Consider the following 56,626-nt stretch of genomic DNA (forward strand, 5'->3'; position numbering starts at 1 on the left):
ACCTCGACGACTCCGGCTGGGAGGACACTCCGGTCCCCTCGGCCTGGCAGCTGCACGGACACGACTACCCGGTCTACGTCAACATCACCTACCCGTGGTGGGGCCCCAACGGCCTCGGCGAGGACGCCCAGCCGCCCGCCGCACCCACCCGGTACAACCCCGTCGGCCAGTACCGGCGCACCTTCACCGTGCCGAAGGGGTGGGCGCACCGGCGCACGTTCCTGCACTTCGAGGGCGTCAAGTCCGCCCACTACGTTTGGATCAACGGCCGCCTGGCCGGGTACCACGAGGACTCGTACACCCCCGCCGAGTACGACATCACCCCGTACCTGAGGGACGGCACCAACCACATCGCCGTCGAGGTCTACCGCTACTCCGACGGCGACTGGCTCCAGGACCAGGACATGATCCGGCTGAGCGGCATCTTCCGGTCGGTGTACCTGTACTCGGCACCCGGCGTCCATGTACGCGACTTCAAGCTCGACACCTCGCTGGGGGACGGATACACGACAGCCGAGCTTTCCGTGACCGCGCACGTACGGGACCTCACGGACAACGGCGGCACAGCTGCCTACACGGTCGAGACACAGTTGTACGACGCCGACGGTCACGCGGTGTGGGGGCGCCCGCTCGCCCAGCGCGCGACTCCCACCGGCGGTGAGGTGACCGTCACCGGTGCCCGAGCCGTCCCCTCGCCGCGTCTGTGGTCCGCCGAGGACCCGTATCTGTACACCGCCGTCCTCCAGCTCCGCGACCCGTCCGGCACAGTCGTGGAGACGCTCTCGCACCGGGTCGGCCTGCGTGAGTTCGCGCTCAAGGACGGGCTGATGCGCATCAACGGGCAGCCGGTGACCTTCCACGGCACCAACCGCCACGAGATGCACCCGGAGCGCGGGTCGGCGCTCAGCCGCGCCGACCTGGTCGACGACGTCACGCTCATCAAACGGCTGAACATCAACTCGGTCCGCACCTCCCACTATCCCAACAACCCGCTCTGGCTCGAACTCGCCGACGAGTACGGTCTCTACCTCGTCGACGAGGCCAATCTGGAGACGCACGGCATCCGCGACCGCTACCCGACCGACCGGGCCGACTGGACGCAGGCGTGCGTGGACCGTGCGAAGAACATGGTCCACCGCGACAAGAACCATGCCTGTGTCGTCATCTGGTCGCTGGGCAACGAGGCCGGTTCCGGCTCGTCCTTCCGCGCCATGCACGACTGGATCCGCTCCTACGATCCGACGCGTGTCATCCAGTACGAGGGCGACGACGGCCCCGCCACGAGCGACATCCGTTCCAGGATGTACGAGTCGCCGGGCCGGGTGGAGGCCCGGGCGAAGGACACCTCCGACACCCGGCCCTACGTGATGATCGAGTACGCCCACTCGATGGGGAATTCCACCGGCAACTTCAAGGAGTACTGGGACATCGTCCGCCGCTACGACGTCCTCCAGGGCGGCTGGATCTGGGACTTCGTCGACCAGGCGCTCACCTGGCCAACGCCGACGCGCAAGCTGCTCACCGAGACCGGACCCGCCGGGCTGAGGGGCGAGGTCATCAATCCGTCGGGCTCCTTCGGCCGCGGACCCGGGGTGAGCGGCGCGACCGTCTTCGCGCGGGACGACCGGCTCGATCTGACCGGCTCGCTCACCCTGGAAGCCTGGATGACGCCACACGTCCGGGGCTTCCACCAGCCGATCCTGGCGAAGGGAGACACCCAGTACGCGCTCAAGCAGGCCGACGGAGGCCTGGAGTTCTACATCTACGCGAACGGGCAGTGGATCGCGGCCTCCTGGACGACCCCGGACGACGGCTGGACGGGCGAGGAGCATCACGTCGCGGGTGTCTTCGACGCGGACGCGGGCACGCTGACCCTGTACGTGGACGGCGACGCCAAGGCCACGAGGAGCACCGCCGTCCAGGGGCCCAGCAGCAACACCGCGCCGCTCTCTCTCGCCGGTGAGGTGGAGAACCCGACACGGGAGTTCAGCGGGACGGTCCGCCGGGCCCGGGTGTACGCGCGCGCCCTGAGTGCCGCCGAACTCGCCGACGAGGGCCGCGGTCCCGGCGACGACGGCGTGCGCTTCTGGTTCGACGCGCGGACGGCCCGGTACGAGCAGGTGAAGGCAGGGGCGAAGACCTTCCACGCCTACGGCGGCGACTGGGGCGACAATCCCAACGACGGTGCGTTCTCCGGCGACGGAATCGTCCTGCCCGACCGGCGCCGGACCGGCAAGTCGGCCCAGGTCAAGCGGATCCACCAGACGATCGGCGCGACCCGCGCGGACGGGGCGGCGCCCGGCCGGATCACTCTCACGAATGACAATCTCTTCACCAACCTGCGTTCATACAACGGTAGATGGGAACTCTCGGTCGACGGCGAGACGGTGCGGCGCGGCACGTTCAGCCGCGAACAGCTCGATGTGGCACCGATGACCGCCAAATCCGTCACGCTGCCCGTGGAACTGACAGGCAGTCCCGCTCCCGGGGCGGAGTACTTCCTCCAGCTGTCCTTCACGACGAGGGAACGCACACCGTGGGCCGACGCGGGCTTCGAGGTGGCGCGGGTGCAGTTGCCGCTCGACGTGGAAAGCCCCGCGATCGTGCCCGTTCCGTCCGCCCGGGTACCGAAGCTGTCGTACCGGACCGCCGGTACCGGCATCATCGTCACCGGCCGCGACTTCGAGGTCGTCATCGACCGGTCGACCGGGATCATCACCTCCTACGAGGCCGCCGGAACGAGACTCCTGGATTCCGGCCCGGTCCCCAATTTCTGGCGTGCCCCGACCGACAACGACCACGGAAACGGCCAGCACACCCGCAACCAGACCTGGCGGGACGTGGGCGCACGGCGCACCGTGACCGGAGTGACGGTGCGCGGGCTCGACGAACGAGCGGTCGAGATCGCGGTCAGGGGCACCCTCCCCACCACCACCGTCTCGGCATACGCCACGACCTTCACCGTGTTCGGCAACGGTGAGATCAAGGTCGACAACACGCTCACCCCGGGCGCACCGTCTCTCCCGTACATCCCCGAGGTCGGCACGATCCTGCGCCTGCCCGCGGCCCTGGAACAGCTCCACTACTACGGTCGCGGCCCCGAGGAGAATCACTGGGACCGCAATGACGGTACGGACGTCGGGCGTTGGTCCGGAACCGTTTCCGGTCAGTGGACCCCGTACCTGCGCCCGCAGGAGAACGGCAACAAGACCGATGTGCGGTGGGCGGCGCTCACCGACCGGCACGGTCGCGGCCTGCTCGTCAGCGGCGACGGACTCCTGGAGTTCAACGCCTCGCACTTCACTCCTGAGGACCTGTCCGTGGGCGCCCGTCACGACTACCAGCTCACGCCCCACGACGAGGTGATCCTGCGCGTCAACCACCGGCAGATGGGCGTCGGAGGCGACAACAGCTGGGGCGCTCAGACACACGACGCGTACAAGCTGTTCGCCGACCGGGAATACGCGTACACCTACCGCCTCCGCCCGCTCGACGACACCCGGCACGCGACGGCTCTCTCACGGCGTCCCACGGTACTGGGCTGAGGACTGGTGCTGCCGTCTCCCGGACCGCTCACGGGCCTGGCCCGCTCATGAACGGGTCCGGTGACGGCAGCACCGTCGGCGTGCCCGCCGCGGTGGTGGCGGAGACGCCGCGGACGGGCTCCGGCGGAGAAGCGGACCTCCGGCTCCCAGCAGATGACGGTTGGTCACATCACCGTCCGGTCAGCACGATCACCTCGTCTTCCGCGCTCCAGTTGCGCACCTCGGCCTTGGCGGGGTTGATACGCACCTCATGGCCGTCCCCCACCTCGGACAGGACACGGCAGCGGTACCCGATGGCGCACTCGCCGCGGCGCGAGGCGGCCTCGACGACCGTGGCGAAGGATGCCGGCTGTCCTGCCCGGATGTAGTCGCCGGCGGGTTTGAGGTGGATCGCGGCGCCCCGCGGATCCAGCAGTTCCCCGAAGAGACCGGCGAGGTGCCGGTTCTGGGAGATCTGCGCCATCAGAAGGCCGACCAGTTTTCCGCTCACGATGAAGTCGGCGCCGACACCGGCGGGGGCGAGAGCTCTGTTGCGGTCGTCGGTCATTTCGGTGACCACCCGGACCGGGACCCCTGACGTGCGCTCACGGTCTCGCAGGAGCAGCAGCGTGACCAGCGTCCGGTCGTCGGGGGCGGCAAGGCCCGGCCCGTGATCGGGGCCGAGCACGATGACACCGTCGTGGTCGAAGAGGTCCAGGCCGTTCACCGTCCCCGGAAGGGTTGGGTCGCCGGGAGCGAAGGTGACGGTCAGCGTGGCTGCGGCCGAAGCGGCGGCCTCCCGTACCTCTGCTGCCAGGCCCTCGCCGCCACGGGCCACGACGTGGACGACGGAACCGGCCGTGGCATGACCGGAGAGATGACGGAGGATGTGCCGGGCGCGGCGGTTCCAGCCCAGCAGAAGCACGCGTTCGGGGCGCACTGCCGCCGGTTCCCGGTCCACCATCACCGACTCGTCGAATGCGGCGGGATGCTCCGTGACGGACGTCGTGTCGTCGTCCTGGGCGATCACGACAAGCCGGTCGCCCGGACGCAGGACCGAAGCGGGCGGCGGGTTCAGTCGGAGAGTCCCGTCCGTGCGTACGATCCCGACCACGCTGGACGTGGGGCATGCCCTCAGTACCTCGGCGAAGACACGGCCGGTCAGGGCCGGCGCGTCGACGACGTAGAACTCGTCACCGGCGAAGTCGAGCAGTTCCTGGTAGACGAGTGACAGCCCTGGCTGCCTTGCGCACTGGGCCACAAGCCGGGCGGTGATGTCGTCGATCTCCAGCACGACCGCGTCCGGACCGGCCGCGAGTTCGGCGGCGAGGCGGTACTGCGTGTCGCGTACCACCGCCACGGTCCGTACCCGGCTGTGGTCGTCGACCGCGGCCCGCAGGGCCAGCAGGTTCTTGACGATCTCCGCGTCCTCGTCAGGGTGGTCGCGCGGCAGGACGAGGACGACGTCTGCCGTGGCCGGGCTGACGCGCGCGAGCGCGGCCGGATCGGTGGGACGTCCGTTGCGGCAGACGATCCTTGTCCGGCCGGTTCCCCCCACCTTGCCGCGCAGTTCCTCCTCCATCTCGGTCACGTCCCGGTCGGCCAGGACCGCGATGGCGCTTCTGCGCTGGTTGGCGTCGGCTGCGACGAGTTCGGCCACCACGGTGAAGATCTGGTCCGACCAGCCGAGCACGACGGTGTGACCGCTCTCCAGCACCGTCGAGTGGCCGCGCCGCAGGGCGACGAGTTCTTCGGTGATCGCCGTGGTGACGAGACCCACGATGGTGGAGACGTAGAAGAGCGCCATCAGCGCCAGCAGGAGCGAGAGCACGACCCGCAGCGGTGAACCGACCTCTCCTCCCAGCCTGAGTGTCTGCCCGACGCTCTGCCAGACCGCCGCCGTCTTGGCCCATGCGGTGTCCGGGGCCCGGTCGTCCGTCCACACCAGCAGTGCGCTCACCGGAACCACCACGGCCAGGCAGGCGACGGCGAGCCATCCGATGAGAACGGTCACGCCCCTCGCCAGCGTGTTGTCGAACCAGTACCGGGCGCGGGCGTACGACGGAACGCGTGACGGTGTCCCCCGCGCCGGGCGAGGCACATGGGCCGGTGCGCTCCGTGGCTGTCGCTGCTTCCCCACGCGGGCGCCGCCGTCCGCGCTCCGGCGCTGAGTCCTGATCATCCTGTGCACAGCAGCAGCGTGGGCAATCGTCTCGGGCGCCACACGGGTATCCGGAGACGTTTCATCCGATAGGGATCGGAACCGGCGGACGGACAGGGGCCGGCGGACGGCAGCGCTCGCGCCACGCCCGGAAAAGTACGGGCGAACCGGCTCCGGCGTCGGGCCCTGGGCAGGCGACGGGGGCGCGGCCGGGCGACGGCCGCCGCGTTCCGTACCCTGGAGGCATGCGCATGCGCCCCACTCTGAGCTGGTCCCCCACCGAAGAGATGCCCCCTGCCACCACGGACCTGGCGCCGGTGGCCGATGCTCTGAGCACCGGCGGTGTGCTGGTGCTCAGCGGGGCCGGTATCTCCACGGAGTCGGGCATCCCCGACTACCGGGGCGAGGGCGGGAGCCTGAGCCGGCACACTCCGATGACCTACCAGGACTTCACCGGCAGTGCCCAGGCCCGTCGCAGGTACTGGGCGCGCAGCCATCTCGGCTGGCGTACCTTCGGCCGCGCCCGCCCCAATGCCGGGCACCGGGCCGTGGCCGCGTTCGAGCGGCACGGTCTGCTCTCCGGTGTGATCACCCAGAACGTCGACGGTCTGCACCAGGTCGCGGGCAGCAAGGATGTCGTGGAACTCCACGGCAGCCTGGACCGGGTCGTCTGTCTTTCCTGCAACACGCCGAGTTCGCGCCGCGACCTCGCCCGGCGGCTGGAGGAGGCGAACGCGGGCTTCGATCCGGTGGCCGCCGCGATCAATCCGGACGGCGACGCCGACCTCACCGACGAGCAGGTCGGGGACTTCCGTGTGGTGCCCTGCGATGTCTGCGGCGGCGTCCTCAAGCCGGACGTGGTGTTCTTCGGCGAGGCCGTGCCCCCGGCCAGGGTCGAGCACTGCCGCGAACTGGTCCATGAGGCGGCCTCGCTGCTGGTGCTGGGTTCCTCACTGACGGTGATGTCCGGACTCCGGTTCGTCCGCCAGGCGGCTCAGGCCGGAAAGACGGTGCTGATCGTCAACCGGGACCTGACCCGGGGCGACCGGCACGCGGTCACCCGCATCGCGCTCCCGCTGGGCACGGCTCTCACCACTGTGGCCGGCCGGCTGGGCGTCCTCCCGGACGACGAGGCGGCCGGTCCCGCGTAGACGGACGGAGCGGCGCGGTGCCCGGGCCTCGCCATGGCCGTCGGACCGCCGCATCGCCCGTTGCCTGCTGCCTGTTATCCGTTGCCCGGTCTACTTCGTCCCGAGGTAGTAGCTGACCTGCGGCGGCTGGTTGTACCCGGTGTTCTGCCAGGCCACTCCCGTGCGATAGACCGGGTCGTGCATCAGGGTCGGCAGCCGGAACTCCGTCGGGTGCGGAGTGCTGTAGAGCCGCAGGGCCGTGGAGTCGGCGTTCCGCCAGATCATTTCCTCGCGCCAGTCGCCGAGCAGATCGGCGGAGAGCGCGAGGTTACCCTTGGTCCAGTTGTTCGACTTCGCGTCCTGGTCGTACCAGATGCGGGTCAGCTCGCTGTCGCCGTCGTACTTCAGGACCTGTCCGTAGCCGACTCCCGCCGACCCCGACCAGCGGTGATCGAGCAGTTCGCGATTGGCGTCGCCGTCCCACCAGATCGCCGAGTTGTACGAGGCGCCGCCGCCGAACGCCGGAACGCTGTCGCTGATCTTCACGCCTGCCGCCGTGTACAGGCCGCCGCCGCTCGACCAGCACTCGGCGCCCGCGTACTGCCGGGTGAGGTCCGCGCAGATGCCGCGGCCGACGTCCGTGCCGGTCTTCCGGCCCCACAGGACCTCGCCCGTCCTCGCGTCGTGCATCTCGAAGCCGTACGCGGCGTCCGTGTGCTCGTGCACGTTGAAGGACTCCAGGCCGGGGCGGGCCGGGTCCAGGTCCCCGACGTGCATGGCGTCGCCGTGGCCCAGCTTCGTGGTCCACAGACCCGAGCCGTTGTCGTCGACGGCCATCGCCCCGTACATGATCTCGTCCCTGCCGTCACCGTCGACGTCGGCGACCGCGAGGTTGTGGTTGCCCTGCTGGTCGTACCCCTTCCCGTAGTTCGTCGAGCTGTTGCTGTCGAACTTCCAGCGCCGGGTCAGATCCGTGCCGTTCCAGTCGTACGCGGCCAGTGCGGTGCGCTCGTAGATGCCGCGGGTGAAGACCATGCTGGGCCGGGTGCCGTCGAGGTAGGCGGTGGCGGAGAGCAGACGTCCTTCGCGGTTGCCCCAGGTGTCCCCCCAGTCGGCCACGGAACCGCGGGCCGGCTCGAACGGCACGGAGTCCATCACCCTGCCGTTCTCGCCGTTGAAGACGGACAGATACTCGGCGCCGCTGATGACCGCGCAGTTGTCCTCGAGGTGCGAGGCGGCCCCGTCACCGATGACGGTGCCCGCCGCGTCCTTCGATCCGTCGGAGGTCCTGACCGCCATCTCCGCCTTGCCGTCCCGGTCGTAGTCGAACACCTGGAACGAGTCGTAGTGGCTGCCGCTGCGGACGTTGGTGCCGAGATCGACCCGCCAGAGCCTCCGGCCGTTCAGTTCGTACGCGTCGAAGAGCGTCGGACCGGTACAGGTACCGGAGTTGGCGACATCGGTTGCGTTCGACGGCACCCACTTGACCACCAGCTCGTACTGGCCGTCGCCGTTCAGATCGCCCACCGAGGTGTCATTGGCCGAGTAGGTGTAGGCGACGCCGTCGCGGGTGGAGCCGCCCGCGGGCTTCTGCAAAGGGATGTCGAGGCGGCCCGAACCCCACACGCCCGCCGTCCCACCGGGCTGTTCCGTGCCGTTCACGACCGCACGGATCTCGTACACCGACGATGAACCGCCCTCGCTGTCCAGGTAGTTCGTCTTCGGTGTCTCCTGGATCAGTACGCCGCTCCGGTACAGCCTGAAGGAGACGTTCTCGGGATCGTCGCCGAACATCCGCCAGGTGACGAGCGTTCCGCCTTCGGTGTCCACCGCCACCAGGCCGCGGTCCAGTCGCTCGGCGATCCGGGCTGCGGACAACGCCTCGGTGGCCCTGTTGGCCGGTGCGGACAGTGCGGGCGCTGACAGGCCGGGAGCGGGCGGTGCGGGCGCGGCGTGCGTTGCCGGGGTTGCGCCTGTGCCCGTGAGAACCGTGACGAGGGCCATCGTCAGGAGTACACCGGTGCGGCGGCGCCGGTTCGATGAACGAAGGGCTGGAGACATCGGTACCTCACAGTCGGGGGACGGGGACATCAGCTGGTCGCCGCAGCGGTCCGGAAGGTTGCCGCGTAGCGGGGGCGCGGTGACGGCCGCCCGCCGTGCATCCGGGGGAAGGCCAGGGAGCGGCGCGCCGCTCCCCGGGGGCGCGCTTGGCGTGCGGCAGGGCGGACGGCCCGTGGTCGCGCGGCGGGCCCGGCTTGACCTTGACACAGTGACAGGGCCTTCACTGCATGCCGAGGAGGTGGTCCATTTGACGATCACAAGAGGGGACACGGATGCGGTCCGAGCGCTCCAGGGGCTGGAGGACGGCCGTGCGTCCGTGCGGCTGCGGACGGCTCTGCGGCTCGGCACGAATCCTGACCCGTGCTGGGTCGACGCACTCGTCGAGCGATGCGCGATCGAGCCGGACTTCTTCGTCCGCGACATGCTGACCTGGGCACTCACCCGCCATCCGGTGTCGCTCACACTCCCCCGGCTGCTCGACGAGGTCCGCTCGGAGGGTGCGCAGGCACGGAGCCAGGCGCTGCACACGCTGTCCAAGGCCGGGGACCGGCGGGCGTGGCCGGCGATCACGCCGTCGCTGTTGTCCGACGCCGACCAGGAGGTGGCACGCAGCGCCTGGCGGGCCGCGGTCGTGCTCGTACCGGAAGGCGAGGAGTCCGTCCTGGCGGAGAATCTGGCGACGCAGCTCGGTCGCGGCGGGCGGGAGACGCGGCTCAGTCTCAGTCGTGCGCTGATCGCTTTGGGCGAGGTGACCGTGCCCGCGCTGCGGAAGGCGGCGGCGGTCTCTGACGCACACGTGCGGGTGCACGCGCTGGCCACACAGCGAATGCTGCGGGACCCGGACGCCGGATTCGAGTTCGCGGTCGAGGAGGCGAAGCGCGTCGTGGCTCTCGGCGGGCCTGGCCGGGAGGGACAATAGGGCGTGTTGATCGGTGAGGTGGCGCGACGGTCCGGAGTGAGTGCCCGCATGCTCCGCCACTACGAGTCGCTGGGCCTGGTCCGGCCTTCCGGCCGTACGGGCTCGGGGTACCGGGAGTACTCCGGGGACGACATCCGGCGAATCTTCCACATCGAGAGCCTGAGGTCGCTGGGGCTGTCCTTGCGCGAGATCGGGCGCGCGCTCGACGATCCCGCTTTCGTACCCTCGGAGCTCGTCGGCGGCCTCATCCGTCAGACACGCGAACGTATCGAGGCCGAGACCGAGCTGCTCACACGGCTGAGCCGGATCGATACCGCGAACCCCGCCCGCTGGGACGATGTACTCCAGATCGTCGCGCTCCTCCAGGCTTTGGGCTCGAAGAGCGCGGGTGTACGCCAACGTGCGGCCCTTTCCTCGGTCCACGGGATTCCGGCGCCCGTGGAGGCCCTGGTGGAGGCGGCCTTGAGCGAGACGGAGCCGAACGTTGCCGGAGCTCTCAGCTGGGCACTGGCACGATCGGGCGACGACGGCTCGACGCTGCTTGCGGAGGGTCTGTCCGCACCGGCGGCCGCGGTACGGGAACGTGCTGTCCGGTCGCTGGCCGAGATGCCCGGCGAGGCGGCAGCCGCGCTGCTGCGGCAGGCTCTCACGAACCCCGATGTGGTGGTCCGCAGACATGCGGCTCTGGCGCTCGGGTCGCGGGGAGCGGCCGGTGCGGTCCCGACGCTCATCGACATGATCGTGGAAGGGGAGAACGACACCGACGCGGCCGACGCGCTGAGTCTGCTGGCGAGCGACGCCGCGACGGCTGACCGGATCGCGGCCGGAATCGTCGACCGCCTCGCCCGGGACCCCGCGAACGCACCCGCGCGTGGCCGGCTGACCCAGGCGCTGGCCTCCGTCCCGGGGGTCACGGCATCACGGGCACTCGCAGAGCTGTCGAACGACGAGGACCGTGCCGTCGCGCTGACCGCGGCGTACCTGCTGCAGCTGCGCGATGCCCCGGGGCACTGCCCTCAGGCGTAGTTGTCCGGCGGCCGAGGACACGAGGACGGAGGCAAGTGTCCACGCGGGCCTCTTACCGCCAGGTCCGCCCGATGCTCCGACGCCGACGGACGGGGAGAGCCACCGGTCCCTCGACCGCTTTCGGGGCGGGCCGTGGGCGTCCGCACCTGTCCCCGCACCCCCGGTCATTTCCGGGAGGAGATCTGTTCGCGTACCCATGCGACATCAGGGTTGATGTGTGGCCGGCCCGCAACGAAGACCGTCGGGACGGTCTCATTTCCGTCGCACACTTCTCTCACCGCCGCGGCTCCGGCCGGGTCCCGCCAGATGTCGACCCAGTGCAATCGGCGGGCGTCGCGCCCCAGCAGGATGCGCAGTCGCAGGCAGAACGTGCATCCCGACCGCCAGAAGACGACCGGCCTCCCGTCGGCCTCGCTGCGGCGTCGCGCCTCCAGCGCGCCGACCGGCCTCGGGAACATCAGAGGCGAATTCACGCCTGCGATCAGCACGAACACCACCAGGACCGCCGCGCCTTCCCCCGAGCCTCCCCCAAGGAACAGCCCGGTCGCGGCCAATGAGCCGCAGAGGACGAACAGCGTCGGCAGAATCCATGAGCGCACCATGAGGACGCAGGCTACCGATGAGCCGAAACGGTTCCCGCGCCGGGAGACCGGTGTGATGACGGGAGGTGGCGCACCGCTCCGGGCGCACGCCGGCGGGGTGCGAGGGCCTCCCGTCGGCCGGCGGGGACGCCCCCTGTCCGCACCGGCCCCGGAAGCCCTCGCTCCTACCGCCGGATCACCTGCTGGTGAACACCTCAGCCGTCTTGCGGGCAGCGACAGGCACCCGGCGAGGCGGGTGACGGCCACGCAGCGGTTCCGCGCATCCGCCGTCAGGCTTTGGACTGCATGTTCCGTCGCGCGGGGTTGCCCTGTTCCGCCGCTTTGGGGTCCTTCTCGCCCGCCTTGGCGCGTACCCCTCGCTCGATCCGCTCGCCGGTCGACTTGTCGACGTTGGACCAGTACTCGAAGGCGCGTCGCAGAACGGGCTCTGTCACCCCGTTGAGGAGATGGCCCACGACGTTGTCCACCAGACGGCCCCGGGCAGCGTCGTCGAGGACCTCACGCACCAGGGTGCCGGCCTGACCCCAGTCGTCGTCCTCGGAGTGGGACACGTAGGCGGCCCGGGTGATGTCTCCGTCGGCGTACCAGCTCGGCGGGGTGCCGTAGCGGGCGGTGTCGGCCGCGGGCCCTCCCTTGGAGTTCGGCGCGTAAACGGGATCGGTCGTCTTGCGGTACGCCATCGCCCCGTCCTTCGAGTACGTGTTCACCGGGACGACGGGCGCATTGACGGGCAGTTGCTGGTAGTTGGCTCCGATCCGGTAGCGGTGGGCGTCCGCGTACGCGAACAGCCTGGCCAGCAGCATGCGGTCCGGGCTGGGGCCGATGCCCGGGACCAGGTTGTTCGGCTGGAAGGCCGCCTGCTCGATCTCGGCGTGGTTGTCGGTGGGGTTGCGGTCCAGGGTCATCCGGCCGACCTCGATCAGCGGATAGTCGCTGTGCGGCCACACCTTGGTCAGATCGAACGGGTTGAACCGGTACTCCGCGGCGTCCTCGTACGGCATGACCTGTACGTGCAGGGTCCAGCTCGGGAATTCACCGTCGCGGATGTGCTCGAAGAGGTCCCTGGTGTGGTAGTCCGTGTCCGCCGAGGCCATCTGGTCGCCCTCGTCCTGGGTGAAGAACTCGACGCCCTGGTCCGTCTTGAAGTGGTACTTGACCCAGTGGCGCTCACCCTGCGCGTTGATCCACAGGTAGGTGTGGGAGGTGTAGCCGTTCATGTGGCGCCAGCTGCGGGGGATTCCTCGGTCACCCATCAGCCACGTCACCTGGTGGGCCGACTCCGGGGAGAGCGTCCAGAAGTCCCACTGCATGTCGTGGTCGCGCAGGTTGTTGTCAGCGCGGCGCTTCTGGGACCGGATGAAGTGCTGGAACTTCATCGGATCCTTGACGAAGAACACGGGGGTGTTGTTGCCCACCATGTCGTAGTTGCCCTCGCTGGTGTAGAACTTCACCGCGAAGCCCCGGGGGTCGCGCCAGGTGTCCGGGCTGCCGCGCTCGCCTGCGACCGTGGAGAACCGCGTCACCAGCTCGGTCCGGGTCCCGGGCTGGAACAGGGCCGCCTTGGTGTAGGCGCTGACGTCACCGGTGACCTCGAAGTGCCCGAAGGCTCCGCTGCCCTTGGCGTGGGGCTGGCGTTCAGGGATCCGTTCCCGGTTGAACTGCGCCATCTGTTCGATCAGATAGGCGTCCTGCAGAAGGATCGGACCGCTCGGTCCGACGGTGAGCGAGTGTTCGTCGCTCTCCACCGGGATTCCGGAATCGGAGGTGGTCGGCTCACGTGAAGCGTCGGTCATCAGGCTGCCCTCCATCATGTCGCTGTGAGTGCGTACCCGGTCGCGCCGGAGGGGCGGAGCGGTGTCGCGTCAGCTCGATTCGCTTGAATCGAACGATTCCAAACATGGGCGAAAGGAATATTTCGTCATTCTGCCCGACTCCTCCACGCACGGCGCGCCGCCCGTGCGGTGTCCGCTCGTCCCCAGTCCAGCCGGCCCGCTCCTCGCGGACCTGCCCCCGTCCGACGCGGAGGCGCGGAAAGGCCTGATCCCAGGTCCCGCACCGCGGGCACGCTGCCGCCGAGGGCGGGCGGCGACCGCTCGGGGCGGTCCCCCTGCCCCATTCGCTCCTCGCCGTACTCGTCCGCCGTTCGGGCGAGACACCGCGAAGAACCTGTCCGGAGTTCCCCGTACCGCCCCGGATATCTCCTGTCCCATCCCTGTGCGGGCCGGGCCGGACACGATCGCCGCCGGGCAGCGAAAAGCGGGGTGGCCCCGACTGTCTGTCGGGGCCACCCCGCACTGCTCATCGGTCTCCGGTGCCTACCAGCGGTACCAACGGCCACGACGGCCGCCCACTCCGGCTGAGCGCATGACGAAGCCCAGCAGCCAGACGGCCAGCACAATCACCGCCACGATCCACAAGGCCTTCAGCGCGAATCCGGCACCGAAGAGAACGAGAGCGAGCAGGAGAACGAGAAGCAGGGGAACCATGAATATCAACCTCCAGAACATCGCATGCCCCTGCCGCTCTCGGTCATGCACTCGAAGTCAAGCGTTTCTCCCGAGGGAATCCGGGAAAAAGCGCGCGTCTCCGCCGCAGGCCGGACCAGCAGACCGAGGAGCTTCGCGCCATCGCCCCGCATCGCCTCCGGGGCAGGAACTACTGTCGCGGGCATGGTCGAACACGATGCCTTCACCGCCACCCGCAAGGCTTACGACGCCGCCGCCCTCACCTACGCGCAGCTGTTCAGCGACACGCTGCGCGACAGCCCCCTGGACCGCGCGATCCTGGAAGCCTTCGCCGATCTCGTACGGGCGAACGGGGACGGTCAGGTCGCGGACCTCGGGTGCGGGCCCGGCCATATCACCGCCCACCTGAGCAAGTTGAATCTGACAGCTTTTGGCGTTGACGCCTCTTCCTCGATGATCGAGCTGGCTCAGGCGGCCCATCCCGAGCTGCGGTTCGAAGTGGGCTCGATGTCCGCGCTGGACATCACCGACGGCGCACTGGGCGGCGTACTGTCGCGCTGGTCCGTCATCCACACTCCGCCGCAGGAACTCCCGCCCATTCTGGCCGAGTTCCACCGTGTGCTGGCACCGGGTGGCCATCTCCTGATCGGCTTCTCGGCGACTGACGGACCGTCCCACCCGACGCAGGTCTTCGATCACGCTGTCGCGCCCGCCTATCGATGGTGGCCCGATCACCTCTCCATGATGCTGCGCACACGCGGATTGACCGAGGTGGGCCGGATGGTTCGCGAGCCTCAGCCCACCGACCGTCGGCAGTTCCAGGAGATTCAGCTGCTCGCCCGCAAAGCCCACCCGGACGCCCTCTGCCCGAGCACGTGACCACCCCCTCACACAAGCGCGCCGCCCACACCGCCGGAGTGACGTGCGGGGAATAGTGAGCGCGCGGCACTGTTGATCACCGTATGACTTCTGAGACACGTAAGACGTTCGGGCAGATCGGCATCTGGAGCGGCGCCCTGCACCGGTCCCGGGCGGACATCGCGGGGAGGGCGGCGATCGCGGAGGCCGTCGCCGAAATCGAGGACCTGGGATACGGGACGCTCTGGATCGGAGGCAGCCCCTCGCCCGACGACGCGGCCGCCGTCGTCACCGCCACCCGCTCGATCACGGTGGCCACGGGCATTCTGAGCATCTGGAACCACACCGCGGCTGAGGTCGCAGCCCAAATCGCAGCGCTCGACGCGGAGGCCCGCAGCCGGTTCGTCCTCGGCCTGGGGGTCAGCCACGGACCGATGGTGCCGCAGTACGCGAAGCCGTACAGCGCGATGGTCGCCTACCTCGACGCACTGGATTCCGTCACCCCGCCCGTGGACTCCGGGCATCGTGTCCTGGCGGCACTCGGTCCGAAGATGCTGAACCTCGCAAGCGGCCGGGCGCTCGGCGCCCACCCCTATCTGGTCACCACCGAGCACACGGCGGAAGCCCGCGAGGCGCTCGGCCCCGAGGCGCTGCTCGCCCCGGAACTGTCCGTCGTGCTCGACACCGACCTCGACCGGGCCCGCACCACCGCGCGGAACATGCTGGCGAGGTATCTCGGCCTGCCCAACTACACCCACAACCTGCTGCGCCTGGGATTCACGGAGAGCGACTTCGAAGGCGGCGGCAGCATTCGTCTCCTCGGCTCCCTCTTCGCCCTGGGCGACGCCGAGCAGGTGAAGGCCCGGACCCGGCAGTACCTCGACGCCGGCGCCGATCACGTCGCGCTCCAGGTGCTCACGTCCGAGGAGGGCGGAGCGGGGCTGCCGCGAGCGGAATGGCGCGCGCTGGCCGAGGCCTTCGGGGACGGGTGGTAACGAACGGCTCCCGGAATCCGGGCCGCCGGGCCGCCGGGCCATGGTCACCGCCACCGCCACCGCCGCCACCCCGCAGCTCTTCGGACCGGAGGTGTGCGGCGGCCGTCACCGGTCGAGGCAGCCCGCCGGTCCCCCGGATGACCGGCTTCCTGCCGTCTCCGGCCGGACCGGCGGGCCGCCTCGGAACGCCAGGATCAGCGGATCTCGGTGACCCGGCGCTCGACGCGCGCGGCGCAGTTGGAGTTGTCCACCGACACGTACACGTTGGCGATGCTGCCGCCCCAGCTCACGCAGTGGCCCTTGCCGTAGACGTAGGCCGGACCCGCGTACGACGTGTAGCTCCCGGAGTCCCCGGCCCACTCGTCGGTGTCGGCCACGTAGATGTACGTGGACATCTCCTTGGCCGTGCCCGGGTTGGCGCGGATGGTCGCCACGCAGTTCTTCCCGTTGGCGGAGTTGTACGTCAGGTAGACGGTGCCCAGCGAGCCGACGGGCACCGAGTTGACGGTCTTGTACGCCTTGCCGCAGACGCCCTGCGGTGTGACGTTGGGCGCCGCGGAGGCTGCCGTACCGCAGACGACCGTGGCGCCCACCACCAGGGTGCTCAACGCCCCGACGACCGCGACATTACGCTTGATTCCCATTTATCCCCCCTGTGCCTCTGAGAGCGGAATACTCCCACTTGATGTGACCCACGGGTGGCGCGGATGGTTGTACCCGGTTCGCCCGGTTCTCCTCCACGGCCCGTACGCGATCCAGCAGTCCGGGGCTGTTCGTCCTGCCGTTCTGGGAGGCAGGAGGGAGGGACTGTTACCGCTTGACCTTTGTCATGCCTTGCCGAGCCAGGTCAGCGCCGCCACGACCAGCGCCTCCACTCCGGTGCTCAGCGTCGGTTCGACGACCGGGGCGAAGACCGCGGAATGATTGCCCGGCAACTCGTCCATCCGTCCTTCGTGGAACGCGGCCACCGTCGGCTCCGTCTCCAGGCCGCCCCAGAACCAGAACACCGTCGGCACGCCGAGCGCCTCACCGAACACACCCACGTCCTCGCTCGCGTTCACCTGCGGCATCGGCAGAATCCGCTGGGCGCCGAAGTGTCCGGAAAACGCCGCCACGGTCGTTCTCGTGGCATCCGGTTCGCTGACGAGAGCGGGGGCGGGCGCGAACCAGGTGAATTCCGGCGGTGCCGGCGCACCACTCGTCTGCGACTCACCGGCCACGACACGCTCCACCGCGTTTCGGACCAGATCACGGACGGCCGGGGTGAAAGCACGGATGTTGACGCCCAGCTCGGCAACCTCCGGGATGATGTTGTCCTTGGTTCCGGCCCTCAGCCGCCCCACTGTCACCACGGCGGTCTCTGCCGGTGGGACCTCGCGGGCGACGATGCCCTGAAGCCGGGTGACGACGTTGGCCGCCATCAGCACCGGATCGATCGCCGCCTCCGGCCTGGACCCGTGTCCGCCCCGGCCGTGCAGCGTGATGTTCACCGAGTCGGAGGCCGCCATCACCGGCCCGTTGCCGTAACCGATGAATCCGGCGGGCAGGGGTCCGACATGCTGGCCCAGGACGATGTCCGGCTTGGGAAAGCGTTCGAACAGTCCGTCATCGACCATTCCGCGGGCGCCGACCGCCAGTTCCTCGGCCGGCTGGAAGACCACCAGCAGGGTCCCGCTCCACTGTTCGCGAGCCTGGGCGAGCAGGACGGCGGCACCGGTCAGGCAGACCGCGTGCATGTCGTGCCCGCAGGCGTGCATCACGGGCACTTCATGGCCGTCGCCGTCGACGGCTCGGACCGTGCTGGCGTACGGCAGTCCGGTCTTCTCCTCGACCGGCAGCGCGTCGAAATCCGCGCGCAGCATCACCACCGGACCGTCCCCGTTTCGCAGGACCCCCACCACTCCGGTGACACCCACCTGCTCGGTGACCTCGTCGAATCCGCCGGCCCGCAGCCGCTGCGCCAGCAGCGCCGCGGTCCGGGTCTCCTGGAGCGACAGCTCCGGGTGGCGATGCAGGTCCCGGTAGAAGTCGGCGAGGTCTTCGCGTATCTGCGACAGGCCCTCGGTCACCGTATGTGCCACGTCTCATTCCTCCTCCGTGCCGGTCCGGGCACCGTACCTTCCGGTCAGGCGGATCGCATGGCGGCATCTGTCGTACCGGAGCGACGCAGTTGCTCACCGGTGCCCGCTTCCGGTATCGGCCGGGGCCTGTCCGGGGCGAGGTGGTCCGCCGGGCCGGCCGGGTGCGGGTGGGGAGAGGTGCTGCCACAGGAACGTGTGCGTCAGGGCGTTGTTGTGCGCGGCCTGTGCGTTGTCGCCGGCCCCCGCGTGGCCACCGCCGGTGTTCTCGTGGAGCAGGACCCGGTGGCCGAGTTCACGCAGCCGTGCTGCCGCTTTGCGGGCGTGGCCCGGGTGGACGCGGTCGTCACGGGTGGAGGTCGTCAGGAGCAGCGGCGGGTAGGCCCGGCCCGCGGCCATCCGGTGGTACGGAGACAGTTCGCGCAGGTGCTCGCGGTCGTCCTGGTCGTCCGGGTCGCCGTACTCGGCGATCCAGGAGGCACCTGCCAGGAGTTCGTGGAAGCGGAGCATGTCCAGCAGCGGGACTCGTGCGACGATCGCGCCGAACAGTTCCGGGTAACCGGTGACCATCGCGCCCATGAGCAGTCCGCCGTTGCTGCCCCCCGTCGCGCCCAGCATCGCCGGGGTGGTGATACCCCGAGTGACGAGGTCGGCGGCGACGGCGGCGAAGTCCTCGAAGGCCCGTACCCGGTCCGCGCCGAGTGCGGCCCGGTGCCAGCCCGGCCCGTACTCACCGCCGCCCCGGATGTTCGCGATCACGTACGTTCCGCCGCGCTCCAGCCAGGCCCGGCCTGTCACCGCACCGTAGGACGGGGTGAGTGAGATCTCGAAGCCGCCGTATCCGTGGAGGAGGGCGGGGCCGGGGCCCGTGCGGGTGCGGTCGGACCCGATCACGAAGTACGGCACTCGGGTGCCGTCCTCGGAGACCGCGAAGAACTGCTCCACGGTCATACCCGCGGCGTCGAAGCGCGCCGGAGCCTTTTTGATGATCTCCGCAGGGCCGCCGATCGTGCCGTGGTACAGCGTGGACGGCTGCAGGAAGCCCGACACGTCGAGGAAGTACTCGTCGGAGACGTCCGGGTCCGTGTCCACCACGGTGACGGCGGACAGGGCGGGGACGTCCGCGAGCGGCTCGCGTGCCCACCCGGCGCCGGGGGTGGGGGTGAGGACCTCGATGCGGGTGCTGACGTCGTGCATCGTCGCCAGGATGAGATGGTGACGGGTCCATGAGTGCCCGGCCAGGGCCGTCCGGGCGTCCGGGGTGAACAGCACCTGCGGGGTGCGGTCCCCCGCGAGGAAGGCGTCGAAGCCGAAGGCCAGCAGTGAGCCCGCCCGCTGTCCGAGCCAGTCGGACTTCAAGGTGACGATCAGGTGCTCGCGATGGGCATACGCGGTGGCGTCGTCCGGGACGTCGATCCTGACGAGCGAGGTGCCGGGGGCGAGAAGATGCATCTCGCTGTGGTGGAAGTCCATCGACCGGTAGACGAAGTCCCGTTCGAAACCGGGTGTGGAATCGTGCCAGCCCCCGGCCTCCACGTCCCGCGTCCGGCCCTCGAAGACCGGTTCGGCCGCTTCGAGTCCGGTGCCCCGGCGCCATCTGCGGACGGTCCGCGGGTAGCCGGATTCGGTGAGGGAGCCCGGCCCGAAGTCCGTGCCGACGAAGACGGTGTCGGCGTCGATCCAGCCGATCCGGGTCTTCGCCTCGGGTACCTGGAATCCGTCCTCGACGAAGGTCCTGGTGCCGAGGTCGAACTCACGGACCACCACGGCGTCGCCGCCGTCACGCGAGAGAAGGACCAGAGCCCGGCCGAAGTCCGAACGGCGGACCTGGGCGCCGGCCCACATCCATTTCGTGTCCTCCGTCGCGGCCAGCTCATCGACATCGAGGAGGATCTCCCAGCGGGGAGCGTCCGTGCGGTACTGCTCCGGTGTCGTACGCCGCCACACGCCCCGCGGGTGCTCCGCGTCCTGCCAGAAGTTGTAGAGGAACTTTCCGCGGCGCGCGGTGTAGGGGATCCGGTCCGGTGCGTCCAGCACCTCCAGCAGCCGCTCCTTCAGCGTGGCGAACCCAGCGCCGCCCGCCAGCGCGGCCTCCGTCTCGGCGTTCCGCTCGGCCACCCAGGCGAGCGCGGCCTCGCCCTCGATGTCTTCCAGCCACAGGTAAGGGTCATCAGTGCTCACCACAGAATTGTGCAGGCTCGGCGGGCACGAGGGGACCGGATCCGTCTCGTCCTCACGGAAGGGCCGGCCGCACGTGGCCGGCCCGGGCGGTTGTACGGGGCACGGCGGCCCGGCCGTGGGGCCGGCGCCGGACTGCGCGAAGGTGCCGGGCGCCCGATCATCGGGACATGGCCCCGAACCCCTCCGGCGCCCGCTGGTCGCCGCCACCGGTCGCACCGATGCTGGCCGTACCGGGTCCGCTGCCCGTGCCCGGTACGGACTGGGCGTTCGAAACCAAGTGGGACGGTGTCCGCTGCGTCCTGAGCACCACCGGAGACGGCTCGGTGCGCCTGGCCTCGCGGGCGGGCAACGACATCACCGTGACCTACCCGGAACTGCGGGCACTGGGCAGCGAGCTGCGCGGACGCGGTGTGGTCCTGGACGGTGAACTGGTGGTCCTCGACGCCTCCGGGCGGTCCGACTTCGGTCTGCTCCAGAGCCGTATGGGCGTGGCCGACCAGCGCCGCGCAGGCCGCCTCGCCCTGGACTGTCCGGCACACTTGATGATCTTCGACATCATGTACCTCGACGGTCACGCCCTGCTCGGCACCCCGTACGGCGAACGCCGCGAGGTCCTGTCCGCACTGGGGCCCGCCGGACCGCACTGGTCGGCGCCCCCGTATGTGCGCGGCCACGGGGCGCGGGTGTGGGAGGCGGTGGTCCGTGAAGGCCTGGAGGGTGTGGTGGCCAAGAGGCTCTCCTCGCCGTACACGCCGGGCACCCGATCGGCTCACTGGCGCAAGACCAAACGGGTCGAAACCCTGGACGTGGTCATCGGCGGCTGGACGCAGCGCCGTGGCGCCGCCGAGGGTGTGCCGGGAGCGGTGCTCGTCGGCGTGACCGGTTCCGAGGGGCTGCGGTACGCGGGTTCGGTGGGATCGGGACTGTCGGAGCGTGAACTGAGCGAACTCAAGGCGTACTTCGCGGTCATCGAACGATCGGTGTCGCCGTTCGCCAACCCGGTCGACGTGGCCGGCGCGCACTGGGTGGAGCCCCGGCTGGTCGCCGAGGTCACCGCGACGGAGTGGACCAGGGCCGGCCGTCTGCGCCATCCGGTCTGGCAACGGCTGCGGCCGGATCTGACCCGGCTCGGCTGACGGAGCGGCCCGGGGCCGGTCCCGGCCGGAGCGCGCACCGGCCGGGCCAGATCGTCACCGCGGCGACGGGGCCCCGGCACGGGTCCGCCGGATCTCGGCTGCGGGGAACGGCGTGCGCTTGCTCTCGTGCACCAGTTGGCGGTGGAACCCGTCCAGCACAGCTGCCTGCGGGGCATGACGGTCGATGATCGCGCCGATTCCCGCAGGCACGCCGTTCGGGCGGCGTCCGGCGGTCCAGTCCCGGAGGAACACGCCGAGTTCAGCCCCGCCCGTCACCGTTTCGGGCAGGTGGTGGCGCAGCAGGTGCCAGGGGGCGTAGGCGCGGTCGTACAGGAGGTGGTCGGCGAGAAAGGTGCTCTCCTGCCGCGAGAGGTCGAAGCCGCTGCTGAGTGCGAGTCCGAAGTCCGCGAAGTACACCTGCCTGCCGTCGGTGAGCACATTGGCGAAGTGGGTGTCGAAGTGCACCAGCCCGCGCGAGCTCATGAACTCCGTCCCGCGCAGGAGCGCGTCCTCCACCCACACATAGGAGTCGTCGAGACCGGGCTCCGCCACGGCCTTGTCACGGGCCTCACGGAGCCAGGCTCCGAGCGTGCAGGGGAGGTGTTCGAGGAACAGCACCAGGCTCGACGAGGATCTGCCGATGGCCTCCAGCCGGCGGCGTACCGCGCGGGACCCCTCCCAATGGGCCACGGCCCCCTCGATGCCGCCGAACTCATCGACGAAGGCGTCCGGTGCGTGATCCGGCAGGACCCGCCAGTGGTACATCAGCGGGAACCCCGCGTACTCACCGCGCAGAACCCACTCGGTGGTGGTCATATGGGCCGCCAGCTCACGCCAGGCACCGAATCCCGCCGAACCCACCCCGTACTGGTAGTAGTTCGGGAGCTCGAACAGGTTGGCCGTCGAGCGGACGTGTTCCGGCGACAGCTCGACATCGGTCAGGGGAACGCGCTTCACGAAGACGCGCACACCCGCCACCTCGATATCGGCCCGCCTGCCGCCGGTTCCCGAGCCGAGTACCGGCGCGGCGGTGACCATCTCCCGCAGCGCCCGGTCGCTCAGCAGGGAGAGCGCCTTCCCCGCTGCCGTGTGGGCCGCCGCACGCGCGAAGCCCGGGTCCTCGTACTCTGCCATGGCGGCTCCTGTCCGGTGTGCGGTCCGACCGCTGCCGATCGTGCCAGAGGTGATCGCGCAGGTCATGAAGTCGTCGTGACCTGCGGATGCGGAGCAATGGCGGTGGCGGGCGGGTGACCGCTTCGGAAAGCGCAGGTCCGGGGTGAGCCACCGGCTCGGTGCCTGTCTGCGTCTCTGACAGGATCCCGCCATGGCTGAACACGACGCGGAGCGCGGCTACCTTCTGGACAATCAGCAGTCGGAGGCGGGTGTCCGCTTCGGGGCTCTCAGCGAGCTGTTCGATCCGGTGACGTTCCGGCATGTCGACCGGCTCGGGATCAGCGTCGGCATGCGGTGCTGGGAGGTGGGCGCCGGCTCTCCCTCCGTACCTCTGGGGCTGGCCGAGCGGGTCGGGCCGACGGGCGCGGTGGTCGCCACCGACATCGATGTGTCGTGGACCCGGGACGTCACCGGCGGCGTGATCGAGGTGGTGCGCCACGATGTCGCCGCCGATCCGCCGCCTCCCGGCGGTTTCGACCTCGTCCATGCCCGCCTGGTCCTGGTGCACGTCACCGATCGGGCCGAGGCGCTGCGCCGGATGGTCCAGTCGCTGCGGCCGGGCGGGTGGCTGCTGCTGGAGGATGCCGACCCGGGGTTGCAGCCGCTGCTGTGCCCGGACGAGTCCGGCCCCGAACAGCGGCTCGCCAACCGGCTGCGCTCCGGCTTCCGCGCGTTGATGGCCGCTCGTGGCGCGGACCTCACGTACGGACGGACTCTGCCCAGGCTGCTGCGTGAAGCCGGTCTGGAGGACGTTCGGGCCGACGCGTACTTTCCGATCACCTCGCCCGCGTGTGCGGTGCTGGAGGCGGCGACCGTGCGGCAGATCCGGCCCCTTCTGGTGTCGGAGGGGCTCGCCACGGCCGAGGAGATCGACCGCCACCTGGCCAATGTCGCCACCGGCCGTCTCGATCTCGCCACCGCACCCATGATCTCCGCGTGGGGCCGCCGCCCGTGATCAGGCGCGCGTCTGCCGGGGGGCCGGAGAGACGGGTGGCGTTGCCCCTCGGTCCGGTCCGCGCCCGGATGTCCGCAACGGCGGCTGACGTCGAGGCGCGGGGAACGCCCGTGCGAGGATCGCGAAATGAACAGGCTGCGCTTCCGTCCTGCCGGCGATGCCGACCTTGCCGCTGTCGTGCGGCTGCGCGACGACGCCGCGCGCTGGATGCTTGCCCGGGGTGTGACCGGTCAGTGGCGGCCGGGTGAGCTGGGCGAGGACCACTTCCGCCGGCTCCTGGAGACCGGGGAGGTTTGGGTCGCGGAGGCTGCCGGTCGTGTTGTCGGGGCCTGGGAGCTGTGGTGGGAGGACGAGGATGCCTGGGGGGCGCGGCCGCCGACGGCCGGCTATGTGCACCGGCTGATGGTCGATCACAGCAGTGTGCCGCCCGGGACGGGCAAGTGGCTGCTGAACAGGGCGGAACGCCGAGTGGCCGAGGTGGGACGCACGTTGGTACGTCTCGACTGCCTGGCCGGCAACGCCCGTCTGAAGGCGTATTACCTCGGCGCCGGGTATCGGGTCGTCGGGCACAAGGAGGGCAAACCTCAGCCGGGTGGTCCGCCCAAGTCGTTCACGCTCCTCGAGAAGTCCGTACCGGACGGTGGAGAACAGGGGGCTGCCGGAGAGCGGGAAGCCGTGGCGCCCGGAAAGAAGACACAAGCAAGGGAGGCACAGGGGCAACGAGCGGGATCGGTCAGGAATCAAGAAGCGCGGGTCGCGGGGACGGCTCTAGCATGATCGGCATGGACATCAGCATTCACACCAGCTTCCTGCCGCACGACGACCCGGACGCGTCCGTGGCCTTCTACCGCGACGTTCTCGGTTTCGAGGTCCGCAGCGATGTCGGACAGGGCAAGATGCGCTGGATCACGGTCGGCCCGGTGGGCCGGCCCGGCACGTCCATCCTGCTGGCGCCGCCCGCCGTCGACCCGGGCATCACCGAGGACGAGCGCCGCACGATCACCGAAATGATGGCCAAGGGCACTTACGGATGGATCCTGCTGGCCACCCCGGACCTCGACGCCACGTTCGAAAAGGTGCAGGCTGGCAACGCAGAGGTCGTCCAGGAGCCGACCGAGCAGCCCTACGGCATCCGCGACTGCGCCTTCCGCGATCCTGCGGGGAACCTGATCCGCATCCAGGAGCTGCGCTGAACCGCCCGGTCACCGGTCCGGCCCGACACGGCCGGACCGCGGCCGCCGTCAGGGTGCGCGGAGATCGTCCCGCACGCTCACAGCCGACCGCCACACTCCGGGTACGAACAGACGTCGATGAAACGGAGCTCGCATGTGTCACCCGTCGTGGGGGCGCGCACGCATCGCGGCGCAGCACCTGAGCGACCTCGCACGGCTGCGTCGCGTACGCGACCGGATCGACCGGGAGTACACGCAGCCGTTGAACGTCGAAACGCTGGCCCGGGACGCGGGCCTGCCGGCCCGGCACCTCAGCCGGCAGTTCCGGCTGGCCTACGGCAAGTCTCCGTACGCGTATCTGATGGCGCGTCGCATCGAGCGGGCGGCCGCCCTGCTGCTCCACGGTGACCTCGGCATCGCCGAGACCCGCCGCGCGGTCGGCTGCCCGTCGCCGGGCATCTTCCGCACGCGTTTCACCGAGCTCGTCGGCGTACCGCCCCACGTCTATCGGCGCCGTTCAAGGGCCACCGGCGCGGAGTCGGATCCGTGGGTGCCGCAACAGACGATACGAGAGACCAGGCGCCCGGCCGGCCGGCCGGGCGCCGTGGCCGCCGGTCCGGAACCGGCCTTCGCGTAGGCGGGGTTACGGAGACACGGGGCCCGCCCCGCATCGGCCCGGCAGCCGGTGACCGGCCCGCGCGTACCGAGGGCGGCTCCGTGGCCCGGATCCGGCCTCACAACCCCCTGGCCCCGTCGATCCGTTCCCGAATCAGGTCCGCGTGACCGTTGTGCCGGGCGTACTCCTCGATCATGTGGATCAGCACCCAGCGCAGCGACACCGTTCCACGCCACGAGTCGTGGCCATGGATGTCGAGATGTGGCGCCTCCCCGACCAATCGATCGGCGAACGCCACCTCGGCCCGCCAGGCCGCCCAGGCTGCCGCGACCTGCTCCGGGCCGGAGGCAACCATGTCGAAGTCACCGTCGGCGTTGCCGTCGGAGCAGAAGAGGGGCGGGGCATCCTGACCGGCCAGGACCTGCCGGAACCAGCGGCGCTCCACCTCCGCGAGATGCCGGACCAGGCCGAGCAGCGACAGCGTGGACGGCTCCACGGACCGCCGGGCCAACTCCCCTTGCAGACCGGCGCACTTCATCTCAAGCGTCGCACGCTGGTCTCTGAGGAAATCGACGAGCATGGGCCGTTCGCCGCCGGTCCCCGAACCGCTGAACCGGCGGTCGGACCCGGAGCCGGCGAATATTTCGGCGCGCCTGTTTGATGTGACCATGCCCCCATCGTCCACAGGGGCCGAGTGGGCTCGGCAGCCGCCCCCTGGGCAGCCGTCGTCTCCGCGACACGACGGGAGCTTGAGGAAGGTTCTGCCCGCCCTGCCGGGCTGTGCGGCTGGGACGAAGTCTTTCTCAGTGGAACCGAAAGGGAATACCCACCCCTCGCCACTCTTAACTTATAGCGCAGTGGGGGGCTTGCGGCAAGGCCCCGGTCCTACCGCAGAATCACTCGTCGACGCCGCAAGTCGCAGAAATGGGAGATTCACCAAGTGCATATGTTTGTGCCGGTTTCCGGAATGCCCGGTGACGGGGATCCGGTGGTGGGAACCGCCTGGCGGTGCGATCCGCCTCTTGACGGACAGCCGCACACCGGTGCGCGGAAGTACGCGCCGACGGAATTCCCGGGCTCGGCCCCGAATCGGAGCTGCTGACATGAACCCCCTGACCACCAGCGCGTTCGACCTTCCCGACCACCTTTCCCCCAAGGCCGACCCGAAACTGACCGCCGGGGACGAGAAACACTTCGCGGCCATCGCCGAGTGCCTCGATCAGTCGATCGCCGAACTCTCCGCGCGCCTCGACGCGGAGCGCAGATCACCCGGCGGCACCGGCCGCCAGGCGATGGACCGGGACATCGAGATCCACCGGCTGACCGCCCGGCTGCGTACGCTGCGCCGGTTCGGGCTGGACCTGTGTCTCGGGCACATGGCCGGCACGGACGACTCCGAACCCGTCTACATCGGACGGCTCGGACTCACGGACAGCACAGGCCGCCGGCTGCTGGTCGACTGGCGCTCCCCCGCGGCCGAGCCGTTCTTCGGAGCGACCCATGCCAACCCGATGGGGCTGGACAGCCGCCGCAGGTATCGCTGGACCCGTGGCCGCATCAGCGACTACTGGGACGAGGTGTTCACCCCGGGCGGGGCGGTCGGGCACGCGGCGCTCGACGACCAGTCCGCGTTCATCGCCACCCTGGGCGGCGGCAGGTCGGCGCGGATGCGCGATGTACTCGGCACCATCCAGGCCGATCAGGACGCCATTATCAGGGCGGGGTCGCGTGGCGCGCTCGTCGTCGACGGCGGTCCGGGTACCGGTAAGACCGTTGTCGCCCTGCACCGTTCCGCGTACCTCCTCCACTCCGATCCCCGCCTCGGCCACCACCGCGGCGGCGTGTTGTTCGTCGGTCCGCACGAGCCCTACCTGGGCTACGTGGCCGACGTACTGCCCAGCCTCGGCGAGGACGGCGTACAGACCTGCACCCTGCGCGACCTCGTGACCGAGGGGTCCGAGGCCGGGGCGGAGACGGACCCGGAGGTGGTCCGCCTGAAGTCGTCCGCGGATCTGGTGAAGGCGATGGAGGCGGCCGTCAGATTCTACGAAGAGCCCCCCACCGAGGGTATGACGGTCACCACGCCCTGGTCCGACGTCCGGCTGGACGCCGGCGACTGGGCGGTGGCGTTCGAAGCCGCGCCCGGCACCCCGCACAACGAGGCGCGTGACCAGATTCTGGAGGAGCTGGTCACGATCCTGGTGGACAGGGACGGCAGCGACGTGCCCGAGGAACTGCTCCGCGCGTCGCTCCTGGGCAACCGGGAGCTGCTCGCGGCCTTCGACCGGGCGTGGCCGCTGGTCGAAGCGGCCGACCTCGTCGGAGACCTGTGGTCGGTCCCCGCCTACCTGCGCATCTGCGCCCCCTGGCTGAGCCGCGACGACGTGTCGTTGCTGCAGCGCGCGGACGCCCAGGCCTGGACCGTGTCCGATCTGCCCCTCCTGGACGCGGCACGCCAACGGCTCGGTGACCCGGAGACGTCGTCGCGCAAGCGCCGGCACAACGCCGTCGTCGCCGCCGAGCGCGCGCACATGGCCCACGTCATCGACGCCCTGCTGGAGGCCGATGCCGACGGCGAAGGGGCGGTCACGATGCTGCGCGGGCAGGACCTGAAGGACACCCTGGCCGACGGATCCGCGCTGCCCGGCGGGGAACCCGACCTGCTCGCGGGGCCGTTCGCGCACATCGTCGTGGACGAGGCCCAGGAGCTGACCGACGCGGAATGGCAGATGCTGCTGCTCCGCTGCCCGTCGCGGAGCTTCACCATCGTCGGGGACCGCGCCCAGGCCCGGCACGGCTTCACGGAGTCATGGCGGGAACGGCTGGAGCGGGTCGGTCTCGACCGGATCAGCCAGACATCCCTGAGCGTCAACTACCGCACTCCGGAAGAGGTGATGGCGGAGGCCGAGCCGGCCATCAGGGCGGCGCTCCCCGACGCCAATGTGCCCACGTCCATCCGCGGCAGCGGCATTCCCGTCGCCCATGGATCCACTGGCGAGCTCGGCACGGTCCTCGGCGCGTGGCTTGCCGCGCATGCCGATGGGACCGCCTGCGTCATCGGCGATCCCGCGTTCCGGGCGACGCCCCGGGTCCGTTCGCTGACCCCTGAGTTGTCGAAGGGCCTCGAGTTCGACCTGGTCGTCGTCGTGGACCCGGACGAGTTCGGCGAGGGCATCGAAGGAGCGGTCGACCGCTACGTCGCTATGACCCGGGCGACCCAGCGGCTCGTTGTCCTCACGAGCTCCTGACACGGACCGGCAGGACCGCTTCGGCGGTCCTGCCGACGCCACAGCCGCATGCGCCTCATCCACATGCGTCGCCACCCGCCGTTCGTCCGCGCCCGTCGCTGCCGGATCCGGACCAGCGGTGCGAGACCGCCGTTACCCGGCGTAGGTCTCGAACTCGGCGACCTTCGGGGTGCCGGTCGAGCCGGTGATCTCGAAGGTGATCTTGCGCAACGAGGTCTTCGGGATCGTGATGGCACCGGCGCCGCTGCCGGAGGTCAGCACGGCTCCGGTGTCTGCGTTGAGCACCTTCCAGGACCCGATGGTGCCGGCAGAGCCCGAAGCCTCCCGGATGTTGATCGAGGAAACGGAGGTCGCCGAGGCCCACTTGACGGAGATCGAGCCGGTGGCTCCGGCGGGCGACCAGTAGGTGCTCAGGTCGCCGTCGCGCACATTGCCGTAGCTCGTCCCGTCGGCCTTGCTGCTCCCGTCGGAGCCCGCGCCGATGCTGAGGTTCGTCCCGGTGGGGGTGGTCGGGTCCGTCGGGTCCGGAGTCGGGTCGGTCGGGTCCGGAGTCGGCGTCTCTGTCGAGCAGTTGCCGTCCGAAACCTTCAGACCCTTGTTGGCGCCTGCCGTCTGGGCCACGATGCCGGGTACGCAGGACGCCGCGTCGAGGCTGTAGGCGTAGGGGATGCTGACGGTGGTGTTGGACTTCGGGTCGGGGCCGGCCGGGTTGTTCTCGGATCCGGGGGCGGACCACGTCACGTTGTCGAAGGTGTTGCCGCTCACCTGCCAGTAGCCGGCCGCGTCTGTGTAGAAGGTGCCCAGGACGTCCTTGGAGTCCTTGAAGTAGTTGTTGTCCACCTTGGCGCGGGCCCCGGCACGGGAGTTGATCCCGGACTCGTTGAGCTTCACGTAGTAGTTGTTGTACATGTGGGCGATGCCGCCGCGCAGCAGAGGAGTGCGGGAGTCCAGGTTCTCGTACAGGTTGTGGTGGAACGTGATGAAGCCGTTCGACAGTTCGGTCTCACTCGACCCGATGAGGCCGCCACGGCCGGAGTTGCGCAGGGTGCTGTAGGACAGCGTCACGTACTGCGTGTTGGCCTTCATGTCGAAGAGGCCGTCGAACCCCTCCGACTCGCCTCCCGAAGCCTCCAGGCTTGTGTGGTCGACCCAGACGTTGCGGACGTTGCTCTCCATGCCGATGGCGTCGCCGCCGTTGGACGTGGGCGAGCCGGACTTCTTCACGTTCTTGACGGTCACGTTCTGAATGATGATGTTGCTGGACTCGCGTATGTGGATGCCCAGTTGATCGAAGACGGCGCCGCTTCCGACACCGACGAGCGTGATGTTGCTGATCTGCTTGAGCTCGATCACACCGGCCGCGGTGTTGCAGCTGTCGCCGGAAACCTTGGTGGTATTGGCGTGGTTGATGGTGCCCTCGACCTCAATGATGAGGGGAGTGCTGCTGCTGGCCCGGCTGCACAGGGCCTGGTGGATCGCGGTGCCCGTGGTGGCCCGGACCGTCTGCCCGCCGGCACCGCCGGTGGTGCCGCCGTTCTGGGTCGCGTAGCCGGTGACCCCGCCGGTCGCCGCCGATGCCGAGGGCATCGACACGACGACACCGGTCGCGGCAGCAAGGGCGGCCGTGCTCAGCGCCGCATACAGTCGCAGTGCGACTCGCCTCTTCATGATGGATTCTCCCTGTTCGTCTTCTGGCCGGGACGCGAAATGGCATGCCCATGTCATTCAAAAGCCCGGCGTTCACCGGCTGCCGACTCCTTGCTGGACAAGCCCTGATCAGCGCGGTTGCGGGTGCGCTTCTTCGGTGCGATCGAACGGGCCGCACCCTTGCGGCCCGGTACTGCGCGTACGTCGGCGCCGGCCGCGGGATCACCGCCACCGCACGAAGCCGCCGCATGCGAACCGTCCGGGGCGGCACGACGCGCCGTCGTCATGGCGCGCGCACTCGACCCCACGACACGTCGACGCCGTGAGTACAGCCCCGTACCGGATCAATGGCGGCTCGCCTGTGAGGTCTCGGCCGCCGCCGTGGCCCCACTGTCACCGGAACGGAGTTCAGAGAAACGGAAAGCGCTTTCTCATCGTGAGAATAGGACCGCTTCAACGAGGCTGGCAAGGCTCTGGACATCCCGACCACCACAAGCGCTTCGACTCCTGCACCAACTGCCCTACGATCGCTGGATTTAGAGGTGAATTCACGGCACGCCCGACGATCTCCGATGCCAAGGATCCGGCATCGGTCTGGATGCTCCACACGCAGCAAGCGCATTCTTCGGTCTCGTTCCCTGCATGCTGGTCGCCTGATCGAGGTGCACGGCGATTGACGAGGGCACGGGGCAGTGTGACGATGCGCCGATGCTTGGCCTACACGCACGGATGGCGGTTCGCGGCGGCGCCCTCACCGCGACCGTGGTCGCTCGCTGTGCCGCAGAGGTGCCGTTCTACGGGGAGCTTCCCCGGCGCACCCTCGACGGTGAGGTGACGCGGTCGATCACGGCGGTGCACGAACTTCTGCTGCGGACGCTCCGGGACGACGGCGCCATGGACTCGGGTGACCTGACCAGGCTCATCGAATGGTCGGGGCGCCGGGCCGAGGAGCGCGTGCCCCTTGAAGCCGTGACCGCTGCCTACCTCATCGGCGCCGAGGTGTGGTGGCAGGCCCTGGCCGAGACGGCGGAGCCCGGGGAACTGGCCGGGGCGGGCGCCCGGCTGCTCGCTTGGCTGCACACGGCCATGCCTGCTGTCGTGCTCGCCCACCGCAACGCGCAGGAGGACATCCACAGCGAGGACAAACGGGCGAGGCGGGCCTTGCTGAACGCCCTGCTGGCGGGTCGGCCCTACGCAGAGCTGGCGGATGCGGCGGGGGTCACCGTGGCGGGTGAGTACGAGGTGATTGCCTGGTCGTTCGAGTCGAATCCGCCGGCCAGGCTGGTGCAGTCCTCGCTGGAGGCCCGCGCCGGTGTCCCGGTGCTGATGGATCACGTCGCCGGGATCGCGCTGCTGCCGGGCGGCTGCGACGTACCCGGCCTGGCGGCGTCGCTCGCCGAAGAGCTGGGACAGCGCGTGTTCGCCGCCGCTGCCCCGGCCGTCGGCCCCGCGGCCGTTCCCGCAGCCGCCGAGGAGGCGGGGCGGGTACTGGAGCTCGTACAGCGGCTGGGCCGCCCGCCCGGCTTGTACCGGCTCGATGACGTACTGCTGGAGTACCAGCTCGCACGCCCCGGCGACGCCCTGCGGCGGCTGGCCGCGAAACTCGACCCGCTGGAGGAGCATCCGTACCTGCTGGAGACGCTGCGGGTGTTCGTCGACCATGGCCACAACCGCCGCCGGAGTGCCCTGGAGCTGTGCGTCCACCGCAACACACTGGACTACAGGCTGCACCGGGTGAGCGCGCTGACCGGGCTGGATCTCGCGGTCCCCGCCGAGGCGCGGCTGCTCCAGGCGGCGCTCGTCGCCAGGGACCTCGCCTGACGGGCTGCCTGTCGGGGCCTGTCCGGTCCGGGGCCTGTCCGGTCCGGGCCGGCCCTGATGTGAACCGGTGCGGACCGGCACGGCCGGCTGGGCCAGGCGCGGGAGCCGGCCGGTCAGAGCCAGGCCCGCAGCTCATCCTGGCGTGGCGCGAGAACCAGACCCGTGTCCGGATGCCCGAAGACCATGACCGGCCGGCTCTCGTCCCAGGCGGGCCAGCCCGGATCCCCCGAGGAGACGAAGGCGATCCAGGCCCGGTGCATGGCGTCGGCCAGCGGCTGAGGCGCGTCCGGTCCGGTGAGCGTTTCGCCGTGCCGGAGGTTGTCGAAGACGAAGCCGATCTCCAGCGCATGGCACGCGCCCAGTTCCAGGACGGGCGAGGGCCAGGCGAACTCGTACAGAAACGTTCGTGCCGGCCGAGCGTCGGCAAGCCGGTTGAGCGGTCCCCTCAGCAACAGGTCCGTGGCCATCTCCCCGAGGATCACCCCGGGTGTCGCGCCCGGCCTGTTGGCCTTGTACAGACGGGCGACACTCCCCGGGATCCGGAACTTCAGCAGAGCCAGCCGCAACGAGAGCCGGGTGACGCGGTCCACCGCACCGCTCGGCACGAACCACAACCGGTACTCCTCCCGATTGGCGCCCATCAGCAGATCGACGGTGGGCAGCGGGGGTTCCGCCGGAACCACGTCGCCGTCCACCACCAGGTGGAATCCGGGGCCGCCGCTGATCGGATCGCCCTTGCCGATGACCTCGTTCTGCACGTCCAGCAGCTTCGCGCGGTCCACCTCGGCGAACGCCTCCGCCGTCGCGGGCACCCGCAGCGTCTTCGCCATCGCCTGCACGGTCCTGGCGCCGCGGCTGCGCGGCACCGTCTGCGGAGGTCCGCTCTGCAGGACCGCCCGGTGGAAGAGACCTTCCGCCCGGGGGCTGGTCATCAGGGCGGCGATGCTGATGGCCCCGGCGGACTCCCCGCACACCGTGACGTTGTCCGGGTCGCCCCCGAAGGCGGAGATGTTCTTCCGCACCCAGGTCAGGGCCGCGATCTGGTCCAGCAGGCCCCGGTTGTCAGGTGCGTCGGGGAACACCCCGAACCCCTCGACGCCCAGCCGGTAGTTCACCGTGACAAGGACCACGCCGTCGCGTGCGAAGGCGTGGCCGTCGTACAACGGCACGGAGCCCGATCCGTTGCGCAGGGATCCTCCGTGGATCCACACCATCACAGGCAGCCGCCCGCCACCCGTGTCCGGGGTCCAGACATTGAGGTTGAGGCACTCATCCCCCGGAATGTCCACATCGGGGATCAGCTCGTCGAGCGGCGGCCGGTAGGGGCGCTGCGGTGCGGTCGGCCCGTATTCCAGCGCGTCGCGCGTCCCTTCCCAGGGTTCGGCCGGCGCCGGGGCGCGGAAGCGGTGGACTCCGAACGGCGCGGCCGCGTAGGGAATTCCGAGGAAGGTGGCGATTCCTTCCCGGACGCGGCCGCGGACCTTGCCTTGGCACGTGGTCGCGATGACGTCCATGTCGGTCCTTTCACGAGGTACGCCCGCCTCCCCCGTCGCGGGAACGCACGGGGGAGGCGGAAGAAAAGGGGGAGCTCGGGCAACACGGGCATTGTGGTGCCCCGGTACGGCTGACGCCCGTTACGGAGCGACGGCCGGGACGTTCAGGGCCAGGCCGTTGCGGCGGACATCGGACCAGGTGGTGGTGTCGGTGCAGATGCCGCATGCCGGGCCGAAGAACTGGGCACGGGCCGTACTGTCGCCCATGAGCTGGGCGCGGAACCATGCCGTGGTCGGCGCGGCGAACGGGCCGGCGTCGCCCACGACCGTGAAGTGGTCGGCTCCGCGCACTTCCCCGTACAGGGCCGGTATGTGGTCGGCGGCGTTGTAGAAGGCCTTGACGAGGAACGGAAAGACAATGCTGTCCTTCTGACCGGCCAGCAGAAGTGCGGGGACGTGGACGGAGTCGATGTCGGCCAGCGGACCCGGCTGGATCGGCAGGATGGTGTCGATCCGGGGGTCCGCACCGACGACGATGGCGGCCGCCCCGCCCTGCGAGTGGCCCGATGCCCCGATGTGCTCCAGGTCGACGCGGTCGTGGAAGATGCTGCCCGGGTCGGCGTTCCTGCGGGTGAGCATGTCGATGCCCTCCCGCATGGAGATGCCCAGGTTGGACTGCGGGGTGTTCGCCGCGGCGACGATGAAGCCCTGGCTGGCCCAGTGCAGCAGCAGGTCCCGGTAGACCACGGGGAAGGCGAAGGTGCCGTTGCCCCACACGATCACGGGGTGGCGGCGGTCGCTGTCCGCGATGTCACGCGGGTAGTACAGGGTGGTGATGGCGCCGACCTCCACAGCGGTGGCGTAGGGCCCGGGGTCACCGAAGTCCGCGGCGGCCGACGCCGTGGAGGGGCTGGCGGGGGCGGGTGATTGTGCCGCACCCGCGCCGGCCGACGCGGACAGAACGAGGGTGAGCGCGGCCAGCGGGACGAGCAGTTTCCTTCTCCACAACACGGCGACTCCTGACGTCGGGGCGAGCTGAGTGATTCATCCGGATCACATCGGTGCCTGATGGCACATCCTGTGGGAGGGATCGGCGGCCGTCTCTGCGCAATCGCGGCAATCGCCGACGGCGGAGTTTGTGCAATGTGCCGATGCCCCCGGTAGCGGGCCGGTGGCGCCATGCCCTGCCGGACCGCGGTCCCGTCGGAGGATCCCGGAGTCCGGGTGGCCTCACGAGCTGCTGTCACGTACCTCTGCGGGCGGCCGGACGGGCCCGGCTCCCCCGCCGGCCCGGGCGGTCAGTTCACGCTTGAGGATCTTGCCGGTGGATGTCAGGGGCAGGCTGTCGCGGAACTCCACACTGCGGGGGTACTTGTAGGCCGCCACCCGCTCGCGGCACCAGGCGATCAGTTCCTCTTCGCTCGGCCGCGCTCCGGGCGCGGGGATGACGAACGCCTTGACGTCCTCCCCGTGCGTGGCATGGGGTACTCCCACCACGGCGGCCATACTCACGGCCGGATGGGTGATCAGGACCTCTTCGATCTCGCGCGGGTAGACGTTGAAGCCGCCTCGGATGATCAGGTCCTTGACCCGGTCCACGATGTAGTAGTAGCCGTCCGCGTCGCGCCGGGCGATGTCTCCGGTACGGAACCAGCCGTCACGCATCACCGCGGCCGTGTCGTCGGGCCGCCGGTAGTAGCCCTTCATGATGTTGTGTCCGCGGATCGCGATCTCGCCCGGACCGCCGTCGGGGACGGCCTGCCAGGATTCGTCGATGAGCTTCATCCGCACGCCCCACACCGGCCGGCCGATGGAGCCGGGCCTCGGCGGCAGTCCTGGCGGGTTGAAGCATGCGACGGGCGAGGTCTCCGACAGTCCGTACCCCTCCTGCACCCCCACGCCGAAGACCTTCCCGAACTGCCGGAGCACTTCGACGGGCAGGGCGGCTCCCCCGGAGACCGCCGTACGCAGATGCGCGGGCGGCGCCTGTCCGCCCAGGGCTCCGAGCAGGGCCCAGTACATGGTCGGGACCCCTGCGAAGAACGTGACACCTTCACGGTGCATCAGCCCGACAGCCTCCTCCGCGTCGAAACGGGGCTGCAGGACAAGGGTGGCGCCCCGGAGCAGGCCCATGTTCATCACCGCGCTCTGGCCGAAGGCATGGAACAGCGGGAGCGAGGCCAGCATCACCTCGTCCTCGGCCGCCGTGAACAGCCGGTCGGCGACCATGGCGTTCATCACCATGCTGCGATGGGTCAGCTCGGCTCCCTTGGGCCGCCCCGTCGTACCGCTCGTGTACAGGATCACGGCGGTGTCCTCCGCCGCCGTGGCAACCGCCTCGGCGGGACCCGCGCCGCCGGGGCTCCTGTGCTCGATCCGGTGCAGCAGAAGGAAGTGCTCGCAGGCCGGCGCCTGGTCGAAGCCCTCCTTCCCCACCTCCGCCAGGGGCAGCTGAGGTGTGCCCTCGAAGCAGAGAAGGGCTTTGGCGCGGGAGTCGTTGAGGTGGTGGGCGATCTCCTGCGGGCGCAACAGCACGTTGAGAGGCACCACGACCGCTCCGACTCGGAGTATGCCGAAGTAGGCGGCCGGGAAGTCCGGCACGTTCGGACAGGACAGCGCCACCCTGTCGCCCTTGCCCACTCCCAGGCGCCTGAGCGTGTCGGCGACGTCCTCGGACCGCGACAGCAGCTCGGCGTAGGTCAGGCGGGTGTCACCGAGGACCAGCGCGGTCCGCTCGGGGTGCTCCTGGGCGCTGTGCTCAAGCAGGGACGACAGGTTCAGCATCAGTTCTCCTCAGCGGCTCGTGGTGAAATGCTGAGGCACAACATGCGCGGTGCGTGATGGGCGGACGACCTCGGATCCGGCAGCCGCGTTGTGCGACCGCACTGCCGCGGTCCAGGGAGTGAACCGTATGCTGATCGGCATGCCAGAGCAGCATGCCGATGGCGGCCTGATCGTTCCTCCGCTGTTGTCCGTATGCGCCGCGGAGCTGGTGGACCGGGTCGATGCCCTCGCTGACGATCTGTTCCGTGCGATCACCGCCGAGATCGCCCCCTACACGCGGTTGAGCGAGGAGGTCCTGGCCGACGTGCGCGACTTCAACCAGCGCAATCTGCACGAGCAGTTGACGTGCATGGCCGCCCACCGGCCGATGCGCACGGATTCCACCCGGCAGTGCGTGCGCCGCCGGGCCACGCAGGGCGTTCCGCTCGATGCGGTCCTGCATGCCTTCCGCATCGGCTACCGCTTGCTGGCCCATGCCCTGATCGAGCGCGCCACGGAACAGCCCGGCACGACCATGGACGACATCGCCCGTGCCTCCATGGCGATCTGGTCGCTGCTGGATGCCGCGTCCCAGACGGTCAACGACGTCTACCGCGAGACCCTGGTCGGTCTGGCACGGGCCGACGAGTCGCAGCGGCTGTTGCTGCTCGACGCGCTCCTCACCGGCAAGACGGCCGACTGGGCGAGACTCGGCGGCACCGCCGCCTCCCTCGGTCTGCCCGAGCAGGGGCCGTACATCTGTGTCGTGGCCGAGCACAGCGATGTCACCACGATGGAACAGGCCCTGCTGCGCAGCGGGCTGCGCTCGGCCTGGCGCCCCCGTCCCGACGGTCTGGCGGGCATCGTCGCACTGCCCGATCCGGCGTTCACCTCCGGTTCCGTCCGTGTTCCGGGACCTGCGCTGGTCCTGGAGGCGGTCGCCGCGGCCGTCACGGGGCGCGCGGGCCTGAGCCCCGCGTACACGTGGCTGCGGGAGAGCGCCGACGCTCTTCGCCTTGCCACACTGGCCCGTGCCTCTCTGCCTTCCGGGACGCACAGGGCGGTCACGCTCGATCACGACCCGGCAGCGGTGCTGGTCGCGGCCGGCCACGACCTGGCGCTGCGGCTGGGCATCGCCCTCCTCGATCCGGTCCTGGCCGCCCCGGACCGCAAGGACCTCATGGAGACGCTCACGGCGTGGCTGGACTCCGAAACCGGCTCCACGACCGAGATCGCGGAGACCCTCTACTGTCACCGCAACACCGTCCGCAACCGGCTCGACCGCGTCTCCCGCCTGACCGGGCGCTCGCTGCTCCGGCCCGCGGATGTCGCCGCCCTCTACGCGGGAGTGCGGGCTCTCAAGCTCCGCACACGCTGATCCCCGCCCGCCCGCTCCATCGGCGTCGGAACGCTCGTGCCCCTGAACGCTCGTACGCCAGGACGCTCGTGCGCCGGAACTCTCGCGCGCCGGCACGCGTCCGTTCCCGGACACGTGCCGCGGCGCGGATGAGTTCGGCGCAACCGGGCCCGGGTGCGGAAGAACCCGGACCCGGGACGGGGTGCAGGCGACAAAGCGGGCCCAGATGTCCCGGACGCCCTGTCAGCCCTCCACGGCCGTGGTCGTGAAGCGGTTGCCGCAGATGTGGAGCTGGGAGGTACGCAGCGTCAGGGCGTCCTTGGAGCCAGGCGGATAGACCCGCAGGTAGTCGGGCCTGCGCCAGCAGCCGGAGTCCGTGATGCCCTGGTTGAGGGTATGCAGGGTCACCTCTGCGGTCTTTCCAGGACCGATCACCTTCTGCGCCCGCATGGCACCCTCGCGCTCGGCGGGCACGCCGATCGCGCTGCCGTCCCGCCTGATCAGTGAGACGCCGGGGAAGCCACGCAGAGCGCACGCGGTCGTGGACTTGTTCGCGAACGTGAGCCGGTAGTAGATCTGTCCCGCGCCCGCGTCGGCACGGCCCAGGCTCATGGTCAGGCCGTCGGCCGTACAGCGCCGGGTGGCCGATCCGGCCTCGGCACGTGTGCTGCCGGCGGGATCCGGGGCGGTGGTTTCCTCGGGGGCGACGGTAGCCGGGGCAGACGGGGAGGGCGCCTCGCCGGACGGGGTTTCGGTGCCCGGTGGAAGGGTTCCGGGCCCGGAGCCCGTGGCCCCGGGGGGTCCGGCCGAGTCCGAGTTGCCGCCGCAGCCGGCTGCGAGAAGGGTGAACGCCGCGATCGCGACTGGGAGAAGGGCATGCCGGCGGAGCATGCGAGCGCTCCGGGCTGTCCTCCCGCCCTGCGGCCGGCTCAATCGACCGGACAGTGGTGGAGTCGTGCGCGAGAGTGAACTCATACCTCGCACCTGCTCGTTTTCACGCCGCTTGAACCTGCCCGCGGCGTACCGGCCATGGCGGAGGGACCAAAGGCGCAAGCATGCGGCGACAGCTGCCATCGAGGAGTCCTCTCCGCGTGAATCCATCACCCGGGCGGGTGACTTGGCCGTCCTGGACTACCGCCCGGGGCAGGGCAGCGGCTATCCCTTTCCTTCGTGATCAAGAACCTGAACCGTGCTGCCTCGGCAGTCGCGTCGGCCGTGCTGTCTCTCGCCCTGACCGGCCCGGCGCACGCCGAGGACAGCTCCTTCACGTCGCAGGCGGACCCTTGCGCGTCCGTCGCCCCGCCCACCGGACACGTCTGCGTCCCCGCGCCCAAACAGTGCTTCACGACGCCGTGCCCGCAGTACGGCATCCTGCCGCTCCCCCGGCCCGCCCGGCCCGGTCCGGCGGCCTTGTGGCGCACAGCCCCGTGAGCCGGTTCACCCGCGTCGTCGAGGCCTGCTCCTACGGCATCCGAAGCGGCCTCGACCCGGTCTGACATCGGCCGCCATCTGGCGGTCCGGGAAACGTCCGGCTGTCCGGCCCGCTCCCCCAGCGCTGTGGCAACGCCCCTGCCGCCCGGCGCGGTGCGGGCTGCCCGGGCGGGCGGGATCCGGTACGTCGCGGCACACGGCGGGTCCGGTACGTCGCGTCCGATGGCGGTCCGGTACGTGGTGGGCATACGGCCGGTCCGGTACGCCGCGGCACACAGTGCACCGCGATGATCAGCGTGAACATGCTGATCGTGGTGGTGCCCGCGCCGGCCGTGAGGACGGTGCGCCGACGCAACTGCCGGACGGCGAACTGCACTCCGGTGGCGGTGAGGAACATGGCGAACGCCATCCCGCCGATCACGATCCGGCTGGTCGAGCCGAACAGCCCCGAGAAGAGGGAGGGGCCGAGTGAAAGCACGAACGAGGTGGCGGCGAGTCCGGGCGCGAACACGGCGATGCCCTGGACGAGTTGCCGGCCGCTGCCCCTCGGCACGGCGGGCAGGCGCACCCAGGCCCCGTTCGTGGGCGGTGCGGGGCGCCGGACCGGCATGCGCAGCACGGCGAGGACCGCCGTGACGAGCAGCGAAGCCTCAACGGCGAAGACGGTGACGGTCGGCGCGGGCAGGGTCTCCGAGATCACCCCGGCCGGCAACGGACCGAGACCGGCGCCGAAGACCATCGCGCACGAGGCGAGCAGGGCGGCCACCCGCTTGCGTTAGGGACCGGCCACGTCAGTCACCGCGGCCATACCGGCCGAGACCACGGCGCCAGCAGCGACACCGGTGAACAGCCGGGCCACGATCAGTGCGGGCACGCCCGCGGCGGTCGCGAAGATCAGGCACGCGAGCAGGGCGAGCACCAGGGCGGGCGGCAGTACCGGCTTGCGGCCCAACCGGTCGGAGACCACGCCGGAGACGAGGAGTGGGCCGATGAGACCGACCGGGCCTCCTCGACCTGGTCGCAGCCTGGACCCCGTCGGCCTGACGACGGACGGACGACCCTCGCCGAGCGCCCCCTCGAACAGAACGGCACCGGGCACCCCCGCCTCCGGCGCCCCCCACCCATGACCGCTCCACCGGAAGCCCTTTGCGGCAGCGGGACTTCGAGGCACCCGGCGCGCGAGTCCCGCCCGCGGGCGATTCGGGCGGGCGACACCCGGTCACAGGCCTCACCCCCGGACCACCACCCCGACCAATAGGTTAGGTTAGGCATGCCTAAGTAACGGATCTCGTCATCTGCCCTTCAGGAGACCTTGGATGCGCCCTTTCAGCGCCAGCAGCACGCAGCCGACTCCCGCCGAACGCATGCGGTCGATCCTCGTCGCAGCGCACTCGATGACGGTGGTGAGTGACGGTCTCCACCCCGTCGAGGTCCACCGCCTCGACGGGACGGGCGCCATGGGCCACATCCACCTCCACGAGCCGTCCGGGACAGGCTCCGCGCATCCGGCCGCCCCCGTCCCGGTCCGGCTGGAGTTCACGGACATCGCGCCCACACCCGTACGCGACCGGCTGCGCGCCCGCGTCACGCTGACAGGCCTGCTGGCCACCCACTACGACGCCGAAGCCACGGGCAGCGTCTGCATGGAGTTCGGCCAGGCGGTTCTCGACGACGACGGCGGCCGCACATATGTCCCACTGTCCGCGCTGCAGGCCGCGACACCCGATCCGGTCAGCACGCATGAGGCGGACATGCTGACCCATCTGATGGACAGTCACGCGGAACTGGTGCCGCTGCTGCTGCGCCTCGTCCGTCCCAGGCCGGACAAGCGCATGCTGCGCGCCCTGCCCGTCGCACTGGACCGGTACGGCATCACCCTGCGCCTGGAGTACCAGCGGACACGGCGCGACGTACGGCTGCCGTTCGCCACGCCCATGACCGAGATGGACCACGCCGGCCCCCGGATCCACGCGCTGCTCGCAGCCGCCCGCCGCGCCTCCCACCCCAGCCGGCTCTCCGCCTGACCGCGCGCGGGGCCGCGTTGCGCCGCGCCCACGGCAAACCGGCGACAGCGCCTGGGCCCACACCGCGTAGACGTACCCGCGACAAGGCGGCCGCTCAGGTGTCCAGAGATCCCCGCAGTTCCTCCACAGCGGCCCGCGCCGCCGCCCCGATCACCGCGTCGGCGCGGGGCAACTTGCTGTCGGCCCGGGCGGCTTGGGTGAACACCACCGCCGTATAGATGCTTCCGTCGGCGAGTTCGACAACACCTGCCTCATGACGCATCACGCCGAAGGTGCCGGTCTTCCCGTAGACGGTGACGTCGTCGTAGGGGAACCCCGAGGCGAGCCGGTGCGTCCACGGCTGACTGCGCATGACCTCACGCATATAGGCGCAGCGCTCTTCGGAGGCGGCCCGGCCGGTCCAGATCGCGCGCAGAAGCCGGGCCATGTCCGACGCCGTGCTGGACGCCTGGAACGCGGGGTCGTACACATCCACCGGCACAACGACGTCGTTGTCACTCACCCGCGCCATCGCCGCGTCCAGCGACCGGGCACCCGTTTCGGCGACGAGCCGGCGCAACGTGCTGACGACTCCCCCGTGGATGCGGGTGTCGGGCATGTCCAGGTCCCGGCACACGGCGTCGACGGTGTCCGCGCCGACCGCCCGGAGCACAGCGGCGGCCGCGGTGTTGTCGGAGATGCTCATCATCTGTGTCACCAGGTCGCGCAGTGACATCGTGACAGGATCCTGGAGGAGGGAAACGCCGGTCGGGCCGGGAACGCGGTCTGCTGGTTCCAGGGTCAGCCGACGGCACGGATCGATCAGCCCCGAGTCCGCGAGCCGGCAGAAAGCGGCCATGAGCGGCACCTTGTAGACCGAGCCCATCGGCAGTTGTTCGTCGGGGTCGATGACCACCAGGGCCGAAGGGCGGTGCAGTTCCGCCACGTGGAGCCAGCCGCGGACACCCGCGTCGTCGAACATGCCCCGGATGGTGCGCTCGACACCGGTGCCGCGCCGCATCGCCTTCACAGCGCCGCCTCCTTCCCGGCCAGTGCGTCCTCCAGCAGTTGCGCCGTCTTCGCCGTCTCCTTCGCTCCCGGACGTCGCGGGTTCCACGCCACCCGAAGCCGCAGGGGCAGCGGGGGCTCCGTCGTCGCGCGGCGCACGACTCCGGAGGCTGTCAGCGCGTCGTCCGCCGTGACCAGCACTGCCTGACCCGACGCGACCATGGCGAGGCCGGCGCGCTCATCGGCGACCACCACGGTCTCCACCCGGCGGCCGCGGCCGGCCAGGGCGTCAATGAACAGGTCATGTGCCGCCGGGGCCTCGGCGCGCGGGCGCACGGCCACGGGAAGCCCCAAGGGCAGTGCCTCACCGGCCTGTCGGAGGCCGGCCGGGACAAGTACCCAGGTCGGCAGAAGGATCACGCGGCCTGCGGCCAGACCGTGCAGCACCGACGGGTGCCGGATGACCGCCACGTCGAGGCGCCCGGCCTCGACGTCGCCGAGCAGCGTGGCCGTCGACGCCGTCACCATGCCGGTCCTGGTCCGCTCGCCCGCCCGGACCGGCGCGGCTGCCACCTCGGCCGCGAGCGACGCCGGCACCTCCGGGGTCAGCCCGAGCCGCAGCCGGCGGCCGTCCGCGTGTTCGCGGGCACCGGTCTCCCTGAGTTCCGCGAGCGCCGCCAGAGCCCGGCGGGCGTGCGGAAGCAGCAGCGCCCCCTCTTCAGTGAGGAACACTCCTCGCTCCCGGTCGAACAGGCGGACCCCGAGCAGGCCCTCCAGCCTGCGCAGGCCTTGTGACAGCGGTGGCTGGGTGATGCCCACCCGCTGGGCAGCCGTGCCGAAGTGTTCCTCCTCCGCCAGCGCGACAAAGATTTCCAGATGCCGTTCGGTCAGCAATGTGCCCCCTGACATGCAGTGATATGACTTATGAATCTCCTCGATGCCGAAAGCGTATTCGACATGCGGTCGGGCAGCGGGTTTGACTCCCGGCGGGGGTTGCCCGTGGGGGCTTCGGCAGGGCCGGAGACACCCTGCCCGCACGGCCGCGCCCCCTTGGACGCCGGAGGCCGTCTCCGGCAGGCCGATCGGGCCGGACCCAGAACGGAGAGCACCTTGACGCGTGCCGGCAGCCGGAACACTCCCCCGGGACACGGGCCGCGACGCCGCGGAGGGCGGCTGCTCGGCATCTTCGCGGCCCTGCTCCTGCTGGCCGGAGGCGGGTACCTCGCCTCCGGCCTCCTGGGCGGCGACGCGGAGGAGGACGATCCGCAGGTGACAGCCGCCCGGAAACCCTTGACCGCCTTCCTCGCGGCGTGGGGGGAGCACGACGCGAAAGGGGCCGCGCGCCATACCGACACACCCGACAACGCCGCGTCGCTCCTCACCTCGGTACTGACCAACCTCAAGCCTTCCAGGACGACCCTGGTGAGCGGCGACGGCCGGAAGGAGGCCGACGGGAAGGTACTTTTTCCCTTCTCCGTAGCCATGGAGGTTCCTGGCGCGGGCAAGGTCACGTGGCGCTCCCGGGCGGAGGTGAACCGCACGTCCGGCACATGGAAGGTCGAATTCACCTCGCCGATGATCCATCCGGAACTGAGCCCGGGGCAGACGCTCGCGCTCAAGACGGACGACACCCGGGCCAAGGTGCTCGACAGCCGGGGCCGGCCGCTTGAGGCCGCGTCACTCGTGGGCATCGTCGACCCGGTCAGCGGCAAGGGCTCATCGGGGCTCGAAGCCCGGTACGACAAGGTGCTCTCCGGTGGCAGGAAGTCCGGCAAGTCCCTCGTCGTCGCGGAGCGGCTGAGCGGGCGCGCGGTCAAGAACCTCGGTCCGGCCGCGCCCGCCGCGGGCCGTCCGGTACGTACCACGATCGACCCACGGATACAGACGGCGGCGGCCGATGCCGTGGCCGACGTCAGGAACAACGCGGCCATCGTCGCCATCGACCCGCGCAATGGCCACATCCTCGCCGCCGTCAACCGGCCCGGTGGCCTCAATCGCGCTCTCGAAGGGCGCTACCCGCCCGGTTCCACCTTCAAGGTCGTCACCGCGGCGGCTCTGCTGAAAGCCGGTACCCGGCCCACGGATGCCGCGGCCTGTCCCAAGTTCGCGCACGTCGACGGCCAGCGCTTCGAGAACCAGAACCAGTTCTCCCTCCCTGCCGGCTCGACCTTCACCGATGTCTTCGCCCAGTCCTGCAACACCTACTTCGTCAACGCCCGCAGCCGGCTCTCCGGCACCGATCTGCGGGATGCGGCCCAGGCATTCGGAATCGGGGGTGTCTGGGACGTCGGCGCCACCACGTACGACGGCAGCGTCCCTGCCACCACGAGCGACAACGACAAGGCCGCCGCGACCATCGGCCAGGCACGTGTCCAGGCGTCTCCCCTGGTCATGGCGTCGATCGCGGCCACCGTGAAGAACGGCACGTTCAGCCAGCCGGTGCTGGTGCCGGACGCGGTGAAGAAGAAGTTCACCGCGCCGGCGGAGCTCGGGGCCGAGGTGGCCGGTCAGCTCCGCGAACTGATGCGCGCGACGGTGACCTCGGGTTCCGCCCACGCGTTGCGGGGGCTGCCCGGCAGCCCCCACGCGAAGACCGGAACGGCCGAGTTCGGAAACGGGAAGCCGCCTCGCACGCACGCCTGGATGATCGGCTACCAGGGCGACTCCGACCTCGCATGGGCAGTGCTCCTGGAGGACGGCGGGTCCGGCGGCGCCGACGCGGGCCCGGTCGCGGCGCGCTTCCTGCGCAACCTGACCCGCTGATACCTGACCCGCTGAGCCGGCCGCGACGCGCGGACGGGGCGCCACCACGAGGTGCCGTGTGAGCGCGAGTTGCGCGTCGTGCTGCCCCGGGCCATCGGCCGGAGGAAGCCGGTACGTTCAACCCGCGGCCTGCCGTGTGCCTCGGCCGGCCTCACGATCGGCGCACCGGCCGGTCCGCCCGGAACAGCATGACTGCGGTGGTCAGGGCCGCCGCTCCCGCTCACGTTTCCTTCCGTTCGCGTTCCTGTTTCCGTTCCCGTGCGCGTTCCTGATCCCGTGCGGGACGCAAGGGCCGCCCGTCGGCCGTGCGGGCACTGGTGGTCAAGGACGTTGCGACGCCCCGGCCCCCGCGGCAGAGGTTCTCGGAACCGGCCCGTGGCTGACCTCCGAAGGACGAATGTCGCCGATCCGTTCCGCGCGTCCGAGCAGGGGATAGTCGTTGTATCCCTCCTCCCCGTGTACGTGCATCAGGAATTCCGGGCGGATCTCGTTGAGGGGCGCTCCTGTCCGCAGTCGCTCCACGAGGTCGGGGTTGGCGAGAAAGCCCCGTCCGAGCGCGATCAGATCGGCGCCCTCGGCCAGGAGTCGTTCCCCTCGCCTCATGCCGCCATCGGCCGCAGCCTCCTCGCGTGTCAGCGCCGGGTTGGCGATCAGCGTGCCGGGCCAGGCCTCGCGGATCGCCGAGAAGAGGGGCAGGTCCGGATCGGCCCGGACCAGATGCAGATAGACCGGGGCGATGCGGGTGAGTGCGGGCAGAAGCGCCGCGTAGATCTCCTCGGTGTCCCCCTCTTCCACACTGTTGACATCTGCTCCGGGCGAGATGCGTACGCCGACCCGCTCCGGGCCGATCGCCTCCGCCACCGCCCGGACCACTTCGACGGTGAAGCGGGTCCGGTCCGCTGCCGGGCCGCCCCACTCGTCGGTCCGGCGGTTGGTGTTCCCGGCCAGGAACTGGTGCAGCAGATGGCCGTTGGCGGAATGCACCTCCACCCCGGCGAACCCTGCGGCGACCGCGTTTCGGGCGGCTGCGGCGAAGTCGGCGACGGTAGCCCTGATATCCCTCGACGACATCTCACGGGGTGCGACGGCTTCCTGGAGCCCGCTCGGAGTCGGCAGGGCCTCGGGGAAGCGCACGACCGACGGTGCGAGCGGGGTATGGCCGCTGGTGTCGGGGTGCCCCACCCTGCCGCCGTGCTGCAGTTGCAGGAACATCGGGCTCCGGCCGGATGCCGCGCCCACCGCTTCGGTGACCCGGCGCCATCCGGCGATCTGGGCAGGACTGTGGATGCCCGGGATGTGGGGGTAGGTCTGCCCGACGGCATTCGGTGTCGTGGCCTCGGCGATGATCAGCCCGGCCGAGGCTCGTTGGGCGTAGTGGACGGCCATCAGTTCGCCCGGGACGCCGTCGGCGCCTGCCCGGTTGCGTGTGAGCGGCGCCATGACCAGGCGGCTGGCGAGTGTGAGTCCACCGAGGCGAGTGGATTCGAAGAGACGGGATACGGTGGGTGCCTGCTGGGTTCGCGTCATGCCGGTACCGTAGAACCTGACATTGATGTGAGGTTCAAGTCATGGAGTGCGCATGCGGATCGGTGAACTGGCGGCGCGCACCGGTGTCGGCGAGCGTTCGCTGCGCTACTACGAAGAACAGGGGCTGCTGGCGGCCGACCGGACACCGGGCGGTCATCGTGACTACCCCGAGCGGGCTGTCGACCGCGTCATCCGAATCCAGGAGCTCTACGCGGCCGGCCTCCACAGCTCGAAGATCGCACGGATTCTGCCGTGCATGCGCGACGAGGACGGCGGCCCGTCGCTGCGCGCCACCCCGGCACTCGTCGCCGAGCTCACCACCGAGCGGGAACGGATCGACCGCATGATCAACGATCTGCTCCGCTCCCGCGAAGTCCTGGACGAGGTCATCGACACGGCGGCAGGCCGCGCCCCTGCGGAGCAGGCGTAGACCGGGCGCGCAGGGCCCCACCCCTCGGCCCGGAGATCACCGGCCGTCCAGCGCAACGCAGTTCACCGGACCGGCCGGAGTCCACCGGACCGGAGCTCACCACTCACGGGCCGCGATGAGCTCTTCCACGTCCGCGTCCTCGAACCCATAGGTCTTGGCCACGAACCAGAAGTCCTCCGCTATCTCCTCGCGCGCGACGGTCTCGATCTCGCTTCCCGCCGCTTCGAACTCAGCCTCCAGTTCGTTGAACTCCTCCGTGGCCACCTCGGTGAGCGCGTACAGCGCCGTCAGATCCGAAGGCCGCGCGGTCTCGATCCGCTCGCACAGGTCCAGGAGGACCTTTCTGCCCTTGTCCACGACGTGATCCGGGAAGTACTCGTCCGCGTAGAGCCCCTGCAGAAACCTGTACGCCTTCACCTGCTGGTTCGCGATCGACATGATGAATCCCCACTTCTCCGACGAGCCGATGCGGCGATTCTTCACCACGCCACTGACAACGGGTTCCGCGAGCAGTCCACCGGCAGCCGGCACGGCGCGACACCGCGCGTCCGGGACGCCGAGCCGGCAGAAGCCGTCCGCCGCTCCGCCCGTGAAGTGCACGAGCGGTTCCGGCCCGGCGCATGCGACCGCACCGGCCATGGCCGCCGCGGCGGATCCCCGCATCCCTCGGCCGTGCCGGCCCGGCACGCGTAGGTGCCGGGCGCCCTCCGCTTCAGCCACCCGGACCTGCGGGCAACTCACCCGAGAAGCGGGAAGAGCCGGGCGACCACAGCCACGGCCTCCGCCCCATCGGGCCGGGCCCCGGGCCTCTCGTCCCGGTCGCGGTAGCCGGCCAGCAGGCGGCGGATCGAGACGCCGAGCTCGGACATCTCCACAGGGGTGAGGTGGACCACGGCGCTGAAGGACTCGTCGTGCTGCCACTCCCCCGGCGCCTGCTCCCGGTGGTCCAGCCAGTCCCGATAGCTCTCGTCCTCCATTTCGCGTGCCGGCGCGGCGAATTCCTCCGGCTCTCGCGTGTACGGTCCGTCCGGTTCCTCGGAACGCTCCCAGCGAAGCCTCCACGGCCGCGCCCGGCCTCCGTTGTGCGGCGCCTCCTCGATGAGGCCGTGCCGGGCGAGCTGGCGCAGATGGAACGAACACAGACCGGAACTGTGGCCGAGGCGCGCCGCGGCCTCGGTCGACGTGACTGTTCCGACCTCGGCGAGCAGATCCAGGAGGGCAACGCGCAGCGGATGGTCGGGGAGTTGTCGCCGGTTACGACGCAGAAGTGGTTCCACGCAGGGAACTTGTCGGTTCTCATCGCTCATTTTGCAAAGAGTGCTACTTTGCAAAGCATTTGGTCAAACCGCTTCGCAGGACGGTCGCGAACTGCGGTCTCGGCCGTCGGAGGATGCATGGAAGGCGTTGATGTCGTATGACGGTTCGGTTCGACAACACGGCGCGGGACCGCCGGGTGCGCGTGCTGGGAGAACCGGTGGAGTCCTTTCCGCGGATCGCGCCGGAGGCGGAACGCGGCTCGGTACGCCGCATCACCGTGGTCGGGGAGGAGATCCTGCGACGTCGGTGCCTGGAGGTCACCCGGTTCGGCACGCGGGAACTGTCACAGCTGATCGACGACATGTTCGCCACGAACCAGGTGGCGGAGGGCGCGGGGCTTGCGGCCAACCAGGTCGGCGTGGACCTGCAGTTGTTCGTGTGGGACATGACGGACGAATGGGGAGTCCGTCATGTGGGGCACATCGCCAATCCGGTCCTGGCGGAGGTTCCGGCCGGGGAGCGCCGCCTGGTCGAGGAGACCGAGGGCTGTCTGTCCGTTCCAGGTCCCTACCGAATGGTGCCCCGCCTCGACCGTGCCGTCGTGCGGGGCAGGGACAGGAAGGGCGCACCGCTGGTGATCGAGGGCCGGGGATATTTCGCGCGATGCCTTCAGCACGAGACCGACCATCTTCGCGGTCAGCTCTATCTGGACCGGCTGGGGCAGCGAGAGCGGAGGACGGCCCTGCGGGAGATGGCGGCGTCCCAGGACGAGACGTTCGCCCGACGGGCGGCTGTCGCCAGGAGGCTGGGCAAGTAACCTCATTCCTCACGGAGCCACCGCCCACCCGTACCACCGCCAGGGGCGGCGGGGAGGCAGGCTGTCGCTTCCCCGCAACCCCTGGACACGCTCAAGAGGTTGGTGCGGGCCTGCCTCCTCGTGCATGAAATGCAACCGGCGCAGACTGAGCAGCTCCGGCTCGCACGTCACGCGGAACCGGTACTTGATGGCCGCCCCGGCGTGGGCGTCGTTCTCGACGCCGAAACCGGCAAGCGGTGTGATTCCCACCCGGTTCGGCTGCTGAACGAGTACGTCCCTTTCTGCTCACAGCTGTCACCCGAGCCTTCAAGGCCCTCACTTCTCCGTCGTGTCGAGAGGACGCAGAAAGCGGCGTTCGTACCGTCGGATGCATCGCGTGCGGCGTGCCAGCTCGAATGCGGCCTGACACTCGGGGTCGGTGGTGCTGTCGGTCCGGTAGCGCTCGTACTCGGCGAAGCCGGGGAAGGAGAAGAGTGCGTAGGCGATGTCGCTGTCTCCCTCGCTGGGCAGGAAGTAGCCGTGGTGGGTACCGCCGAACCGGTTGACGAGTGCGACCCATCGCCGGCCGTACTCCTCGAAGTCCTCGATGCGGTCGGGGTCGATCTCGTACTTCAGATGAATGGTGATCACCGACGACATGATGCCCCAGCGGACGCATGCCCCGGACAGACGGATGCTGTGGATTGCGCCGCAGTTCAACGGCGAGGGCCTGGTCCGGTGCCGGCCTTCCGGCCGCGGGAATCAGGGGGGGCTTCCCAGAGCTTCTCCGGCTTCCTCATGCTTCGCTTCCCGGTCGCGTCCGGATACAGGACAGTTGGGCGGGCGGCTCGGCCTCATCCGCGGTGATGTGAGCAGGCTCGTGCGCCGGCTCTCGTCTGTCTCCACGACCGGTCCGCGCACCGCATTCCGTGGCTGCGGGTGAGCGTTCGAGATGCAGGTGTGGGAACGCGCTGATTCGCTGGTGTGGTCGGCTCCCACGAGACCCAGGAGTGATCATGAGTGTTGCGGATGAAACCGGCGGCCGTGCGGAGCGTATTCGCGCCAAGGCACAGGAAATGAAGGAGGAGGCCGAGCGTGTCTCCGATCCGCGGGAGCGCCGGCGTCTTGAGGACAAGGCCCGGCGGCTCCAGGAGCGGAGCGAGCAGGTGTCCACCAAGGGCGAAGGCGGTACGAACCCTCTCTGACCGCCCGGTCAACCGATTCTCCGGGTCCCGCACGTCACCCGGGTTTCCCGGGTCGTCTGCCGGCCCGTGGCCCCTCGTCGTGGTCCGAGGGGCCACCGGCCCGTCCGAGCAGGTGGCCGGGGGAGGCTTCGGCTCTCCGTACCGCAGCGACGCGGAACCCTGTCGGAACAACGGGCCCTACTGCGTGAACCGGGGCAGCCACTTCACCTGGTAGCCGGGGTGCCCCGCGTGCTCCGCGGCCATCTGCCGGACCACGAACCCCAGGCCGAAGGCCCGGCCCGAGGGGAAGTCGCGCTCGGGCCGGTCGACGTCGAGGGCGGCGACCTCCGCGTACTCGTCCAGGAGCACCCGGCTGGTCTCGATGCGCTGGAGGGTGCGCGCGGGATCCTGCAGAGCGATGTGGTGGTCGTACCCGTGCGTCCTCAGGGTGAACGCGATGGCGCCGGTCCGGTCGTGGATCTCTCCGGGCACCTCGGCCGGGCACCGCCAGCCCTCGCCGCCGGCCGCGCGGGCGACCGCTTCTTCCTCGTCGAGGCGCGCCCGGACGAACGCGACCAGCTCGGAGTTCTCTGTCATCTGGTTGTGCATCCTTCCGCTCGGCCCCAGGCCTCGGGAGCCGTGCTGGAGAGTATCCCGCCGCGATGTCCGCACCGGCGTGCGAGGGCCGGTCCACGACCGTGATGTCCCGGCCGGCTCCGCACGGTCCGACGGGCCCGCCGCGCCCCTGCCGGGTCGCGTCGGGCCCGTCGGCACCGGTCGGCGCTGGTCAGTGACCGCCGTCCACGGGCTCCAGGACGAGGACCGGGATCTGCCGGTCGGTCTTCTCCTGGTAGTCGGCGTAGTCGGGAAACGCCTCGACGGCACGCTCCCACCAGAGCGCCTTCTCGTCGCCCGTCACCTCACGGGCGGTCATGTCCTGGCGCACCGGACCGTCCTGCAGCTCGGCGCGCGGGTCGGCGGTGAGGTTGTGGTACCAGACCGGGTGCTTCGGAGCCCCGCCCAGTGACGCGACCGCTGCGTACGATCCGTTGTGCTCGACCCGCATCAAGGGCGTCTTGCGGATCTTCCCGCTCTTGGCGCCCAGCGTCGTCAGGACGATCACCGGCATGTCCCGCATGGTCGTCCCCTCCGTCCCGCCCGAACTCTCGTACTGCTCGACCTGGTCACGCACCCAAGGGGTGGGGCTCGGCTCGTACTCTCCCTGAAGCGGCATGGCGGTTGTCCCGTCGTCGGCGTCCGTCCGCGGCAACGTATCGGCCGCGGACCCTCATCATCATGGCTTCAACGTCACCGGCCACCGGAAAATCCCGGTCCCGCCGACGTGTCGGCCGCGCCGGGCGGCCGGCGCGGCTCATCCGGTGCGGGCGTACCCCATGGTCAGGTTCATCCCGATGGCGCTGTCGTTCGCCGGATGATGGAAGGTGCGGATCCTGCTCACGCCGCACAGCGTGGCGAATCGCATTCCGTACGTCTTCATGGCGACGGAGATGCCCCGGCCCCGGTAGGACGCCCGCACCCCGGTCATCTCGTTGAAGAGGAAGTCCCCGTGGTTGGAGGTGGCCGCCATGCCGATCCAGTCGTCGCCGTCCCTCGCGATCACGACACCCCGGGGATCGTAGGAAGGAACGTCGAACCTGCGCGTGCAGAATTCCTCGAACGAGAAGAACTCGCCCCGTTCCGGGATGTCGGCCGAGCACTCCTTGTTGAGTCCGTACAGCGCGCGCCGGTGCTCCGGGGTGTCGCCGAGCTCGGCGAGCGTCGTCAGGCGGATGCCTTCGTCCTGGCACTTGGTCACGTACCGCTCGAACCGGTCCGCGTCGAACGCGCTCAGGTCGAGTTCCAGCCTGACCCACTGGTCGGCCATGGTGCCGTCCTCCGTCCGTCCCCCACGTCGAGTCGCGGGCCGTGTACCGGCAACGCCGTCGGAGCCCCCACCCTACGCAGGGCGGGGGCTCCTGGCTCATGCCGGTGTGCGTGACGAACGCCTGGTGGTGCAGGTGTTCAGCTGACGTCGACGTCGATGCACGCGTAGAAGGCGTTGGCCGTGTCGGCGATGTTCCACACCGCGAGCACCTTCTGCTTCCCGGTGTGGCTGCCGAAGTCCACCTGGTGGGTGACGGTGGCGCCGGGCTGCGCGCCGTTGTCGTTGAACTCTGCGATCTTCTGACCACCGGCGAAGTACTGCCAGGTGCTGGTGGAATGGCGGGCGGTCAGCACCCACTGGAAGGAGGTGCTCCGGCTCACCGGAGTGACCTTCCAGCCCTTGGAGTTGTCGTCGAGTTCGGCGAACCTGCTGTTGCCGCCGCTACAACTGGTCAGCCCCTTGGGGCCTTCCACGCTCTGGGGCTCGTACTTGATCTCGCCGCAGCTGACCGTTCCGGCAGCGCACTGGGCCTGCCTGCTGGGCGGCGACGAGATGTAGCCGTGGGCGCTTGCCGAACTCGCCGGGAGACTCAGGGCGAGCACCGGTGCGAGTAAGGCTCCGACGACTGCGGCGGTCTTCCTTTTCGCGTGCATGCTTCTCCTTCACATGAGGCATCGCTGCACGCGGGCGAACTGTGGGGAGCCCGGAAGCGGCAGTCCAGCCTCTCAGGTGTGGGGCCAAGAGGTGCGAAGGGCACGGCAGGAATGCGTGGTCGGACATGACCCAGAAACGAGGCGTCCGACACCGGCCCTGCACTTGGACTAGACCATACCGAACGGGGCGGGGCCGTCAAGTGCGGTGCGGCGAACGGGCGTACGGCAGAGGAGGGTTCGGCGTGCGAAGTGGCTGGATCGGTACGTCTGAGGGCGCGCGGGCTCGGCCGCGGCCGTACCGGTCCAGCCACTTCGCGGCCCCTCAGTCCCCGGTGACTCCGTCCAGCCGCTCACGCAGCAGATCGGCGTGGCCGATGTGGCGCGCGTACTCGCCGATCATGTGGACGTGCACGAGGCGCAGCGAGAAGATCTCGCCGTTGTGGACGAACGTGTCGTCGAAGGACGCGTCGGCGACGATCTCGTCCGCCAGTCGGCACTCCTCGACGAGCCGGGCGTGGTCGGCGGCGGCCAGAGCCGGATCGATGTCCTCGAAGTCCGCGTCCTTGCCCTTCTGCGGGTCGTACATCGGTGCGAGGTCCTGACCGGCGAACCGCTGCCGGAACCAGGTGCGTTCGACCTTGGCCATATGGCGCAGCAGTCCGAGCAGCGAAAGGTTCGACGGTGGTGTGGTCCGCTCGGCAAGCTGCTCGCCGGTCAGGCCGGCGCATTTCTGGAGGAGGGTGGCGCGGAACCAGGCGAGGTATCCGGTGAGCATCTCCCGCTCTTCGGCGACGAGTGAGCCGCCCGTGCGTATGGCTTCAGGTGCTGTCCATGTCATCGGGTGATCATGCCTGTCGGCGGGTGGTTCGCACGAGTCCTTGAGGCCATCATGTGGTAGTCGATGTCGTCGGACGACGAACCGGTCACGGACGTCGTGATGCTGCCGATGAGCCCGAGTACGAGGAAGAGGACCAGCAGCGCCTTGCCCGCGGTGCTCATGACCAGGGGCCGGGTCGCGGAGCGGCCCTGCTGTGCCGGTACGGAGAGAGCGTCTTCGCCGAAGAATCCCTTGGGGTAGGCGGGGCTGAGCATCGACACATACGCGGACACACGGGTCTCGTAGCGGAGGGTGGCCGCCGTGGCCTCGAAGAGGGGCCGGGGCATGCGTCCGAGGATCAGTGTGATCAGCCACCACACGACCGCCAGGGCCCACCAGCCGTACGTGGCGAGGCTCTGCACGACGGCGGCGGGAATCACCAGGATCAGCCGGAAGAAGACCGCCAGGCGGTTGAGCCGCGTCGGGCGGACCTCGATCCGGACGGGATGGTCCGGCGGCTGGGTGAGGGTGAACGGCGGATAGCTGTCGACGAGGAGCATGCCGCTTGCGGCGACTCTCGTCCGGTAGGCAAGCACAGCCGCGAGGAAGCGGAAGACGGGTTCGGGCAGCCGGCCCAGGACGAGTGCGGCGAACCAGCCGAACACGACGGTGAAGAAGGCCGCGATCTCCAGCAAGAACAGCGCGACGAAGTGCGGGATCAGCAGCAGGAGCCGGAACAGGACGGTGAGCCTGCGCCGGCGGGCCGGCTCGACGATGTCCAGCACCGGCAGGAACTCCTCCGCGTCCCCCGCACGGCGCCCCGGACTCCACTGCGCGTCGGCCATGTCGCTCCCCTTCGGCGGGTGATCCGTACGCCCTGCGGCAACACGGTGGCGTCACCTCACGCTGGGACCGTCCGGGACGGACCGCAATCGGTCACGGGCCGATCGAGTGCCCGGCACACGTCCGGCGGCAGTCCCCGACCGGGGTCCTGCCGCCGGCACCCGTTCCAGGAGCCCCGCCGCCATGTCCGGCTCCGGGGTCATCCCTTGCTGACACGTCCGCGAGGCAGACGCGCCCGCACTCCCCGCCGCACCCTCGTCCAGACCGTGACCGCCCGTCCGCTCCGCTTCGTGGTCCGGGGGCGGACGGCCTTCGGCCGCCGCGGCCGGGGCGGGGCGGCCTCGCGCTCCGGTTCGGCCGCGAGCACGTGGTAGCGGTGGCTCAGACGCCGTCCCAGCAGCAGATAGCCGAGCAGCGCACCCGTCGTGTTGAGAATGACGTCGTCGATGTCGAAGGCCCGCCCCGCGACCAGCGCTCCCTGCACCAGTTCGACCACCACGATGACCAGGACGGTCAGCAGAACCATGCGGACCATGCGCAGCCTTCGTGGCACGAGCACGGGCAGCAGAACACCGAACGGCATGCCCAGTATGAGATTACCGCCGGCCTGTTTGCATGCTGCGAGGAAGGTGTAGTCCTCGGCGTACTGCCGGAGCGAGCGCCCCGGCCGGAGATTCGACGTGACGAGATCCTGTGAGGCGGGCGACGGCGTGAGCGTCACCTTCGCCAGCACGACGGAGAATCCGACCATGGCCACGAAGGCCGTCACCAGGATGGTGACCTGGAGCAGAGCACGGCCCCGCGCCCTGCTCCGTGTCACGTTGCGTGTGCCTCTTCCCGCCTCTGCGTTCATGGGCGACAGGTGCCCCCGACCGGCCGCACCACACCTGCCCGGCCGTACCGGCGCATGCGGCCCGGACGGGCGCGGGCCAGACTGGTCGGAGCGGCCGGGCACGCCGGAGGCCCGGCGGCCACGGCAGGACGAACCGATGCGGAGATCCCATGACGAGCGACCCCGGGCATCAGCCTCCGCACTGCCTGGTCACCGGCGCCACCGGCTACATCGGCGGGCGGCTGGTCCCCGAACTCCTTGCCGCGGGATACCGGGTGCGCTGCCTGGCCCGCAGCCCGGAGAAGCTGCGGGACTACCCGTGGGCGGGCGAGGTGGAGATCGTCCGCGGTGACGTGACCGACGCGCGGTCGCTCGCCCCGGCGATGCGAGGCATCGACGTGGCCTACTACCTGGTTCACGCGCTGACGGCCGGCGGTGGTTTCGAGGAGACGGACCGCAGGGCCGCCACGGTCTTCGGTGAACAGGCGCTCGCGGCAGGGGTCGGCCGGATCGTCTACCTCGGTGGCCTCACGCCTTCCGACGTACCCGAGCAGGAGCTTTCCCCGCATCTGCGTTCGCGGGCCGAGGTCGGCAGGATCCTGCTGGATTCCGGCGTCCCGACCACCGCACTGCGGGCCGCGGTCATCATCGGGTCCGGGTCGGCATCCTTCGAAATGTTGCGCTACCTCACGGAACGGCTGCCCGTCATGGTGACGCCGAGCTGGGTGTCGACGCGGATCCAGCCGATCGCGGTGCGGGACGTGTTGCGCTATCTGGTGGGCAGCGTCGGGATGGAGCGGGCGGTGAACCGCACCTTCGACATCGGCGGTCCCGACATCGTGACCTACCGCGACATGATGCAGCGGTACGCGGAGGTCGCCGCCCTGCCGCACCGGCTGATCCTCCCCGTGCCGATGCTGACCCCGCGGCTCTCCAGCCACTGGATCGGCCTGGTCACCCCCGTGCCGCGCTCGATCGCCCGCCCGCTGGCCGAGTCCTTGCGGTACGAGGTGGTGTGCAGGGAACACGACATCGCGCGGTACGTCCCCGATGGCGCCGGGCAGCCGTTCGGCCTCGACAAGGCGCTGCGGCTGGCCCTGCAACGGGTCAGGGAGGCACGGGTCACCACCCGGTGGTCCTCTGCATCGGTGCCCGGGGTGCCCAGCGACCCCCTGCCCACCGACCCCGACTGGGCCGGCGGGAGCCTGTACTCGGATGTGCGCGGGCTCGACGTCGACGCCTCCCCCGAAGCGCTGTGGCGGGTCGTCGAGGGTATCGGCGGCGATCACGGCTGGTATTCGTTCCCGCTGGCCTGGGCGGTGCGCGGGTGGCTCGACCGGCTGGTGGGAGGGGTGGGGCTGCGACGGGGGCGGCGGGACACCGACCGGCTGCGCGTGGGTGACTCGCTGGACTTCTGGCGCGTGGAGGAGATCGAGCCGGGCCGCCTGCTGCGGCTGCGCGCCGAGATGCGGCTGCCGGGGCTGGCCTGGCTCGAGATGTACGCGGAGCCCGACGGCCGGGGCCGGTCGCGCTACCGTCAGCGGGCGCTGTTCCATCCGCGCGGGCTGCTGGGCCACGCGTACTGGTGGAGCGTGTGGCCGTTCCACTCGATCGTGTTCGGCGGGATGGCCCGCAACATCGCCCGTACGGCGGCGGGCATGACGCCACCCGAACGGGTGAGCGCCTCGGTGTAGCCCTGCCGGGTGCGTCCACGGGCGGCCCGAGGACGGAAGCATGACACGTACCCGGCCTCCCCAGGAGTTGCACCATGACCGTATCGGTCGTTCTGTTCACCGCCGATCTCCGGCTGCACGAC

The 56,626-nt window shown here is 70.1% G+C and carries 49 protein-coding genes and 2 pseudogenes (2 of these 51 only partly in view); 22 read left to right on the forward strand and 29 right to left on the reverse strand.

Translation table 11 applies throughout. The annotated features are described in order from the left end of the window. A protein-coding gene (locus ACZ4LX_RS06005) for a glycoside hydrolase family 2 TIM barrel-domain containing protein (protein ID WP_467639185.1) crosses the window boundary here: on the forward strand, window positions 1–3,545 show its 3' portion. The gene continues 358 nt to the left of window position 1, outside the view; only the last 3,545 of its 3,903 coding nucleotides appear in the window; its start codon lies off the left edge, out of view; its stop codon occupies window positions 3,543–3,545. 169 nt (window positions 3,546–3,714) lie between these two features. Here the strand turns inward: ACZ4LX_RS06005 and ACZ4LX_RS06010 are convergent, their stop codons facing one another. Then, window positions 3,715–5,538 (reverse strand): CASTOR/POLLUX-related putative ion channel, encoded by a 1,824-nt coding sequence (locus ACZ4LX_RS06010; protein WP_467639182.1) that lies wholly within the window; start codon window positions 5,536–5,538, stop codon window positions 3,715–3,717. A gap of 392 nt (window positions 5,539–5,930) precedes the next feature. On the opposite strand from ACZ4LX_RS06010, the gene ACZ4LX_RS06015 reads away from it, so the two are divergent. Beyond that, window positions 5,931–6,836 carry an NAD-dependent protein deacetylase gene (locus tag ACZ4LX_RS06015; protein WP_467639180.1) on the forward strand — a complete coding sequence of 302 codons (906 nt, stop codon included), beginning with the start codon at window positions 5,931–5,933 and terminating at the stop codon, window positions 6,834–6,836. A gap of 90 nt (window positions 6,837–6,926) precedes the next feature. Here ACZ4LX_RS06015 and ACZ4LX_RS06020 read toward each other — a convergent pair whose 3' ends face one another. Beyond that, window positions 6,927–8,819 carry a rhamnogalacturonan lyase gene (locus tag ACZ4LX_RS06020; RefSeq protein WP_467639177.1) on the reverse strand — a complete coding sequence of 631 codons (1,893 nt, stop codon included), beginning with the start codon at window positions 8,817–8,819 and terminating at the stop codon, window positions 6,927–6,929. Window positions 8,820–9,123: 304 nt separating this feature from the next. Between ACZ4LX_RS06020 and ACZ4LX_RS06025 the strand changes: the two genes are divergently transcribed. Both ACZ4LX_RS06025 and ACZ4LX_RS06030 read left to right on the forward strand, forming a co-directional pair. Next, complete coding sequence (locus ACZ4LX_RS06025) at window positions 9,124–9,795, forward strand: HEAT repeat domain-containing protein (protein WP_467639174.1); 672 nt, start codon at window positions 9,124–9,126, stop codon at window positions 9,793–9,795. Window positions 9,796–9,798: 3 nt separating this feature from the next. Then, entirely contained in the window at window positions 9,799–10,821 is a 1,023-nt protein-coding gene (locus tag ACZ4LX_RS06030; RefSeq protein ID WP_467639171.1) for a HEAT repeat domain-containing protein, read from the forward strand. Window positions 10,822–10,985: 164 nt separating this feature from the next. Here ACZ4LX_RS06030 and ACZ4LX_RS06035 read toward each other — a convergent pair whose 3' ends face one another. The 3 genes from ACZ4LX_RS06035 to ACZ4LX_RS06045 all read right to left on the reverse strand — a co-directional run bounded on the left by ACZ4LX_RS06035 (window position 10,986) and on the right by ACZ4LX_RS06045 (window position 13,909). Continuing rightward, a complete protein-coding gene (locus ACZ4LX_RS06035; RefSeq protein ID WP_467639168.1) occupies window positions 10,986–11,423 on the reverse strand; it encodes a glutaredoxin domain-containing protein in 438 nt (145 codons plus the stop codon). 269 nt (window positions 11,424–11,692) lie between these two features. After that, entirely contained in the window at window positions 11,693–13,216 is a 1,524-nt protein-coding gene (locus ACZ4LX_RS06040) for a catalase (protein ID WP_467639165.1), read from the reverse strand. Window positions 13,217–13,738: 522 nt separating this feature from the next. Beyond that, entirely contained in the window at window positions 13,739–13,909 is a 171-nt protein-coding gene (locus ACZ4LX_RS06045) for a hydrophobic protein (protein ID WP_326734156.1), read from the reverse strand. 183 nt (window positions 13,910–14,092) lie between these two features. On the opposite strand from ACZ4LX_RS06045, the gene ACZ4LX_RS06050 reads away from it, so the two are divergent. Together ACZ4LX_RS06050 and ACZ4LX_RS06055 are read left to right on the forward strand one after the other, a co-directional pair. After that, a complete protein-coding gene (locus tag ACZ4LX_RS06050; protein WP_467639162.1) occupies window positions 14,093–14,767 on the forward strand; it encodes a class I SAM-dependent methyltransferase in 675 nt (224 codons plus the stop codon). Window positions 14,768–14,850: 83 nt separating this feature from the next. Further along, window positions 14,851–15,741 carry a TIGR03620 family F420-dependent LLM class oxidoreductase gene (locus ACZ4LX_RS06055; RefSeq protein WP_467639159.1) on the forward strand — a complete coding sequence of 297 codons (891 nt, stop codon included), beginning with the start codon at window positions 14,851–14,853 and terminating at the stop codon, window positions 15,739–15,741. A 194-nt stretch (window positions 15,742–15,935) separates the two neighbouring features. Here ACZ4LX_RS06055 and ACZ4LX_RS06060 read toward each other — a convergent pair whose 3' ends face one another. The 3 genes from ACZ4LX_RS06060 to ACZ4LX_RS06070 all read right to left on the reverse strand — a co-directional run bounded on the left by ACZ4LX_RS06060 (window position 15,936) and on the right by ACZ4LX_RS06070 (window position 20,000). After that, window positions 15,936–16,385: a spore-associated protein gene (locus ACZ4LX_RS06060; RefSeq protein WP_467639156.1), complete on the reverse strand. Its 450-nt coding sequence runs from the start codon at window positions 16,383–16,385 to the stop codon at window positions 15,936–15,938. Between the two features lie 183 nt (window positions 16,386–16,568). Further along, window positions 16,569–17,822 carry an amidohydrolase gene (locus ACZ4LX_RS06065; RefSeq protein WP_467639153.1) on the reverse strand — a complete coding sequence of 418 codons (1,254 nt, stop codon included), beginning with the start codon at window positions 17,820–17,822 and terminating at the stop codon, window positions 16,569–16,571. A 93-nt stretch (window positions 17,823–17,915) separates the two neighbouring features. Continuing rightward, a complete protein-coding gene (locus tag ACZ4LX_RS06070) occupies window positions 17,916–20,000 on the reverse strand; it encodes a prolyl oligopeptidase family serine peptidase (RefSeq protein WP_467639150.1) in 2,085 nt (694 codons plus the stop codon). A gap of 167 nt (window positions 20,001–20,167) precedes the next feature. On the opposite strand from ACZ4LX_RS06070, the gene ligD reads away from it, so the two are divergent. Beyond that, on the forward strand, window positions 20,168–21,136 hold the full coding sequence (ligD, locus tag ACZ4LX_RS06075; RefSeq protein WP_467639146.1) for a non-homologous end-joining DNA ligase: 969 nt from the start codon (window positions 20,168–20,170) through the stop codon (window positions 21,134–21,136). Between the two features lie 54 nt (window positions 21,137–21,190). On the opposite strand, the gene ACZ4LX_RS06080 is transcribed toward ligD, so the two are convergent. After that, window positions 21,191–22,270 (reverse strand): protein kinase family protein, encoded by a 1,080-nt coding sequence (locus ACZ4LX_RS06080; RefSeq protein WP_467639144.1) that lies wholly within the window; start codon window positions 22,268–22,270, stop codon window positions 21,191–21,193. A gap of 190 nt (window positions 22,271–22,460) precedes the next feature. Between ACZ4LX_RS06080 and ACZ4LX_RS06085 the strand changes: the two genes are divergently transcribed. From ACZ4LX_RS06085 to ACZ4LX_RS06100, 4 genes and pseudogenes are all read left to right on the forward strand, one after another. Continuing rightward, window positions 22,461–23,264, forward strand: coding sequence for a methyltransferase domain-containing protein (locus ACZ4LX_RS06085; protein WP_467639141.1), 804 nt, complete (start codon window positions 22,461–22,463; stop codon window positions 23,262–23,264). Between the two features lie 126 nt (window positions 23,265–23,390). Beyond that, a pseudogene (locus ACZ4LX_RS06090) lies at window positions 23,391–23,903 on the forward strand (GNAT family N-acetyltransferase); the annotation flags it as partial. Between the two features lie 143 nt (window positions 23,904–24,046). Continuing rightward, on the forward strand, window positions 24,047–24,457 hold the full coding sequence (locus tag ACZ4LX_RS06095) for a VOC family protein (RefSeq protein WP_467639138.1): 411 nt from the start codon (window positions 24,047–24,049) through the stop codon (window positions 24,455–24,457). 133 nt (window positions 24,458–24,590) lie between these two features. Continuing rightward, complete coding sequence (locus ACZ4LX_RS06100) at window positions 24,591–25,073, forward strand: helix-turn-helix transcriptional regulator (RefSeq protein ID WP_467639135.1); 483 nt, start codon at window positions 24,591–24,593, stop codon at window positions 25,071–25,073. Between the two features lie 97 nt (window positions 25,074–25,170). Here ACZ4LX_RS06100 and ACZ4LX_RS06105 read toward each other — a convergent pair whose 3' ends face one another. Beyond that, window positions 25,171–25,722, reverse strand: a complete 552-nt coding sequence (locus tag ACZ4LX_RS06105; RefSeq protein ID WP_467639131.1) for a DinB family protein — start codon at window positions 25,720–25,722, stop codon at window positions 25,171–25,173. Between the two features lie 433 nt (window positions 25,723–26,155). Here ACZ4LX_RS06105 and helR point away from each other — a divergent pair, with 433 nt between their 5' ends. Continuing rightward, window positions 26,156–28,300, forward strand: a complete 2,145-nt coding sequence (helR, locus tag ACZ4LX_RS06110) for an RNA polymerase recycling motor ATPase HelR (RefSeq protein WP_467639128.1) — start codon at window positions 26,156–26,158, stop codon at window positions 28,298–28,300. 132 nt (window positions 28,301–28,432) lie between these two features. On the opposite strand, the gene ACZ4LX_RS06115 is transcribed toward helR, so the two are convergent. Continuing rightward, entirely contained in the window at window positions 28,433–29,968 is a 1,536-nt protein-coding gene (locus ACZ4LX_RS06115; RefSeq protein WP_467639125.1) for a pectate lyase family protein, read from the reverse strand. 687 nt (window positions 29,969–30,655) lie between these two features. Between ACZ4LX_RS06115 and ACZ4LX_RS06120 the strand changes: the two genes are divergently transcribed. Then, window positions 30,656–31,768, forward strand: coding sequence for a PucR family transcriptional regulator (locus tag ACZ4LX_RS06120; RefSeq protein ID WP_467639122.1), 1,113 nt, complete (start codon window positions 30,656–30,658; stop codon window positions 31,766–31,768). Window positions 31,769–31,881: 113 nt separating this feature from the next. On the opposite strand, the gene ACZ4LX_RS06125 is transcribed toward ACZ4LX_RS06120, so the two are convergent. From ACZ4LX_RS06125 to ACZ4LX_RS06135, 3 genes are all read right to left on the reverse strand, one after another. Continuing rightward, the gene (locus ACZ4LX_RS06125; protein ID WP_467639119.1) at window positions 31,882–33,282 is read right to left on the reverse strand and encodes a carboxylesterase/lipase family protein; all 1,401 of its coding nucleotides are present in this window, start codon (window positions 33,280–33,282) and stop codon (window positions 31,882–31,884) included. A 120-nt stretch (window positions 33,283–33,402) separates the two neighbouring features. After that, complete coding sequence (locus ACZ4LX_RS06130) at window positions 33,403–34,272, reverse strand: alpha/beta hydrolase family protein (protein ID WP_467639116.1); 870 nt, start codon at window positions 34,270–34,272, stop codon at window positions 33,403–33,405. A 219-nt stretch (window positions 34,273–34,491) separates the two neighbouring features. Then, on the reverse strand, window positions 34,492–36,045 hold the full coding sequence (locus ACZ4LX_RS06135) for a long-chain-fatty-acid--CoA ligase (protein WP_467639113.1): 1,554 nt from the start codon (window positions 36,043–36,045) through the stop codon (window positions 34,492–34,494). A gap of 139 nt (window positions 36,046–36,184) precedes the next feature. On the opposite strand from ACZ4LX_RS06135, the gene ACZ4LX_RS06140 reads away from it, so the two are divergent. Then, window positions 36,185–37,402, forward strand: coding sequence for a PucR family transcriptional regulator (locus ACZ4LX_RS06140; protein ID WP_467639110.1), 1,218 nt, complete (start codon window positions 36,185–36,187; stop codon window positions 37,400–37,402). 222 nt (window positions 37,403–37,624) lie between these two features. Here ACZ4LX_RS06140 and ACZ4LX_RS06145 read toward each other — a convergent pair whose 3' ends face one another. Further along, window positions 37,625–38,482: a DUF4232 domain-containing protein gene (locus ACZ4LX_RS06145; RefSeq protein WP_467721105.1), complete on the reverse strand. Its 858-nt coding sequence runs from the start codon at window positions 38,480–38,482 to the stop codon at window positions 37,625–37,627. Window positions 38,483–38,551: 69 nt separating this feature from the next. On the opposite strand from ACZ4LX_RS06145, the gene ACZ4LX_RS06150 reads away from it, so the two are divergent. Then, the gene (locus tag ACZ4LX_RS06150; protein WP_467721107.1) at window positions 38,552–38,812 is read left to right on the forward strand and encodes a hypothetical protein; all 261 of its coding nucleotides are present in this window, start codon (window positions 38,552–38,554) and stop codon (window positions 38,810–38,812) included. A gap of 277 nt (window positions 38,813–39,089) precedes the next feature. Here ACZ4LX_RS06150 and ACZ4LX_RS06155 read toward each other — a convergent pair. Continuing rightward, window positions 39,090–39,812: pseudogene (locus tag ACZ4LX_RS06155) on the reverse strand (MFS transporter); the annotation flags it as partial. A gap of 316 nt (window positions 39,813–40,128) precedes the next feature. On the opposite strand from ACZ4LX_RS06155, the gene ACZ4LX_RS06160 reads away from it, so the two are divergent. Next, window positions 40,129–40,836, forward strand: a complete 708-nt coding sequence (locus ACZ4LX_RS06160; protein ID WP_467639104.1) for a DUF2470 domain-containing protein — start codon at window positions 40,129–40,131, stop codon at window positions 40,834–40,836. Between the two features lie 94 nt (window positions 40,837–40,930). Here ACZ4LX_RS06160 and ACZ4LX_RS06165 read toward each other — a convergent pair whose 3' ends face one another. Next, window positions 40,931–41,836 (reverse strand): serine hydrolase, encoded by a 906-nt coding sequence (locus ACZ4LX_RS06165; RefSeq protein ID WP_467639263.1) that lies wholly within the window; start codon window positions 41,834–41,836, stop codon window positions 40,931–40,933. 5 nt (window positions 41,837–41,841) lie between these two features. Next, on the reverse strand, window positions 41,842–42,732 hold the full coding sequence (locus ACZ4LX_RS06170; RefSeq protein WP_467639101.1) for a LysR family transcriptional regulator: 891 nt from the start codon (window positions 42,730–42,732) through the stop codon (window positions 41,842–41,844). Between the two features lie 201 nt (window positions 42,733–42,933). Here ACZ4LX_RS06170 and ACZ4LX_RS06175 point away from each other — a divergent pair, with 201 nt between their 5' ends. Then, entirely contained in the window at window positions 42,934–44,586 is a 1,653-nt protein-coding gene (locus tag ACZ4LX_RS06175) for a penicillin-binding transpeptidase domain-containing protein (protein ID WP_467639098.1), read from the forward strand. Between the two features lie 321 nt (window positions 44,587–44,907). On the opposite strand, the gene ACZ4LX_RS06180 is transcribed toward ACZ4LX_RS06175, so the two are convergent. After that, entirely contained in the window at window positions 44,908–46,113 is a 1,206-nt protein-coding gene (locus ACZ4LX_RS06180; protein ID WP_467639096.1) for an alkene reductase, read from the reverse strand. Between the two features lie 52 nt (window positions 46,114–46,165). On the opposite strand from ACZ4LX_RS06180, the gene ACZ4LX_RS06185 reads away from it, so the two are divergent. Beyond that, window positions 46,166–46,543 carry a MerR family transcriptional regulator gene (locus ACZ4LX_RS06185; protein WP_467639092.1) on the forward strand — a complete coding sequence of 126 codons (378 nt, stop codon included), beginning with the start codon at window positions 46,166–46,168 and terminating at the stop codon, window positions 46,541–46,543. Between the two features lie 96 nt (window positions 46,544–46,639). Here ACZ4LX_RS06185 and ACZ4LX_RS06190 read toward each other — a convergent pair whose 3' ends face one another. Both ACZ4LX_RS06190 and ACZ4LX_RS06195 read right to left on the reverse strand, forming a co-directional pair. After that, window positions 46,640–46,981, reverse strand: coding sequence for a DUF5713 family protein (locus tag ACZ4LX_RS06190; RefSeq protein ID WP_467639261.1), 342 nt, complete (start codon window positions 46,979–46,981; stop codon window positions 46,640–46,642). A 299-nt stretch (window positions 46,982–47,280) separates the two neighbouring features. Continuing rightward, window positions 47,281–47,850, reverse strand: coding sequence for an ArsR/SmtB family transcription factor (locus ACZ4LX_RS06195; protein WP_467639089.1), 570 nt, complete (start codon window positions 47,848–47,850; stop codon window positions 47,281–47,283). A 107-nt stretch (window positions 47,851–47,957) separates the two neighbouring features. Between ACZ4LX_RS06195 and def the strand changes: the two genes are divergently transcribed. Further along, on the forward strand, window positions 47,958–48,617 hold the full coding sequence (gene def, locus ACZ4LX_RS06200) for a peptide deformylase (protein WP_467639086.1): 660 nt from the start codon (window positions 47,958–47,960) through the stop codon (window positions 48,615–48,617). Window positions 48,618–48,932: 315 nt separating this feature from the next. Here def and ACZ4LX_RS06205 read toward each other — a convergent pair whose 3' ends face one another. Further along, the gene (locus ACZ4LX_RS06205; protein WP_467639083.1) at window positions 48,933–49,247 is read right to left on the reverse strand and encodes an NIPSNAP family protein; all 315 of its coding nucleotides are present in this window, start codon (window positions 49,245–49,247) and stop codon (window positions 48,933–48,935) included. 365 nt (window positions 49,248–49,612) lie between these two features. On the opposite strand from ACZ4LX_RS06205, the gene ACZ4LX_RS06210 reads away from it, so the two are divergent. Continuing rightward, a complete protein-coding gene (locus tag ACZ4LX_RS06210; RefSeq protein ID WP_467639080.1) occupies window positions 49,613–49,801 on the forward strand; it encodes a DUF6381 family protein in 189 nt (62 codons plus the stop codon). Between the two features lie 177 nt (window positions 49,802–49,978). Here the strand turns inward: ACZ4LX_RS06210 and ACZ4LX_RS06215 are convergent, their stop codons facing one another. From ACZ4LX_RS06215 to ACZ4LX_RS06245, 7 genes are all read right to left on the reverse strand, one after another. After that, the gene (locus ACZ4LX_RS06215) at window positions 49,979–50,377 is read right to left on the reverse strand and encodes a DUF6221 family protein (RefSeq protein WP_467639077.1); all 399 of its coding nucleotides are present in this window, start codon (window positions 50,375–50,377) and stop codon (window positions 49,979–49,981) included. Window positions 50,378–50,567: 190 nt separating this feature from the next. Continuing rightward, entirely contained in the window at window positions 50,568–51,014 is a 447-nt protein-coding gene (locus tag ACZ4LX_RS06220) for a nitroreductase family deazaflavin-dependent oxidoreductase (protein WP_467639074.1), read from the reverse strand. Window positions 51,015–51,152: 138 nt separating this feature from the next. Beyond that, window positions 51,153–51,665, reverse strand: coding sequence for a GNAT family N-acetyltransferase (locus tag ACZ4LX_RS06225; protein ID WP_467639071.1), 513 nt, complete (start codon window positions 51,663–51,665; stop codon window positions 51,153–51,155). A 137-nt stretch (window positions 51,666–51,802) separates the two neighbouring features. Then, the gene (locus ACZ4LX_RS06230) at window positions 51,803–52,318 is read right to left on the reverse strand and encodes a lytic polysaccharide monooxygenase auxiliary activity family 9 protein (protein ID WP_467639068.1); all 516 of its coding nucleotides are present in this window, start codon (window positions 52,316–52,318) and stop codon (window positions 51,803–51,805) included. A gap of 322 nt (window positions 52,319–52,640) precedes the next feature. Further along, window positions 52,641–53,156 (reverse strand): DinB family protein, encoded by a 516-nt coding sequence (locus tag ACZ4LX_RS06235; protein ID WP_467639066.1) that lies wholly within the window; start codon window positions 53,154–53,156, stop codon window positions 52,641–52,643. After that, window positions 53,153–53,980, reverse strand: coding sequence for a DUF4389 domain-containing protein (locus ACZ4LX_RS06240; protein ID WP_467639063.1), 828 nt, complete (start codon window positions 53,978–53,980; stop codon window positions 53,153–53,155). Before ACZ4LX_RS06240 ends, ACZ4LX_RS06235 begins: the two co-directional genes overlap by 4 nt. Before the next feature lie 197 nt (window positions 53,981–54,177). Then, window positions 54,178–54,831: a VanZ family protein gene (locus tag ACZ4LX_RS06245; protein ID WP_467639060.1), complete on the reverse strand. Its 654-nt coding sequence runs from the start codon at window positions 54,829–54,831 to the stop codon at window positions 54,178–54,180. 149 nt (window positions 54,832–54,980) lie between these two features. On the opposite strand from ACZ4LX_RS06245, the gene ACZ4LX_RS06250 reads away from it, so the two are divergent. Both ACZ4LX_RS06250 and ACZ4LX_RS06255 read left to right on the forward strand, forming a co-directional pair. Further along, entirely contained in the window at window positions 54,981–56,504 is a 1,524-nt protein-coding gene (locus ACZ4LX_RS06250) for an SDR family oxidoreductase (RefSeq protein ID WP_467639057.1), read from the forward strand. Between the two features lie 74 nt (window positions 56,505–56,578). After that, window positions 56,579–56,626: the start of a cryptochrome/photolyase family protein gene (locus ACZ4LX_RS06255; RefSeq protein ID WP_467639054.1), read on the forward strand. The gene runs 1,326 nt beyond the window's last position; the window shows 48 of its 1,374 coding nt (coding positions 1–48); its start codon is at window positions 56,579–56,581; its stop codon lies beyond the right edge, outside the window.

It is taken from the genome of Streptomyces sp. NPDC026062, from assembly GCF_055568375.1.

Coding starts and splice junctions, on each gene's coding strand:
- ACZ4LX_RS06120 (WP_467639122.1), top strand. CDS start 30,656: ATGCTTGGCCTACACGCACGGATGGCGGTTCGCGGCGGCGCCCTCACC.
- ACZ4LX_RS06220 (WP_467639074.1), bottom strand. CDS start 51,014: ATGCCGCTTCAGGGAGAGTACGAGCCGAGCCCCACCCCTTGGGTGCGT.
- helR (WP_467639128.1), top strand. CDS start 26,156: ATGAACCCCCTGACCACCAGCGCGTTCGACCTTCCCGACCACCTTTCC.
- ACZ4LX_RS06165 (WP_467639263.1), bottom strand. CDS start 41,836: ATGCGGCGCGGCACCGGTGTCGAGCGCACCATCCGGGGCATGTTCGAC.
- ACZ4LX_RS06170 (WP_467639101.1), bottom strand. CDS start 42,732: ATGTCAGGGGGCACATTGCTGACCGAACGGCATCTGGAAATCTTTGTC.
- ACZ4LX_RS06045 (WP_326734156.1), bottom strand. CDS start 13,909: ATGGTTCCCCTGCTTCTCGTTCTCCTGCTCGCTCTCGTTCTCTTCGGT.
- ligD (WP_467639146.1), top strand. CDS start 20,168: ATGGCCCCGAACCCCTCCGGCGCCCGCTGGTCGCCGCCACCGGTCGCA.
- ACZ4LX_RS06210 (WP_467639080.1), top strand. CDS start 49,613: ATGAGTGTTGCGGATGAAACCGGCGGCCGTGCGGAGCGTATTCGCGCC.
- ACZ4LX_RS06190 (WP_467639261.1), bottom strand. CDS start 46,981: ATGTCGATCGCGAACCAGCAGGTGAAGGCGTACAGGTTTCTGCAGGGG.
- ACZ4LX_RS06235 (WP_467639066.1), bottom strand. CDS start 53,156: ATGACATGGACAGCACCTGAAGCCATACGCACGGGCGGCTCACTCGTC.
- ACZ4LX_RS06040 (WP_467639165.1), bottom strand. CDS start 13,216: ATGACCGACGCTTCACGTGAGCCGACCACCTCCGATTCCGGAATCCCG.
- ACZ4LX_RS06245 (WP_467639060.1), bottom strand. CDS start 54,831: ATGAACGCAGAGGCGGGAAGAGGCACACGCAACGTGACACGGAGCAGG.
- ACZ4LX_RS06195 (WP_467639089.1), bottom strand. CDS start 47,850: ATGAGCGATGAGAACCGACAAGTTCCCTGCGTGGAACCACTTCTGCGT.
- ACZ4LX_RS06105 (WP_467639131.1), bottom strand. CDS start 25,722: ATGGTCACATCAAACAGGCGCGCCGAAATATTCGCCGGCTCCGGGTCC.
- ACZ4LX_RS06160 (WP_467639104.1), top strand. CDS start 40,129: ATGCGCCCTTTCAGCGCCAGCAGCACGCAGCCGACTCCCGCCGAACGC.
- ACZ4LX_RS06015 (WP_467639180.1), top strand. CDS start 5,931: ATGCGCATGCGCCCCACTCTGAGCTGGTCCCCCACCGAAGAGATGCCC.
- ACZ4LX_RS06140 (WP_467639110.1), top strand. CDS start 36,185: ATGCCAGAGCAGCATGCCGATGGCGGCCTGATCGTTCCTCCGCTGTTG.
- ACZ4LX_RS06145 (WP_467721105.1), bottom strand. CDS start 38,482: ATGGATTCACGCGGAGAGGACTCCTCGATGGCAGCTGTCGCCGCATGC.
- ACZ4LX_RS06125 (WP_467639119.1), bottom strand. CDS start 33,282: ATGGACGTCATCGCGACCACGTGCCAAGGCAAGGTCCGCGGCCGCGTC.
- ACZ4LX_RS06095 (WP_467639138.1), top strand. CDS start 24,047: ATGGACATCAGCATTCACACCAGCTTCCTGCCGCACGACGACCCGGAC.
- ACZ4LX_RS06035 (WP_467639168.1), bottom strand. CDS start 11,423: ATGGTGCGCTCATGGATTCTGCCGACGCTGTTCGTCCTCTGCGGCTCA.
- ACZ4LX_RS06050 (WP_467639162.1), top strand. CDS start 14,093: ATGGTCGAACACGATGCCTTCACCGCCACCCGCAAGGCTTACGACGCC.
- ACZ4LX_RS06225 (WP_467639071.1), bottom strand. CDS start 51,665: ATGGCCGACCAGTGGGTCAGGCTGGAACTCGACCTGAGCGCGTTCGAC.
- ACZ4LX_RS06060 (WP_467639156.1), bottom strand. CDS start 16,385: ATGGGAATCAAGCGTAATGTCGCGGTCGTCGGGGCGTTGAGCACCCTG.
- ACZ4LX_RS06240 (WP_467639063.1), bottom strand. CDS start 53,980: ATGGCCGACGCGCAGTGGAGTCCGGGGCGCCGTGCGGGGGACGCGGAG.
- ACZ4LX_RS06180 (WP_467639096.1), bottom strand. CDS start 46,113: ATGACGCGAACCCAGCAGGCACCCACCGTATCCCGTCTCTTCGAATCC.
- ACZ4LX_RS06020 (WP_467639177.1), bottom strand. CDS start 8,819: ATGGCCCTCGTCACGGTTCTCACGGGCACAGGCGCAACCCCGGCAACG.
- ACZ4LX_RS06230 (WP_467639068.1), bottom strand. CDS start 52,318: ATGCACGCGAAAAGGAAGACCGCCGCAGTCGTCGGAGCCTTACTCGCA.
- ACZ4LX_RS06100 (WP_467639135.1), top strand. CDS start 24,591: ATGTGTCACCCGTCGTGGGGGCGCGCACGCATCGCGGCGCAGCACCTG.
- def (WP_467639086.1), top strand. CDS start 47,958: ATGACGGTTCGGTTCGACAACACGGCGCGGGACCGCCGGGTGCGCGTG.
- ACZ4LX_RS06185 (WP_467639092.1), top strand. CDS start 46,166: ATGCGGATCGGTGAACTGGCGGCGCGCACCGGTGTCGGCGAGCGTTCG.
- ACZ4LX_RS06085 (WP_467639141.1), top strand. CDS start 22,461: ATGGCTGAACACGACGCGGAGCGCGGCTACCTTCTGGACAATCAGCAG.
- ACZ4LX_RS06055 (WP_467639159.1), top strand. CDS start 14,851: ATGACTTCTGAGACACGTAAGACGTTCGGGCAGATCGGCATCTGGAGC.
- ACZ4LX_RS06250 (WP_467639057.1), top strand. CDS start 54,981: ATGACGAGCGACCCCGGGCATCAGCCTCCGCACTGCCTGGTCACCGGC.
- ACZ4LX_RS06080 (WP_467639144.1), bottom strand. CDS start 22,270: ATGGCAGAGTACGAGGACCCGGGCTTCGCGCGTGCGGCGGCCCACACG.
- ACZ4LX_RS06135 (WP_467639113.1), bottom strand. CDS start 36,045: ATGCTGAACCTGTCGTCCCTGCTTGAGCACAGCGCCCAGGAGCACCCC.
- ACZ4LX_RS06215 (WP_467639077.1), bottom strand. CDS start 50,377: ATGACAGAGAACTCCGAGCTGGTCGCGTTCGTCCGGGCGCGCCTCGAC.
- ACZ4LX_RS06115 (WP_467639125.1), bottom strand. CDS start 29,968: ATGAAGAGGCGAGTCGCACTGCGACTGTATGCGGCGCTGAGCACGGCC.